This is a genomic window from Billgrantia zhangzhouensis, assembly GCF_021404465.1.
Classification (GTDB): Bacteria; Pseudomonadota; Gammaproteobacteria; order Pseudomonadales; family Halomonadaceae; genus Halomonas; species Halomonas zhangzhouensis.
Genome location: NZ_JABFTT010000010.1, coordinates 54,789 through 110,852 on the forward strand (window position 1 = coordinate 54,789; position 56,064 = coordinate 110,852).

The 56,064-nt window shown below is 64.2% G+C and carries 54 protein-coding genes and 2 tRNA genes (2 of these 56 running past the window's edge); 41 read left to right on the plus strand and 15 right to left on the minus strand.

Going from position 1 to position 56,064, the window contains the following annotated elements:
* Nucleotides 1-642: the start of a RecQ family ATP-dependent DNA helicase gene (locus tag HOP51_RS13750; RefSeq protein WP_234274474.1), read on the minus strand. It extends 1,377 nt beyond the left edge of the window; the window shows 642 of its 2,019 coding nt (coding positions 1-642); its start codon is at nt 640-642; its stop codon lies off the left edge, out of view.
* A 289-nt stretch (nt 643-931) separates the two neighbouring features.
* Between HOP51_RS13750 and HOP51_RS13755 the strand changes: the two genes are divergently transcribed.
* From HOP51_RS13755 to HOP51_RS13775, 5 genes are read left to right on the plus strand one after another with little or no spacing between them, the layout of a single operon-like run.
* The gene (locus HOP51_RS13755; RefSeq protein ID WP_234274475.1) at nt 932-2,368 is read left to right on the plus strand and encodes a hypothetical protein; all 1,437 of its coding nucleotides are present in this window, start codon (nt 932-934) and stop codon (nt 2,366-2,368) included.
* Nucleotides 2,365-3,201 carry a hypothetical protein gene (locus HOP51_RS13760; RefSeq protein ID WP_234274476.1) on the plus strand — a complete coding sequence of 279 codons (837 nt, stop codon included), beginning with the start codon at nt 2,365-2,367 and terminating at the stop codon, nt 3,199-3,201. The genes HOP51_RS13755 and HOP51_RS13760 overlap by 4 nt, the downstream gene beginning before the upstream one ends.
* Nucleotides 3,198-8,105 carry a coiled-coil domain-containing protein gene (locus HOP51_RS13765; RefSeq protein WP_234274477.1) on the plus strand — a complete coding sequence of 1,636 codons (4,908 nt, stop codon included), beginning with the start codon at nt 3,198-3,200 and terminating at the stop codon, nt 8,103-8,105. The genes HOP51_RS13760 and HOP51_RS13765 overlap by 4 nt, the downstream gene beginning before the upstream one ends.
* Before the next feature lie 3 nt (nt 8,106-8,108).
* Nucleotides 8,109-9,215 (plus strand): Wadjet anti-phage system protein JetD domain-containing protein, encoded by a 1,107-nt coding sequence (locus HOP51_RS13770; RefSeq protein WP_234274478.1) that lies wholly within the window; start codon nt 8,109-8,111, stop codon nt 9,213-9,215.
* Between the two features lie 40 nt (nt 9,216-9,255).
* On the plus strand, nt 9,256-9,561 hold the full coding sequence (locus tag HOP51_RS13775) for an MTH1187 family thiamine-binding protein (RefSeq protein WP_234274479.1): 306 nt from the start codon (nt 9,256-9,258) through the stop codon (nt 9,559-9,561).
* 30 nt (nt 9,562-9,591) lie between these two features.
* On the opposite strand, the gene HOP51_RS13780 is transcribed toward HOP51_RS13775, so the two are convergent.
* The gene (locus HOP51_RS13780) at nt 9,592-10,527 is read right to left on the minus strand and encodes a LysR family transcriptional regulator ArgP (RefSeq protein WP_234274480.1); all 936 of its coding nucleotides are present in this window, start codon (nt 10,525-10,527) and stop codon (nt 9,592-9,594) included.
* A 94-nt stretch (nt 10,528-10,621) separates the two neighbouring features.
* Here HOP51_RS13780 and HOP51_RS13785 point away from each other — a divergent pair, with 94 nt between their 5' ends.
* From HOP51_RS13785 to HOP51_RS13895, 23 genes are all read left to right on the plus strand, one after another.
* A complete protein-coding gene (locus HOP51_RS13785; protein WP_234274481.1) occupies nt 10,622-11,230 on the plus strand; it encodes a LysE/ArgO family amino acid transporter in 609 nt (202 codons plus the stop codon).
* Nucleotides 11,231-11,567: 337 nt separating this feature from the next.
* A complete protein-coding gene (gene hppD, locus HOP51_RS13790; protein WP_234274482.1) occupies nt 11,568-12,659 on the plus strand; it encodes a 4-hydroxyphenylpyruvate dioxygenase in 1,092 nt (363 codons plus the stop codon).
* A gap of 242 nt (nt 12,660-12,901) precedes the next feature.
* The gene (locus tag HOP51_RS13795; RefSeq protein WP_234274483.1) at nt 12,902-14,362 is read left to right on the plus strand and encodes a sodium-dependent transporter; all 1,461 of its coding nucleotides are present in this window, start codon (nt 12,902-12,904) and stop codon (nt 14,360-14,362) included.
* 139 nt (nt 14,363-14,501) lie between these two features.
* Entirely contained in the window at nt 14,502-14,876 is a 375-nt protein-coding gene (locus HOP51_RS13800; RefSeq protein WP_234274484.1) for a septal ring lytic transglycosylase RlpA family protein, read from the plus strand.
* Between the two features lie 77 nt (nt 14,877-14,953).
* Nucleotides 14,954-16,642 (plus strand): ATP-binding protein, encoded by a 1,689-nt coding sequence (locus HOP51_RS13805; protein ID WP_234274485.1) that lies wholly within the window; start codon nt 14,954-14,956, stop codon nt 16,640-16,642.
* Between the two features lie 39 nt (nt 16,643-16,681).
* Nucleotides 16,682-17,440 (plus strand): response regulator, encoded by a 759-nt coding sequence (locus HOP51_RS13810; protein WP_234274486.1) that lies wholly within the window; start codon nt 16,682-16,684, stop codon nt 17,438-17,440.
* A 186-nt stretch (nt 17,441-17,626) separates the two neighbouring features.
* Nucleotides 17,627-18,625 carry a tripartite tricarboxylate transporter substrate binding protein gene (locus tag HOP51_RS13815; protein ID WP_234274487.1) on the plus strand — a complete coding sequence of 333 codons (999 nt, stop codon included), beginning with the start codon at nt 17,627-17,629 and terminating at the stop codon, nt 18,623-18,625.
* Nucleotides 18,626-18,716: 91 nt separating this feature from the next.
* Nucleotides 18,717-19,220 (plus strand): tripartite tricarboxylate transporter TctB family protein, encoded by a 504-nt coding sequence (locus tag HOP51_RS13820; RefSeq protein WP_234274488.1) that lies wholly within the window; start codon nt 18,717-18,719, stop codon nt 19,218-19,220.
* A gap of 18 nt (nt 19,221-19,238) precedes the next feature.
* Nucleotides 19,239-20,741, plus strand: coding sequence for a tripartite tricarboxylate transporter permease (locus HOP51_RS13825; RefSeq protein ID WP_234274489.1), 1,503 nt, complete (start codon nt 19,239-19,241; stop codon nt 20,739-20,741).
* Nucleotides 20,742-21,151: 410 nt separating this feature from the next.
* Nucleotides 21,152-22,477 carry an urea ABC transporter substrate-binding protein gene (urtA, locus tag HOP51_RS13830; RefSeq protein ID WP_234274598.1) on the plus strand — a complete coding sequence of 442 codons (1,326 nt, stop codon included), beginning with the start codon at nt 21,152-21,154 and terminating at the stop codon, nt 22,475-22,477.
* Between the two features lie 175 nt (nt 22,478-22,652).
* Entirely contained in the window at nt 22,653-24,281 is a 1,629-nt protein-coding gene (gene urtB / locus HOP51_RS13835) for an urea ABC transporter permease subunit UrtB (RefSeq protein WP_407061810.1), read from the plus strand.
* 3 nt (nt 24,282-24,284) lie between these two features.
* Entirely contained in the window at nt 24,285-25,424 is a 1,140-nt protein-coding gene (gene urtC, locus HOP51_RS13840; RefSeq protein ID WP_234274491.1) for an urea ABC transporter permease subunit UrtC, read from the plus strand.
* Nucleotides 25,421-26,260 (plus strand): urea ABC transporter ATP-binding protein UrtD, encoded by an 840-nt coding sequence (gene urtD, locus HOP51_RS13845; protein ID WP_234274492.1) that lies wholly within the window; start codon nt 25,421-25,423, stop codon nt 26,258-26,260. The genes urtC and urtD overlap by 4 nt, the downstream gene beginning before the upstream one ends.
* Nucleotides 26,260-26,958 carry an urea ABC transporter ATP-binding subunit UrtE gene (urtE, locus tag HOP51_RS13850; protein WP_149327259.1) on the plus strand — a complete coding sequence of 233 codons (699 nt, stop codon included), beginning with the start codon at nt 26,260-26,262 and terminating at the stop codon, nt 26,956-26,958. Before urtD ends, urtE begins: the two co-directional genes overlap by 1 nt.
* 266 nt (nt 26,959-27,224) lie before the next feature.
* Nucleotides 27,225-28,124: an urease accessory protein UreD gene (locus HOP51_RS13855; RefSeq protein WP_407061805.1), complete on the plus strand. Its 900-nt coding sequence runs from the start codon at nt 27,225-27,227 to the stop codon at nt 28,122-28,124.
* 18 nt (nt 28,125-28,142) lie between these two features.
* Complete coding sequence (gene ureA, locus HOP51_RS13860; protein WP_234274493.1) at nt 28,143-28,445, plus strand: urease subunit gamma; 303 nt, start codon at nt 28,143-28,145, stop codon at nt 28,443-28,445.
* A gap of 149 nt (nt 28,446-28,594) precedes the next feature.
* Entirely contained in the window at nt 28,595-28,963 is a 369-nt protein-coding gene (locus HOP51_RS13865) for an urease subunit beta (RefSeq protein ID WP_234274494.1), read from the plus strand.
* Nucleotides 28,960-30,675, plus strand: a complete 1,716-nt coding sequence (gene ureC / locus HOP51_RS13870) for an urease subunit alpha (protein WP_234274495.1) — start codon at nt 28,960-28,962, stop codon at nt 30,673-30,675. The genes HOP51_RS13865 and ureC overlap by 4 nt, the downstream gene beginning before the upstream one ends.
* Nucleotides 30,676-30,836: 161 nt before the next feature.
* Nucleotides 30,837-31,367 (plus strand): urease accessory protein UreE, encoded by a 531-nt coding sequence (ureE, locus tag HOP51_RS13875; RefSeq protein ID WP_234274496.1) that lies wholly within the window; start codon nt 30,837-30,839, stop codon nt 31,365-31,367.
* Entirely contained in the window at nt 31,345-32,073 is a 729-nt protein-coding gene (locus HOP51_RS13880) for an urease accessory protein UreF (protein ID WP_234274600.1), read from the plus strand. The genes ureE and HOP51_RS13880 overlap by 23 nt, the downstream gene beginning before the upstream one ends.
* Nucleotides 32,074-32,188: 115 nt before the next feature.
* A complete protein-coding gene (gene ureG, locus HOP51_RS13885) occupies nt 32,189-32,848 on the plus strand; it encodes an urease accessory protein UreG (RefSeq protein WP_234274497.1) in 660 nt (219 codons plus the stop codon).
* Between the two features lie 34 nt (nt 32,849-32,882).
* Nucleotides 32,883-33,485, plus strand: coding sequence for a HupE/UreJ family protein (locus tag HOP51_RS13890; protein WP_234274498.1), 603 nt, complete (start codon nt 32,883-32,885; stop codon nt 33,483-33,485).
* Nucleotides 33,486-33,651: 166 nt separating this feature from the next.
* Nucleotides 33,652-33,879, plus strand: a complete 228-nt coding sequence (locus HOP51_RS13895; protein ID WP_234274499.1) for a lipopolysaccharide assembly protein LapA domain-containing protein — start codon at nt 33,652-33,654, stop codon at nt 33,877-33,879.
* Between the two features lie 21 nt (nt 33,880-33,900).
* Here HOP51_RS13895 and HOP51_RS13900 read toward each other — a convergent pair whose 3' ends face one another.
* Together HOP51_RS13900 and HOP51_RS13905 are read right to left on the minus strand one after the other, a co-directional pair.
* A complete protein-coding gene (locus HOP51_RS13900) occupies nt 33,901-34,824 on the minus strand; it encodes a YihY/virulence factor BrkB family protein (RefSeq protein WP_234274500.1) in 924 nt (307 codons plus the stop codon).
* A 326-nt stretch (nt 34,825-35,150) separates the two neighbouring features.
* On the minus strand, nt 35,151-36,224 hold the full coding sequence (locus HOP51_RS13905; protein WP_234274501.1) for a serine hydrolase domain-containing protein: 1,074 nt from the start codon (nt 36,222-36,224) through the stop codon (nt 35,151-35,153).
* A gap of 110 nt (nt 36,225-36,334) precedes the next feature.
* Between HOP51_RS13905 and HOP51_RS13910 the strand changes: the two genes are divergently transcribed.
* The 4 genes from HOP51_RS13910 to dcd all read left to right on the plus strand — a co-directional run bounded on the left by HOP51_RS13910 (nt 36,335) and on the right by dcd (nt 39,954).
* On the plus strand, nt 36,335-36,928 hold the full coding sequence (locus tag HOP51_RS13910; RefSeq protein WP_234274502.1) for a hypothetical protein: 594 nt from the start codon (nt 36,335-36,337) through the stop codon (nt 36,926-36,928).
* Between the two features lie 145 nt (nt 36,929-37,073).
* A complete protein-coding gene (locus HOP51_RS13915; RefSeq protein WP_234274503.1) occupies nt 37,074-38,087 on the plus strand; it encodes a coiled-coil domain-containing protein in 1,014 nt (337 codons plus the stop codon).
* Nucleotides 38,088-38,286: 199 nt separating this feature from the next.
* Nucleotides 38,287-39,090, plus strand: coding sequence for an iron-sulfur cluster carrier protein ApbC (apbC, locus tag HOP51_RS13920; protein ID WP_234274601.1), 804 nt, complete (start codon nt 38,287-38,289; stop codon nt 39,088-39,090).
* 297 nt (nt 39,091-39,387) lie between these two features.
* A complete protein-coding gene (gene dcd, locus HOP51_RS13925) occupies nt 39,388-39,954 on the plus strand; it encodes a dCTP deaminase (RefSeq protein ID WP_234274504.1) in 567 nt (188 codons plus the stop codon).
* Nucleotides 39,955-39,958: 4 nt separating this feature from the next.
* Here the strand turns inward: dcd and purN are convergent, their stop codons facing one another.
* Together purN and purM are read right to left on the minus strand one after the other, a co-directional pair.
* Nucleotides 39,959-40,684, minus strand: coding sequence for a phosphoribosylglycinamide formyltransferase (gene purN, locus HOP51_RS13930; RefSeq protein WP_234274505.1), 726 nt, complete (start codon nt 40,682-40,684; stop codon nt 39,959-39,961).
* A complete protein-coding gene (gene purM / locus HOP51_RS13935) occupies nt 40,681-41,757 on the minus strand; it encodes a phosphoribosylformylglycinamidine cyclo-ligase (RefSeq protein ID WP_234274506.1) in 1,077 nt (358 codons plus the stop codon). Before purM ends, purN begins: the two co-directional genes overlap by 4 nt.
* Before the next feature lie 382 nt (nt 41,758-42,139).
* On the opposite strand from purM, the gene HOP51_RS13940 reads away from it, so the two are divergent.
* Nucleotides 42,140-43,216, plus strand: a complete 1,077-nt coding sequence (locus HOP51_RS13940; RefSeq protein WP_234274507.1) for an AI-2E family transporter — start codon at nt 42,140-42,142, stop codon at nt 43,214-43,216.
* A complete protein-coding gene (gene hda, locus HOP51_RS13945; protein WP_234274508.1) occupies nt 43,213-43,914 on the plus strand; it encodes a DnaA regulatory inactivator Hda in 702 nt (233 codons plus the stop codon). Before HOP51_RS13940 ends, hda begins: the two co-directional genes overlap by 4 nt.
* 8 nt (nt 43,915-43,922) lie before the next feature.
* Here the strand turns inward: hda and HOP51_RS13950 are convergent, their stop codons facing one another.
* From HOP51_RS13950 to HOP51_RS13960, 3 genes are all read right to left on the minus strand, one after another.
* Complete coding sequence (locus HOP51_RS13950) at nt 43,923-44,471, minus strand: carboxypeptidase-like regulatory domain-containing protein (RefSeq protein ID WP_234274509.1); 549 nt, start codon at nt 44,469-44,471, stop codon at nt 43,923-43,925.
* A gap of 151 nt (nt 44,472-44,622) precedes the next feature.
* A complete protein-coding gene (locus HOP51_RS13955; protein WP_234274510.1) occupies nt 44,623-44,994 on the minus strand; it encodes a phasin family protein in 372 nt (123 codons plus the stop codon).
* A gap of 132 nt (nt 44,995-45,126) precedes the next feature.
* Nucleotides 45,127-46,128 (minus strand): sensor domain-containing diguanylate cyclase, encoded by a 1,002-nt coding sequence (locus HOP51_RS13960; RefSeq protein WP_234274511.1) that lies wholly within the window; start codon nt 46,126-46,128, stop codon nt 45,127-45,129.
* 258 nt (nt 46,129-46,386) lie between these two features.
* Between HOP51_RS13960 and HOP51_RS13965 the strand changes: the two genes are divergently transcribed.
* Nucleotides 46,387-46,722: a cyclic nucleotide-binding domain-containing protein gene (locus tag HOP51_RS13965; protein WP_234274512.1), complete on the plus strand. Its 336-nt coding sequence runs from the start codon at nt 46,387-46,389 to the stop codon at nt 46,720-46,722.
* A 118-nt stretch (nt 46,723-46,840) separates the two neighbouring features.
* Nucleotides 46,841-47,125, plus strand: a complete 285-nt coding sequence (locus HOP51_RS13970) for a helix-turn-helix domain-containing protein (protein ID WP_234274513.1) — start codon at nt 46,841-46,843, stop codon at nt 47,123-47,125.
* Nucleotides 47,126-47,148: 23 nt separating this feature from the next.
* Here the strand turns inward: HOP51_RS13970 and HOP51_RS13975 are convergent, their stop codons facing one another.
* Complete coding sequence (locus tag HOP51_RS13975) at nt 47,149-47,574, minus strand: hypothetical protein (RefSeq protein WP_234274514.1); 426 nt, start codon at nt 47,572-47,574, stop codon at nt 47,149-47,151.
* A gap of 342 nt (nt 47,575-47,916) precedes the next feature.
* On the opposite strand from HOP51_RS13975, the gene HOP51_RS13980 reads away from it, so the two are divergent.
* Complete coding sequence (locus HOP51_RS13980) at nt 47,917-49,299, plus strand: class II fumarate hydratase (protein ID WP_234274515.1); 1,383 nt, start codon at nt 47,917-47,919, stop codon at nt 49,297-49,299.
* Between the two features lie 63 nt (nt 49,300-49,362).
* Here the strand turns inward: HOP51_RS13980 and glpD are convergent, their stop codons facing one another.
* Together glpD and HOP51_RS13990 are read right to left on the minus strand one after the other, a co-directional pair.
* Nucleotides 49,363-50,865: a glycerol-3-phosphate dehydrogenase gene (glpD, locus tag HOP51_RS13985; protein WP_234274516.1), complete on the minus strand. Its 1,503-nt coding sequence runs from the start codon at nt 50,863-50,865 to the stop codon at nt 49,363-49,365.
* 191 nt (nt 50,866-51,056) lie between these two features.
* A complete protein-coding gene (locus tag HOP51_RS13990) occupies nt 51,057-51,815 on the minus strand; it encodes a DeoR/GlpR family transcriptional regulator (RefSeq protein ID WP_234274517.1) in 759 nt (252 codons plus the stop codon).
* Between the two features lie 150 nt (nt 51,816-51,965).
* Here HOP51_RS13990 and glpK point away from each other — a divergent pair, with 150 nt between their 5' ends.
* The 3 genes from glpK to HOP51_RS14005 all read left to right on the plus strand — a co-directional run bounded on the left by glpK (nt 51,966) and on the right by HOP51_RS14005 (nt 53,778).
* On the plus strand, nt 51,966-53,453 hold the full coding sequence (gene glpK / locus HOP51_RS13995) for a glycerol kinase GlpK (RefSeq protein ID WP_234274518.1): 1,488 nt from the start codon (nt 51,966-51,968) through the stop codon (nt 53,451-53,453).
* Between the two features lie 120 nt (nt 53,454-53,573).
* A tRNA-Val gene (locus HOP51_RS14000) sits at nt 53,574-53,650 on the plus strand.
* Nucleotides 53,651-53,701: 51 nt separating this feature from the next.
* Nucleotides 53,702-53,778: transfer RNA gene (locus HOP51_RS14005), tRNA-Val, on the plus strand.
* Nucleotides 53,779-53,842: 64 nt separating this feature from the next.
* On the opposite strand, the gene HOP51_RS14010 is transcribed toward HOP51_RS14005, so the two are convergent.
* Nucleotides 53,843-54,322, minus strand: coding sequence for a GAF domain-containing protein (locus HOP51_RS14010; RefSeq protein WP_407061806.1), 480 nt, complete (start codon nt 54,320-54,322; stop codon nt 53,843-53,845).
* A 108-nt stretch (nt 54,323-54,430) separates the two neighbouring features.
* On the opposite strand from HOP51_RS14010, the gene HOP51_RS14015 reads away from it, so the two are divergent.
* Nucleotides 54,431-54,730 (plus strand): MTH1187 family thiamine-binding protein, encoded by a 300-nt coding sequence (locus tag HOP51_RS14015; RefSeq protein WP_234274519.1) that lies wholly within the window; start codon nt 54,431-54,433, stop codon nt 54,728-54,730.
* Nucleotides 54,731-54,805: 75 nt separating this feature from the next.
* Here the strand turns inward: HOP51_RS14015 and HOP51_RS14020 are convergent, their stop codons facing one another.
* A complete protein-coding gene (locus HOP51_RS14020) occupies nt 54,806-55,621 on the minus strand; it encodes a MetQ/NlpA family ABC transporter substrate-binding protein (RefSeq protein WP_234274520.1) in 816 nt (271 codons plus the stop codon).
* A gap of 29 nt (nt 55,622-55,650) precedes the next feature.
* Nucleotides 55,651-56,064, minus strand: partial view of a methionine ABC transporter permease gene (locus HOP51_RS14025; RefSeq protein ID WP_234274521.1) — the 3' portion only. 240 nt of this gene lie beyond the right edge of the window; only the last 414 of its 654 coding nucleotides appear in the window; its start codon lies beyond the right edge, outside the window — the gene reads right to left on this strand; the stop codon is at nt 55,651-55,653.

Consider the following 56,064-nt stretch of genomic DNA (forward strand, 5'->3'; position numbering starts at 1 on the left):
CCGGGTTTCGGCCGGCACCGGCGCAACTTCCAGGTTGAGGTTGGGCCGGTAGAAGCCGGTGGCGGTGACGTCGCCCTCGGTGATGCCGAAGCGCTCGCGCATGTCGGCGATCACCCGCGGCGTGGCCGTGGCGGTCAGCAGCAGTACCTGGGGGATGCCGAACTCATGGCGGTAGTGGGGTAGCTTGAGGTAATCGGGGCGGAAGTTGTGGCCCCACTCCGAGATGCAGTGGGCCTCGTCCACGACCAGCAGCGAGATCGGCACGCGGCGGATGAAGGCGCGAAAGCGCTCGTTCTTGAGCCGCTCCACCGAGACCATGAGAATGCGGATATCGCCGCGCTTGACGCCTTCCATCACCGCCGCCGTTTCCTCGCGGCTCTGGCCCGAATCGATGCTGGCAGCGGCGATGCCGTGGCGGGCGAGGAAGGCGAGCTGATCCTGCATCAGCGCCAGTAGCGGCGAGATGACCAGCGTCAGGTGAGGCAGGTGCAGGGCCGGCAACTGGTAGCACAGCGACTTGCCCGAACCGGTGGGAAAGATCGCCGCCGCCGAACGGCCGGCGGTTATCGCTTCGATGACGGGACGCTGCCCCGGGCGGAAGTCGTCATAGCCGAAGACCTGCTGTAACGTTCGATCGATCACGTGGGCACTCCCTGCGTAATTGCTTTACGTACCGTTTTTCCTAGGCGGAGGTCGTGGCGACCACCGGACGAACATTCTCGCATATCGTCGGTTTCGACGATTATCCGTTCCCGCGCGACCACGCTCCATGGCAGCGTGCCCGAGCCGCTGTGCGTGGCGCACCTGACTGCCAACTGGGTAGCCACAGGGGAGAGTGGCGGGGCCAAGGCTTGGCGCGCATCGGGGTCATGACCCGAGAGGCCGAGATTGGCATAATGCCTCTTTATTCTTCGCCCGCAGGGAAGACGCCATGACCGCTTGGAGCAAGCTGCTGATCGCCACGACGCGGCTGATCGACCTGCATGACAGCGCTCACGAGCCCGGTTCGCCTTTCGTGCAGGTGAGCCAGGAGCAGCGTCGCGGCCTGCGTGACGGCTACTGGCTCGACCTTGGCTGCCTGCTGCTCGACTACCTGCTCGACGAGGATTTCGCTACCAACAGCGCTTTCGTCTCGCAGAGCCGCTGCCTCAATCACCTGCGCGAGGTGTACCCGGGGCTGCCCCACGACGACCTGAGCTTCGTCATCAACCTGCTCTCCACCCCCAGCGAGATCCACTTTCGCCAGCCATCGTCGACCATGGGCGACGGCGCGACGGCAGAAGAGCGCAGCCGGCGCAGCACCAAGCGCACCGCACTGATCGAGAAACAGGGCCAGACCGGCCAGGTGCGCCTCACCCCGAGCGGCCGCCAGGCGGTGACCCTGGCCAGCCAGGTCGAGGACCTGCTCTACTCCGAGTACGATGCCGCCAAGGTGCTGGCAGCACTGGCGCGGGGTGATTTCTCCCGCATTCCCGACATCACCAACCAGATCCTGCTGGCGATCCGCGCCCTGACCCAGGAGCTGCGACGGGTGCGTGAGAATCCCACCCGTGAAGGCAAGCTCTCCGCGCTGCTCGACAACGAGCGCCACTATCACAATGCGCTGACCAACATTCAGCAGACGCTGCTCGATGCCCGTGCCCAGCTTGCCACGCCGCGGCTGATGGAGCGCTTCGAGAGCTGGCGCGAGGCGCAGTCCGACGACTGGGACCTGCGCGTGCTCTCCAGCGCCATCGGCCGCGTGCTCACCGCCATCGAGAATCTCTCGCGGCGGCTCTCCGAGCTGCTGGCCGATATCGCCGAGGGGCGCATCCAGGCCATGGGCGTGATCGACTTCCAGGACATGGCGCGCCAGCTGCTCGAGGTGCCGCCCGCGGGTGCGCTGCGCGATGCCGTGGTGGCGCGCATGATGCCGCTGCACGTGCAGGCCGCCTTCCCGCGCCTGGCACCGCTGGTGCCGCTGCTCGAGAGTCGTCGCGCCGATGTCAGCCCGGTGGCGCTGGTGTTCGACGAGGCGCGCGACGCCGCCCCCGAGGACCCGCTGCTGGCTCGCTTCCTCGAAGCGCGGGGGCCGGCGTTGCGCCAGCGCCTCAAGCGCGCGCCGCTGTCGCTGCCCGAGGCGCTGACCGAGGGCTGGCATCGCTTCGAAGAGGGCGACTGCCTGGCCCAACTGCTCAATACCTTCGTCGATACCGAACTGCTGGCCCCGGGGCTGACGGTGGGTATCGACGCTACGCCGTTCGAGCTCGAACTCGACGACGGCCGCCGCATCGAGGGGGCCGTGACTCCCTCTCTTGGCTTCTTTCTACAGGCGCCCGCTGCCGCGCCTAACGCCATATCGCGCATCGATCAGGACGAGCCAGTATGAACATGACCGAGATGGGCGAAGTGGTCGCCTACCTGCTGCGCTATCGCAGCGCCGAACGCACCCCGGGCGGCGGGCGCAAGCGCCGGGCCGCCCGCGAGGGGCAGCTCTCCGAACGCGATGTCTGCGCGCTTATCGACGATGCCAGTGAGGCCGAGCGCGAGGCGCTGCGCGACTTCCTGGCCGGGCAAGGGCTGAGGCTCAAGGCCTTCGAATCCGGCGACTACCCCGGCATCGCACCCGGCTCGCGCTACTACGCGCTGCTGCCTGACCCGGAGCTGGAGCAGCCACCGCTCTATACCCGCGAGCCGGTGTTCGAGGCGCTCAAGCTGCGCCAGGAGAGCCGCGCCGAGCTGGCCCAGTGGTACCTGCAACTGTGGCTGCTGATGCATACGCTGCTCTACACCCGCTACAACCGCGCGCTCTCCGATGTCAGCCGCTACCAGGAGGCCACTTTTGCCGGGGCCGAGCTAGTCGAGCTGATGCGCGACCAGTTGGAGACGCTGCGCAGCCTGGGCGAGGAGGCGCCGGAGAGCAGTCGCGTGCTGCTGGAGGAGCGTGGCGAGGACATCAGCCGCCGGGTGCGTGCCTTCATCGACCTGCAGGTGCGTGCCGGGCTGCTCGAAAGCTTGCGTGATGCCGAAGCGAGTGCCGGCACCGAGGAGAGCGTCGGCGAGGTATGGCAGCAGACCCTGCTCGGGGCGCTGGAGAGCGAGCAGATCGGCATTCATCAGCTTGGCCATCTGCAAGCGCTGGCTCAGGGCCGTGCCCAGGGCCGCTATCGGGACGAAGAGTGCGAGGCCGCCATCGATGAGCACGAGGAGACCCAGGCATGAGCGTGATCAACCGCATCGAGGTCGCCAACCTGCTCAACAAGCACGGCGACGTGGCTTCGCCCTGGGACGCCAAGATGCGCCACCTGCTGCTCGACCTGCGCGGCCAGTCGAGCGCCATCAGCATGGAGAACGGCTTCGGCAAGACCACGCTCTCCGAGGCGCTGATCGGCCTGCTGTCGCGGGACCGCACGCTGCTCTCGCGCACCCGGCGCAAGTGCTCGCCCTCGGCGGTGGGCGGCACGGCGCGTAGCTGGAGCCACCTGCGCGTGGAGTTCCGTTCGCGCAGCGGGCTCGAGCGCCAGAACGACATGCTCGCTGCGGTAGGTGAGGAAGTTGCCGGAGAGACCTTCGTGTTCGGCTTCTACGGCTACAGCGATGGCAGCGGGCTCTCCTTCTATCACTATGCCGGGCGCCTCGAAGACGTGCCGGTGCACCACCTGACCCTTGACGGCAAACTGGCGCTCTACGCCAACCGCGACGTCAAGGCGGCCATGGCCGAGCGCAGTGTGCGCCTGACCCACAACCGCGAGGAGTGGCTCGAGGCGGTGGGAGCTCATGTGTCGCGTCGCGAGCTGGCCCAGCTTGCCGCCTTCCAGAAAGAAGGTGGCGCCGACAAGAGCCAGATCTTCAACGCCATCAAGCCCCGCGCCGGCGAAAAGGCCGACCAGGCGTTCTTCTTCGAGGTGCTGGCCCCCGAGATCCTCTCCGGCGCCACCCGTGGCGAGACCGACGAGAGCGAGGAACTGATCGAGGAGGTGATCCTCAACTCCGGCACCAACATCACCGAACTGCGTCATCGCTTGGAAGAGGCCGAGAGCGACCAGCGCCGCGCCAGCGACAAGGTGGTGCGTCTGGCCGAGCTGCGCGAGCAGGGCGAGTCGCTGCGCGATGCTCGCGCCCGCCTGATGGAACTCGACCAGGGCCTGGCAGCCAGCGAAGCCTTGCTGGGCGGGCAGGCGCTGCTGGGTCTGCCGGGGCTACCCCGCGCCAGTTCCGAGGAGGACGTCGAGGAGAGCGGGACCGCCCCGCTGGATGGCTTTGCCTGGATTGCCGGCGATACCTCGCGGCCGAGGGTTTCCACCTCGCTGTTGGCGACGCTTTCGGGTCTTTCCGAGCGGGCGGTGCGCCAGGCGCTCTCCGAGCGTGGCGCCCGGGTCGACGTGCACCGACGACTGATTCACTTGCCCCAGGCCGTGTGGCCGCTCAACCGCGACGTGGGTCATGTGAGCTTCAAGGCCGCTCGTGAGTGGCTGGCCGAAAGCCACGCCCTGGCCGATGACACGGCTCGCGACCGCGCCCTGAGCGCGCTGGACGAGGGCGCCGACGCCTTCGAGGCCGCCGACGGTAACCGCTTCCGCGAGGAGGTGATCGGCGATGGAGTCTACCTCGAGGAGCTGACCCGCGAGCTGGCCGCATTGGACGAGCGCCGCGACGATCTGGAGCACGAGCGCGAGCGGCTGGAGTCTCAGCAGCGCGACTTCGTCGACAACCAGAGCTTCTACACCCAGGCGTTGGCCGAGGGGCTGTTCAGCGAGGCCGAGCTGGAGAGCCCCGAAGCCAGCGCCGAAGCGGCCAAGATCCAGGCCGCCGACGCTCGCCGCGCCCTCAACGCGCACCTGGGCCGTGTCGGCGAGCTCAAGCAGGTCGCCGCCTGGCATGATGCCTACCGCCGCGAGTGCCCCGATCTGGCACCGGCCGAGCGGCTCGAAGAGAAGCTGGAGCGCGAGGCAGAGCTGGCCGAGTCCCTCGATGAGCTGACCCGGCGCCGCGACGAGGTGCTCAGCACCTTCGAGGCCGCCCGCGGCGAGCGCGAGCGGCTCAACGGCGAGCGTGAACGTCTGAGTGGCGAGCAGGGCCTGCTGGCCCGCGGCCAGGCGCCCTGGCGCGCCTTCGTCGAGGGCTGGCCGGGTGAAGAGGTGAGCGGCTTCTGGTCGCGGCGCAAGACCGCGTTGGCCGAGCTGGAGTCGAACTATCGCGAGGCAGAGCAGCGCCATCAGGAGGCTGAACGTACCCTGGCCCGGCTGGCGCCGCTGGCCGAGGCCGCCCGCCGTTATGGCGAGCTGCACGGCGACGACGAGCCGGTGCACCTGCGCGCACGCCTGCGCGAGGCGGAGCGCGAGCTGGGTGACGAGCGCAAGCGGCTGCAGGACGAGGAGAGCCACCTGCGCACGCTGCACCGAGCACGGCTCGATTTCGCCGAGCGCAGCGAGCTGACCCCGGAGAAGTGGCTGGCCGATGCCCGGCGCCGCTACCCGCGACTACTGCGCGAAGCGGAGACGCTGGAAGCTGACATCGCCGCCCGGGAGCGCTATCTGGAGAGCCTCACCGGTGATCCGCTGGAGCGGCGCGTGGTGGAGGCCGAGGCTCACCGTCACCTGGATGCCGCCGATATCGCCTGGCAGCCGCTGCATGCGGTACTCAACGTCGAGACTCATACCCCCGAGCAGCGCCGCGAGTGGCTGGTGCAGGCCGCCGGGGTGCTGTTCGCCCCGGTGGTGGCCGGACGCGAGGCGGCCGAGTCCGCCGCCGCCACGCTGATCGAGGCGGGTTTGGCGGTGCCGGTGTTCGAGGCCGCGGCGCTGGCCGGCCTACTGGCCCGGGGCGAACCGCCCCTGGGAGCGGTAGCCGGCGTCGAGACCCTGGCGGTAAAGGCGGCGCTGGATCCCAGCTACCTGGAAGCGCTGCGCGAAGCCACCGAGAAGCGGCTGGCCGCCGACCGTGAGCGCCAGGTGGCCCTGGCCGTGGAGTGCGAGCGGCTCGATCCCCATGGCGAGACCTTCGCCCTGGCGCTGCGCGCCCGCGAGGCCGACGAGGCTCAGGTCGAGGTGGCTCTGGAGGCGCTGGCCGAGCGCCAGGTGGCCCTGGCCGAACGTGAGGCGGAACTGGCGCCACGGCTCACCGACGCCGCGCTCACCTGTATCGACGACTATCAGCGCTACCTGCAGGAGGGCGGCGAGTTCGCCCAGCAGGAGGCCGCCGAGGCACGGCTGGAAGCCGAGACGGCGCTGGCCGACCTCGCACCGCAGCGCGAAGCGGCGGCCCGTGAGCTGGAGGCCCATGGCCAGACCTGGCTCGCCGCCGAACAGTTCAGCGACGCTGGCGGCGTCGAGCGGCTACAGGCGCTGGAGGCGCGCCTCGCCGAGCTCGAGCGGCACCTGAGTGAGGTGAGCGTCCGACTGGCCGCCGCCGAGGAGCAGCGCGAGACGCTCAAGCGCCAGGTGGAAGAGACAGAAGCCCAACTGCGCGGCATCTTCAGCGACGGTGAGCGCGACCGCCTGCGTGCCCTGGTGCGCTTCGAAGCCGAGGGCGGCGTCGATTTCATGGCCGCTGCCGCCGAGGTGCAGGCCGAGCTGGAGGCCGCTCAGGCTCGAGCGACGAGGCGCGCCGACTTCGACTTCACCCGTATTCGCGCCTACCTGGAAGTGCGTGATGCCGCCGGCGGCAGCCAGAAGCTCGAGCGCGAGATCGCTCGGGTCAGGCGCGAGCTTGGCGAGCTGCGCGAGACGCGCAAGGCGCGTGCCGAGGAGCGCGATGCGCTGGAGGCACGTCTTGCCGAGCAGCGCCGGGCACTGGCCTGCGTCGACCAACTGGCGGTGGAGTGGCTGCGGGTACTGCGTGAGCTTCCCGAGGGCTGGCCGCGTCGCCTGGCGGCGCTGGTCGACCTCGACGAGGCGAGCCGTTGGTCCGGCGACGCTGCCGAGTTCGCGGCGCGCAACGCCGCTCTGGATAGTTGGCGTGAGATGGCTGGTATCGACGACACAGGCCAGGATGTGCTCGATATCGAGGCGCTGGAGGCGTGTCAGCAGACCCTGGTCGATGCCCTGGGTGAACTCAACCTGGGCGAGCAGGCGCGCAACCGCGAACGCCAGGCGCGCCAGGTCGAAGGCGGCGAACGCAAGCTGGCCGAGGCCCTGGCCGAAGCCGCCCACAGCCGCATGTTCAGCGACACCGAGCGCGCCCGCCTGGCCGGATTGACGCATGCCAGCGCCGAGGCGCTGGACGACCTCTCGCGCCTGCACGACCAGCTTGCCGGTCAGCTCGACGACCACAAGGTGCGGGTCGAGCGGCTGCACGCCTCACGTGAGCAGATCGAAGGCACCCTGGTGGAGCGCCTCAGTTCGATCATCTCGGACGCCGCCGGCAACCTCGACATCCTCAAGCGCGTGGCCAAGAGCAGCGGCGAGGGCGGGGCCTTTTTCGAGGTCAAGGCCTCGCTGATCGGCTCCGACCAGCTGCGCGACCTCATCGCCACGCTGCTGGCCGACATCGACGAGCACCAGGCCGCCATGCGCCGCCGCGCCGAACGCGACGGCGGCATGGTCGACGGCGAGGCGCGCCGGCGCGACGATGACCTGCTACGCCAGATCCGCCGACGCATCTACCGCGGGCTGTTCCACGACGTGGCGATCCGCCTCAAGCACGACGCCATCCGTCCTCACGGGAGGCTGTTCTCGCTCAACGAGGAGATGTCGGAGGGCCAGCGCGAGGCGGTATCGCTGATGTGGCTGGTCAAGCTCTCCGAGTTCGCCATCGAACGCGAGCTACGCGAACTGCCGGGGCACCACCGCCGCCGCGCCCGCACCAGCCGCGAAAGCGTGATCCTGCTCGACGGCCTGTTCTCCAAGCTCTCGCACCGCCGCCTGATCCAGGACTCGCTGGAGTCGCTGCGCAACACTCGCGGGCGCTTCCAGATGATCGGCCTGATCCACAACCCCAATTACGAGAACGACCCCGATATCTTCCCCACCTACCTGGTGGGCAGCGTGATCGGCGGCGCTCAGGGGCAGGGCGGCCACGTGATGGTGCGCGACGGCCGCATCGCCGCGCCGGAATCGCTCGGTCGCAGCACTGGCGAGGCCAGCCTGTTCGGTATCCACGTCAGCGAGCCGGCGACCCAGGAGTAAGCGATGCGCGATGCCGCTCTGATGCTGAGCGAGGCGGCCAGGGAAGCCCTGGCCTGGCTCGAAGGGGAGTGGCAGCGCGCCTATTCAGGGACCGGAAAAGGAAAAGGGTGGCGCTCATTCAACTTGGTCAAGCAGCTTCAACAGAAGGGCATCTGTCAGACGGAGCTGCACGCCTGGCAGGTGCTGGAGGAGTTGGGACGCTCTGAGCTCATCGATCTTCCGCCGGGTGTCCTGCTCTCGCCTCGCGCGAAGTTGCCGGTGAGGGTCGAGTTGGCGGCTGCGCGCAGGGAAATCCTGATAGCGGTATCTCCTGCACTGGACCCTCGGCTGGAGTTGGAGCCTAGGCAGCACTCGGCGTGGCGGCGAGCACTGGAGGGGCCACTCGGTGGCTGGAGCATCAAGGATCAGCTAGCCCTGGCTGAGGGCCTCAGGCGGTTGGCCAACGATCTGCCGAGGGTCTACCAACTGAGCCCTTACGTGGCCAGCGCTCGCTATCTGTTGGGAAGTAGTAAGCTGCTTGAGGCGCTGCCCACTGAGCTGGTGCGCGCTTTCGGTATCGAGCCGGCCCGCTTCCAGGCCGCCGAGACCTGGCTGCTGGCAAGCGTGCCCGAGCATCCCGAGCGGCTCTTGCTGATCGAGAACGCGCAGAGTTTCAGCCAGGCCTGCCGCGTGGGGTGTGACAAGCGCCTGGCGTTGATCTGCACGTTCGGCTACGGCCTCTCTCTGGCCAACGCCTTGGAAAGTGGAGATCGGGTGCGGCTGGTCGGCCAGGGTACGGCGGGCGTCACCCTGGCTGACCTGCTGCGCCTGCCTTGCCCCACCTACTGGGGCGATCTCGACCCCGAGGGGCTGCGCATCTATCGGAGATTGCGTCACTTCCTGCCCGACCTGGCGCTTTCCGCTCTGTTTGGCCCCATGCTCGCTGCCTTGGAGGCGGGAACTTGTCACCCCCTCGATGCCTTGACCGGAAAGGCAGGACAGCGAGCCGCCGGGGGTTGGCCGCGCGGGCTCGATCAGGAGTGGCTGGCGGATAATCAGATTGAGCTGCTGGTGGGCAAGCCGCTCGAGCTGGACGAGCAGGAAGCGCTACTGTTCCGCCTGCAGGAGTGAGCTGGGCGACCTTTCAACTAGCCAAGTTTCGGAGGAACCCATGCACGTCATCATCGACCTCTGCGTCGTCCCGCTGGGGGTGGGCGTATCGGTCTCACCGCAGGTCGCCGCCTGCCAGCGGGTGATCGAGGCCTCGGGCCTGGAGTACCACATGCACGCCTACGGCACCAACATCGAGGGGCCATGGGATGAGGTCATGGCGGTGGTCAAGCGCTGCCACGAGGTGGTGCACGAGATGGGCGCGCCGCGTATCACCACCACCCTCAAGCTGGGCACCCGCACCGACCGCGAGCAGTCCATGGCCGACAAAGTGGAAAGCGTGCAGCACAAGCTGCGCAATGTGTGAGTGTTTCCCTGGCCGTTCAGGCCGTGGCGTTTAGACGCTGGATAGCGGCGTTAGCCAGGCATCGCCCAGGCGCAGCAGGTGGTCGGTGAGGGCGTCGAGCACCTTCCCGCCCTGGCGCCAGTGGTGCCAATAGAGCGGTACGTCGATGACATGGCCCGGCGACAGGTCGACCAGCCTTCCTTCGGCCAGGTGAGGGCCGGCGTCGATCTCCTGCAGGCGTCCTTCGCTCAACTCCCTCTCGGCCTGGCGCTCCGGCACCATGCCGTAGCCGAGCCCGGCCAGGGCCAGGCCGACGAAGCCTTCCGAGGAAGGGCAGAGATGGTGAGGGAAGGGCGGCTCGACGCCGTGCATGGCCAGGTAGCGATGTTGCAGCCGATCGTCGGGGCCAAACACGATGGCCGGTGCCCGGCGCAGTGCCTCCGGCGTCACGCCCTCGGCGAAATGACGCGCCACGAAGGCGGGGCTGGCCAGGGCACGATAACGCATGCTGCCCAGCGGGTAACTGCGCGCGCCTTGGACCGGCGTGGGCGAGTCGCAGATGCAGCCGGCTACATCGCCGTCGCGCATGCGCTTGAGCGCCACCTCTTGATCCTCCACCACCAGATCGAACAGCACGGGGTGTTCTTCGCAGAAACGCCCGATGGCCTCCGGCCACCAGGTGGCCAGGCTGTCGGCGTTGATCGCCAGGCGCAGGCGTTGCTCACCACCTCCCAGTGCCGGTACCTCGTCCAGCAGGTCGCTCTCGAGCAGCCGCACCTGCTGGGCATGGTTGAGCAGCTTGCGACCCAAAGGCGTGGAGGCAAGACGTGGGCTGCGTACCAGTACCGGCTGCCCAAGTCGAGCTTCGAGCAGCTTGATGCGCTGGGATACCGCCGATTGTGTCAGGCCCAGGTGGCGAGCGGCGCGCTCGAAGCCGCCCTGATCGATCACTGCTATCAGCGCTTCGAGTAGCTTGTAATCAAGCATTAGTAATTTTTATCCCCTAGTTGATTTATTCATTTCTCTTATCATTGTGGCGAGCTTAGCCTTGGCGGCATCGATTCGCCAGGGAGAAAGTGAGATGTGGTTGTCATGGCTCAATGGGCTACTGATCTGCGCCGGGTTGATCGTGGCCATCGGTGCGCAGAATGCCTTTGTCCTGCAGCAGAGCCTGCGTCGTCAGCATGCCTGGATGGTGGCGGGTGTCTGTGCCCTGTGTGACTGGCTACTGGTGGGGCTCGGGGTGCTGGGGTTGGGGGTGCTGATCGCCCAGCAGGATGCGTTGATGGAAGCCGCTCGCTGGGCCGGTGCCGCCTTCCTGGCCTGGCAGGCGTGGCTGGCGTTTCGGCGGGTCCTTTCCGGTCAGGCATTGGCGGCGGGGGGCGGCAGGGTACAGTCGTGGCAGGCCGCCTTGACGGCGACGCTGGCCGTGACCTTGCTCAATCCCCAGGTCTATCTGGAAACCGTGGTGCTGCTCGGCGCCATCGGTGCGGTGCAGCCGAGCCCGCTGGGCTTCTTCATTGGTGCGGCAATGGCGTCGTTTGGCTGGTTCTTCGGCCTGGCGGCTGCGGCCGGGTGGTTGGCGCCCAGGCTGGCCAACCCACGGGTGTGGCGGGCCATCGACCTGGCGATCGGCATTATCCTGGCGTGGGTGGCGTGGAGGTTGGCCAGTGGCGCCATGATGCCTTAGGGAAACGCTGCACAAATGCCTGCGCGAGCGGATCGCTGCGTTGCGTGGTGCAGGTGCGCCAGCCCGGTCGGAATCCTGTAAAGCTGGCTTTACGCTGTGTCAGGCTGACGCACCGCCCAGGAGGCCAGATGCAGGGCAGAAACCGAGCTGTAAGGTTTTCCTTACGAATACGGGGTAAAGGGCCGATGGCGGGGCTCGATCGAGGTCCGCCCGGGGCGTTTCGGCAGGGGGGCGTGCGCACTAGTCTGGAAAACATTCATTCGGCACCGTGCGGTGCCGTGCCATGACTGCGCGACATCATCGATATAACAACGGCCAATCCCCCCTGGAGGTAACCATGAACGCCCCTGCCAAGACCGTATCTCCCATCTCTCGGGACAACCCCATCGGCACCGACGGCTTCGAGTTCGTCGAGTACAGCGCACCCACCGCCGAGGGCATTGAGGCGCTGCGTGCGCTGTTCAACCGCATGGGCTTCACCGAGACTCGCAAGCATCGCTCCAAGCAGGTTTTCCTGTTCCAGCAGGAGAACGTCAACTTCGTGCTCAACGCCGAGCCCGACAGCCATGCCGCCAAGTTCGCCGAAGTGCACGGCCCTTGCGCCTGCGCCATGGCCTGGAAGGTGGCCGACGCCAAACAGGCCTTCGAATATGCGCTGGCCCACGGTGCCGAAGCGGTGGAGAATCCGGTTGGCCCAGGTGAGGTAGGCATTCCCGCAGTGCGCGGCATCGGCGGTTCGTTGCTCTACTTCGTCGACAACAAGGTCGACAGCGAAGGGCGCACCATCTACGACATCGACTTCGAGGCCATTTCCGGCCGTTCGCGCAACGATAATAGCGTGGGGCTCAAGGTGCTCGACCACCTGACCCACAACGTCGACCGTGGCCAGATGGACAAGTGGGCCGATTTCTATACCGAGATCGCCAACTTCCGCGAGAACCGCTACTTCGACATCAAGGGCAAGAAGACCGGCCTGCATTCCCGTGCCATGACTGCACCGTGCGGCAAGATGCACATCCCGATCAACGAGTCGGCCGATGATACCTCGCAGATCGCCGAGTTTCTCCGCGAGTACAACGGCGAAGGCATCCAGCATCTGGCCATGGCCACCGACGATATCTACGCCACGGTGCGCGCGCTACGTGCCAACGGCGTCACTTTCCTGTCCACGCCGGATACCTACTACGAGAAGGTCGACTCGCGAGTGCCGAACCATGAGGAGAGCGTCGAGGACCTGCGCGAGCTGAGCCTGTTGATCGACGGAGGTCCGGATGAGGGCGTGCTGCTGCAGATCTTCACCGAGACCGTGATCGGGCCGATCTTCTTCGAGATCATTCAGCGCAAGGGTAACGACGGCTTCGGCGAGGGCAACTTCAAGGCCCTGTTCGAATCCATTGAGGAAGATCAGATGCGCCGCGGCGTACTCTAGGAAAGCATGCTTGATTGCTGCGCTCGGGCACTTGAGCAAAAGGACTGGCCGTCGGCGGTGCCGAGGCGGCGGCCAGCCTATCTGAGCTCGCGACATAAATCATGGCTTTCCTAATGATCTGTGCGAACCATTAGAATAAAAAGTCGCTCTGCTCCCATTTCCCAACAAAATCCTTCACAATGCCCGTCAATTTTCCTGGGTATTGGGTAGGTAGATAACAATTCCACTCCTTTGGTGACGTAATGACGACCGAGCAACAACCCCGCGTCCAGTGGCTAGGCCGCTGGGGCTTCGTGCTGGCGGCGACGGGTTCCGCCGTTGGCCTGGGCAATATCTGGAAGTTCCCCTACATGACCGGTGAGTACGGCGGCGGCGCTTTCGTGCTGGTTTACCTGGTCTGCATTCTGGCCGTGGGTGTGCCGGTCATGATGACCGAGATCGCCTTCGGCCGGCGTGGTCGTGGCAGTCCCATCGACGCGGTGCGTCGGGTGGTGACGGAGTCTGGCAGAAGCTCCGCCTGGTCAATATTGGGCTGGATGGCGATGCTGTGCGGCTTCATGATCCTGTCGTTCTACGTGGTGGTGGCCGGCTGGTCGTTTTCCTATCTGTGGAAGATGTTGAGCGGTGGTTTGAATGGCTCGGGTGTCGACGATATGGTGGCAATTTTCGTCGCCAACAACGAGAACCCGTTCAATCTCGGCTTCTGGAGTACCCTGGTGACGCTTGCCACCATGTTGATCGTCGGCAAGGGCGTTCAGGCGGGTATCGAGAAGAGCGTCAGTTGGATGATGCCGGGCATGGTCGTCATGCTGTTGATCCTGATCGGCTACGGCGTGTTCTCCGGCGGCTTCGGCGAGGCATGGCGTTTCCTGTTCTCGTTCAAGACCGGTAGCCTGTCGAGCGAGGGTATGCTGGCCGCGCTGGGCCATGCCTTCTTCACCCTGTCGCTGGCCTCAGGGGCCATTCTCACCTATGGCAGTTATCTGCCGGTGCGCTCCTCCATTGCGCGCACCACCTTTGGCGTCGCGATAGCCGACACCCTGGTGGCGCTGATGGCGGGCCTGGCGATCTTCCCGGTGATCTTCGCCAACGGCATGAGCCCCGAGGGCGGCCCTGGGCTGCTGTTCATGAGCCTGCCGCTGGCGTTCCAGGCGATGCCGCTGGGCACGCTGTTCGGCATCCTGTTCTTCGTCATGCTGTCGATGGCGGCGCTGACCTCGTCGATCTCCATGGTCGAGGCCACCGTCTCGTGGCTGGTGGACAACAAGGGCATCACCCGGCGCACCGCGGCGTGGGGAACGGGGATCGTGCTGTGGCTGGTGAGCACCCTGGCGATGCTGTCGTTCAACCTGGGCGCCGACTGGACCCTGGCCGGCCGCCACTTCTTTGACTGGCTCGATTACCTCACCTCACGCTGGATGATGCCGCTCGGCGGCCTGGGCATGGTGTTGCTGGCCGGCTTCGTGCTCAAGAGCGAGAGCTTCCGCGAGGAGTTGGGCCTGGCGCCGTACTGGCATGCGTTGTGGTTGTTCATGGTGCGCTACGTGAGCCCGCTGGGCATCCTGGTGATCTTCGTCGATGCGCTGGGCATTGCGCGGCTGGAGTTCGGCGTCCACTGGCCCTGGCTGCTCGCCGTGCTGGCGGTGATCACCTTGATAGGCGAGCTGCTGAGCCCCAGGCTGCGGCGCACGCTGGCTAGCTGAGCCATAGGCTTGCCCCGGCCGGGGCAAGCCGTTAATGTCGGGCCGGGTCCGTTAGGGACGTTTCATCGAGATTGATAGGATGCTCTCACGTACGGTTTGTGGTGCCGACCCGGTCGCACCTCGCTTGCTGCGAGGTGCATTGGCGCTTCTGATACTGCTCTTGATTGCCGGCTGTGCCGGACGCGATGGGGGCCGTGGCGAGCGGAGCTCGGCGCCATCCGGCTGGAATGGCGAGCAGGGGCAGGCTTCCTTTTATGCCGACCGCTATCATGGCCGGCGCACCGCCAGTGGCGAAACCCACGATCGCAATGCGCTGACCGCGGCGCATCGCAGCCTGCCATTCGGCACACGCGTCCGGGTAACGCGGCTGGACAACGGTCGCGAGACGGTGGTGCGTATCAATGATCGCGGGCCTTTCGTGCGCGGTCGTGTCATCGATCTCTCGCGGCGTGCGGCCGAAGAACTCGGCATGCTCAGGCAGGGTGTGGCGGAGGTGAGGCTTTCGCCCGAGTGAGGCCCCGGCTGCTGGCGAGGTGTCTCGTCCCGTCACTCATGCGACAATGACGCTTTCGCTAACGTCGAGCGCCCGTCATGTCTTCCCCGCGCAGCGAATCCATTGCCGAACTCCAACGCTTGCGCCGTGGCCGTTCACGGCGCGGCTGGCTGACGCGCAGCTTTCGCCTGCAGGTGATGCTGCTGGTCGGCCTGTTGCTGGCCGGCATGCTGCTCGCCCAGGGCGCCTACCTCAATCACCGCAAGGCCGAGATCATCAGTCACCAGATGGGTGAGCGGGCCCTGGCCGTGGCGCTCAGCGTCGCCAGTATCCCGGAACTGATTGCGGCCTTCGACGACCCCGATCCCAGCGCCACCATCCAGCCCATCGCCGAGCGCATCCGTCGTGAAACGGGTGCGCGCTACGTGGTGGTGGGCAATACCGAGAGCCGGCGCTATTCCCATCCCTTGCCGGAGCGACTGGGCGAGTCCATGGTCGGCGGCGACAACGACCGTGCGCTGCTGCACGGCGAGTCCTACGTCTCCGAGGCGGTCGGCTCGCTGGGCAAGGCGATGCGCGGCAAGACCCCGGTCTTCGACGCCGAGGGCAATATCATCGGTATCGTCTCGGTGGGCTTCATGCTCGACCGCGTGGCCATGGACGTGGTCGAGCACACCAGTCTGGGCTGGTGGCTGGTGGCGCTGATGATCGTGTTCGGCTTCGCCGGCGCCTACCTGCTTTCGCGTCACCTGAAGAAGGTGATACTGGGGCTCGAGCCCTACGAGATCGCGCGTCTGGCGATGGAGAAGGAGGCCATCCTGCAGTCGATCCACGAGGGCATCCTGGCGGTGAACAGCGAGGGGCAGATCACCTTGGTCAACCAGCAGGCGCGGCGCTTCCTCGGGCTGCCGCCCGCCGAGGAAGTGTTGGGACGACCGATCCAGGAGGTGGTGCCCAATTCGCGCCTGTCCGAGGTGCTCGAGCGTGGCGAGCGCCAGTTCGACCAGGAGATGTGGCTGGGCGACCATCCCATCGTGGTCAATCGTGTACCGATCCTGCATGCCGGCGAGATCGAAGGGGCCGTATCGACGTTCCGCAGTCGTCGTGAGATCGTCGATCTCTCCAATGCCCTCAGCGCTGCCAGCCGCGACGTGGATATGCTGCGTGCACAGGCCCATGAGTATTCCAACAAGCTGTACACCATCTCTGGAATGCTGCAGCTCGACCGCATCGAGGATGCCTTGGCCCTGATCCATCAGGAGAGCGAGCGCCAGCAGGCGCAGATGACCTTCCTGATGAAGCACGTCGCAGATCCGGTGGTCAGCGGCACCTTGCTGGGCAAGCTGACCCGGGCCCGGGAGCTCAACGTGGCGCTCGAGATCGACGACCAGAGTTCGCTCTCCTCACCACTGACCTTCACCGGCCAGGAGGTCATGATGACAGTGATTGGCAACCTGCTCGACAACGCCTGCCACGCCGCTCAGCAGCGCGGGGAAGGTGGGCAGGTTCGATTGTTCTTTACCGACCTGGGCGAGCAGTTGCTGATCGAGGTGGAGGACAACGGTCCCGGCGTGCCGCCGGAGCATGTCGAGTCGATCTTCGAAGAAGGCTTTTCCACCAAGCCGGGCAAGCATCGCGGCATCGGCCTGGCGCTGGTGAGTCGCCTGTGCCAGGAAAACGGTGGGGCCATTACGCTCGAGGAGAGCGAGCTGGGTGGTGCCTGCTTCACGGTAGTACTCGACCGCTCGCTGTGTCGCGCGAGCCAGCCGGTCGAGTCGTCGCCGTGAGGCGAGAGGCCGGCGGTCATAATGACAACGTAAAACGCCATGGGGGAAATGATGCACGTAGCAGGCCAGACGCCTGATGAGTACGGCATCCTGATCGTCGAGGACGATTTCCGGATCGCCGAGATCCACCGCGCCTTCATCGAGCAGAGCCAGGGCTTCCGCGTGGTGGGAATGGCACGCAGTGGGGCCGAGGCACGCGAGCTGATGGCTCGGCATGCCTGTGCCGTGCAACTGGTGCTACTCGATGCCTACCTGCCCGATGTCGAGGGGCTCGAGCTACTGTGGGCGCTGCGCCGCGATCACGTGCATATCGATATCGTCATGATAACCGCGGCGCGCGAGGTGGATACCATCTCCGAAGCGTTGCGCGGCGGCATCTTCGACTACTTGATCAAGCCGGTCGAGGCGGCGCGCATGGCGCAGATGCTGGCGCGTTTTCGCCGCGAGCGCGAGGCGTTGGCGTCACGCAGCGAGCTCAGTCAGGAGGAACTCGACCGAGTGCTGGCCCGGCTGCGTCCCGAGGGGGCGACGAGCACGGCGACACGCAACCTGCCCAAGGGCATCGACCGTTTGACGCTGCGTGCGGTGGTAGCGGCGCTCGACAGCGCCGGCAAGCCTCTGGCCGCCATGGAAGTGGCACGCGCCATGGGGGCTAGCCGATCGACGGCGAGGCGCTACCTGGAGTTCCTGGTATCGGTACAGGTCGTGAGCGCCGAGCTGGGCTATGGTGACGTCGGGCGGCCCGAACGGCGCTACCGGCTGGCAGGAGACGCGTCGCTCTGGTGCGAAGAGGGTTGACAGAGAAATTGAGAGAGAAGGGCTGAGAGTTGCAATACGGCCGTGAGCACAATGGACAAAATGCTCACAAAGAACACTTTGTCGTTTATGTTCAGAAACTTGTCTATGTTGTGAAGACTCCTCTAACGTTCGAGGCGTACGCCCTCGGGCGGTGACACAATAATTATCCGACAACCGGAGAACGCCATGACTGCCAAGTTGCCCGTCAAGCACCTGACCCTGTTGGCTCTGCCGTTGGCTGCTGCCAGCCTGGCCACCCTGGCTCAGGCTCAGGACTGGACGCCTACCCGTTCCATCGAGTTCATCGCCCCGGCCAACCCGGGCGGCGGCTGGGATACCCTGGTGCGCACGACCTCCCGCGTCATCCAGGAGGAAGGGCTGGCTGACCAGAACTTCGCCGCCATCAACGTGCCGGGAGGCGGCGGTGCCGTGGCTTGGGCGCAGATCGCGCGCGACAGCGGCAACCCGCACAAGCTGTTTGCCACCAGCCCGCCCATCATCCTGGTGCCGCTGGCAGGGACCTCTCGCCACGATCACACCGCTTTCACCCCGATCGCGCGCCTGATCACCGACTACTCCATCGTGCTGGTGCGTGATGACTCTCCCTACAGCGACCTGAACGAGCTGTTCGCGGCCATGCAGGAGAATCCCAACCTCAGCGTTGGCGGCGGTAGTGCCCCGGGTTCGATGGACCATATCTCCATTGCTGGTCTTGCCTCCGCGGCAGGGTTGAACGCAGCGGAAGTCAATTACGTGCCGTTCTCGGGCGGTGGCGAGGCCATGACCAGCCTGATGGGTGGCCATGTCGAAGCAGTGATTACCGGCGCTGGCGAGGCCTCCGGCCAGCTGGGCGAGGGTAGCGATATCCGTGCTCTGGGGGTTTCCGCTCCCGAGCGCATGGGAGGTGCGCTGGCTGACGTGCCCACCTACCAGGAGCAGGACATTGATTACACCTTTGATATCTGGCGTGGCGTGATGGGGGCCCCGGACATGTCCGCGGAAGCCGTGGCCTACTACGAGGACCTGTTCGCCCAAATGCTGGAAACCGACGGCTGGGAACAGGCTCGTGAGCAACTGGGTTGGATCGATGCCTACCAGAACAGCGAAGAGTTCGGTGACTTCCTCGATGCGCAGAAGGCGCAGTTCAGCGAAGTACTGAGCGATCTCGGCCTGCTCGGCCAGTAAGCGAAGGCAAGACTCTCGACCAGGGCTTCGCTACGGAGCCCTGGTCGGTTCATCCTGCAACACCTGAGCCATTCGGCTCGAGGTTTTCCCCATGACACGATTCAATACCAACCAGTGGCTGGCACTCATCATCGCCGTGTTTGCCGCCGCCTACCTGTGGATGGCGTGGCAGATCCCCTCGTTCCCCTTGCCCCGTCCGGTGGACTCCGATCTCTTTCCCAAGGTGCTGGGGTTCACTCTGCTTGCATTGGCTGCCTTGCTGTTCCTGGAGCGTCCGGCCGAAGTGGTCAGTGGCGACGAGGAAGCGGATGCGGCGGCACAAGCGGCTCGGGAAGACACTGCCCGATCGTTGCTGCTGAGCCCTTGGTCGCGCGTCGTCGTGACTTCGCTGGCCATCGTGGCCTACGCGCTGCTGCTGGTACCGTTCGGTTTCGTGCTGGCTTCCACCCTGTTGGGCTTCGGCCTGAGCTGGTACTTCGGCTACCGCCGCCATGCGATCAACCTGGTGGTATCGCTGGGCGTAGTGTTGACGCTCTACCTGACTCTCACCCGTGCCATGGGCGTCTACCTGCCCACCGGCCTGCTGCCATTCTGATTGGCTGGAGAGACTTCCATGGAGTCCTTGAACAATCTGATGTACGGCTTCGGCATCGCGCTGGAGCCGATGAACATCGCCTATGTCTTCTTTGGCGTATTTGCCGGCACGATCATCGGCATGCTGCCGGGGCTCGGGCCAATCAGCGCACTGGCGCTGATGATCCCCATCACGTTCGCCATGGAGCCTTCCTCGGGCCTGATCCTGATGGCGGGAGTCTACTATGGCGCGATCTTCGGCGGCTCGACCTCGTCGATCCTGCTCAACGCGCCGGGTGTGGCGGGAACCGTGGCCACCTCCTTCGACGGTTATCCGATGGCCAAGCAGGGCATGGCGGGCAAGGCCCTGGCCATCGCCGCCTATGCCTCGTTCATCGGCGGTACCGTTTCCATCGTGTTCTTGATGCTGGTGGCGCCGCTGCTGGGCAAGGTGGCCGTCAGCTTCGGTCCGGCCGAGTACTTCTCGCTGATGGTACTGGGCCTGACGGCGGTGGTGTCGCTGTCCGACAAGTCGCTGGTGAAGGGCCTGATCGCCGCAGTACTCGGGGTGATGATCTCGATCATGGGCATCGATCTGCAGACTGGTACCGAGCGCTATACCTTCGGTAGCGCGCACCTGTTGGACGGTATCGACTTCCTGGTGGTAGCGCTGGGTATCTTCGCTCTGGCCGAGGTGTTCTACATCCTGCTGCGCGGCGGCGGCGGCAAGGAGGCGCCACGTAACGCCATCGGTTCGCTCAAGCTGTCGCGTAGCGAAGTGAGCCAGATCGCGCCTCCCATCGCACGTAGTTCGGTGCTCGGCTTCTTCACCGGCGTACTGCCGGGTGCCGGTGCCACCATCGGTTCGTTTCTCGGCTACAGCATGGAGAAGCGTCTGGCGAAGGACGGTCACACCTTCGGCAAGGGCAACATCAAGGGCGTGGCGGCACCGGAGGCGGCCAACAACGCGGCCTGTACCGGCTCCTTCGTGCCGCTGCTGACGCTGGGCGTGCCGGGGTCGGGCACTACCGCGGTGCTGCTTGGCGCGCTACTGATCATGGGCGTCTCGCCGGGGCCGATGATGCTCGAGAATCGCCCGGACGTGTTCTGGGGCGTGATCGCCAGTATGTACATCGGCAACATCTTCCTGCTGGTTCTCAACCTGCCGTTGATCCCGTTGATCGCCAAGATTCTCGACATGCCGAAGCCGATGCTGCTGTCGCTGATCCTGATCTTCTGCATGGTTGGCGTCTATGGCATGAGCTTCAGTATCTTCGACCTGCTGTTGCTGCTTGGCTTCGGTCTGCTGGGACTTGGCATGCGCCTGTTCGGTTTCCCCACCGCGCCGCTGATTCTGGGCCTGATTCTCGGCGCTATCATGGAAGAGTCGATGCGTCGCGCCCTGCAGATCTCCGGCGGTGATTGGTCGACCTTCATCGACAAGCCGATCTCCATGTGGCTGCTGATCATCGCGGCGTTGTCGCTGCTGTTGCCGCTGGCCAAGCGGGGCCTGACCAAGATGCGCAGTCCAGCCGCTTCCTAGCAGCTCAGCCGCTTCCTAGTAGCTCGGCCACAGACTAGAAGTAGCAGCACCTTTCCCTGCAGGGGCGTCGAGAGATCGACGTCCCTGCTTGCGTTGGGTGAGGCGCACTTGCTTGGTGCGTGTTCGTGGTGCAGGCGGACGTTGTCGGCGCAAAGGTTCACCTGGCCTGTGCACGCCTGCGGTGCTATGGGGTGAGTTCTGGCTCGAATAGCTTCACGTAACTGTATGTAATGTAAGCCTTCCAAGGGTTTTGCCGCATGATGGCGCAGGCCTTGCAATGGCTTGGGGCCTAGCGCTGTGCGGCCGGTGTCGGCCGTGCATGAACTTCACAACAAGTCTCTCCCCCAGGAGGGCGCAAGGAGGTTCGAGTGAACGCTTCCCGTCGCAACATGCCTTTCCCCGTTCGCATCATGTCATCCCCGTCCTGTGCTGTGGCCGCAGCCCTGCTGGCGGTAGCGTCCTACGGCGCTGTCGGTCAGGCACTGGCCCAGGAAGAGCCCATCAAGGTGGGCATCCTGCACTCGCTCTCCGGCACCATGGCGATCAGTGAATCGACCCTCAAGGACACCGTCGAGATGCTGATCGAACAGCAGAACGAGCAGGGCGGCCTGTTGGGTCGTCAGCTCGAGGCGGTGGTGGTCGACCCGGCCTCCAACTGGCCGCTGTTCGCCGAGCGTGCCCGTGAGCTGCTCGAGCAGCACGAAGTGGACGTGGTGTTCGGCAACTGGACCTCGGTCTCGCGCAAGGCCGTGCTGCCAGTGTTCGAGGAACTCAATGGCTTGCTGTTCTATCCAGTGCAGTACGAGGGCGAAGAGTCCTCGGAGAATGTCTTCTACACCGGGGCGGCGCCCAACCAGCAGGCCATCCCGGCGGTGGAATACCTGCTCAACGAGGTGGGCGTGGAACGCTTTGCGCTGCTCGGCACCGATTACGTCTACCCGCGTACCACCAACCGTATCCTCGAAGCCTTCCTCAAGGAGGAGCATGGCATCGCCGACGAGGACATCATGATCAACTACACGCCGTTCGGTCACTCCGACTGGCAGAACATCGTCGCCGAGGTGCGCCGCTTCGGCAGCGAGGGCAAGAAGACCGCGGTGGTCTCCACCATCAACGGCGACGCCAACGTACCGTTCTATCGCGAACTGGCCAACCAGGGCATCGACGCCGCCGACATTCCGGTCATCGCCTTCTCGGTAGGTGAGCAGGAACTCTCCGGCATCGATACTGGCCCGCTGGTGGGTCACCTGGCCGCCTGGAACTACTTCATGAGCGTGGACACCGACGCCAACTACGACTTCATCGACGCCTGGATCGACTATACCGGCGACGAGGAGGCGGTGACCAACGATCCCATGGAGGCGCACTACATCGGTTTCAACATGTGGGCCGAGGCGGTGCGCAAGGCCGGTACCACCGACGTCGATGCGATCAAGGAGGCCATCATCGGCGTGACCGTGCCCAACCTGACCGGCGGCTATGCGGCGATGATGCCCAACCACCACATCACCAAACCGGTGCTGATCGGCGAGGTACAGGACAACGGTCAGTTCGACATCGTCTGGCAGACGCCCTCCACCGTGGCCGGCGACGCCTGGTCCGACTACCTGCCGGGCTCGCGTGACCTGATCGCTGACTGGCGCAAGCCCATGGAGTGCGGCAACTTCAACGTGGCCAGCGGCCGCTGCGGCGGGAGCACCGCTGCCGAAGAGGCCGAAGCGGTGCTCGCCGAGTAAGCCCTGCATGGCCCTCGCTGCCCGGCAGCGGGGGAGCACGCCTTCTTCACCGATTCCGAGGAACGCTCCGATGAGATATCCCCCTGTGGCCTGGCCAGTGGCGACCGGGGCGAGGGCCGGCAGCGCCGTCGAAGACAGCGAGCCCATGCATGCCGCAACGAGGGGTTCGTGGCTGATGGTTCTCGTCCTTGCCCTCACGCTCGCACTTGGTCTTACGTTGGCTGCTCCCGCATCCGCGCAGGACGCCGAAAGGTCCGACGATACAATGGCACAGGCGCTTCTCGCGGCGCTGGACGTGTCGTCGTTTGCCGCCAAGGGCGAAGCCATCGAGGCCATCGTGCGCAGCGACGATCCTCGCGCACGGGGCTGGCTCCAGGCCTTGCTCGATGGTCGTTTGCAGCGCACCGACGATGGCCGCTTCGTGGTGGTGCTCGACAACTCGGGCCGCCAATGGCCGGTCGAGGACGCCCTGACCGGAGAGGCCCTGGGCGAGATGTCGCGCCGCGACCTGGACCGCATCGGCATCAACAACGCGCGGCGCAACCAACTGCGCAGCGCCATCGCCGTGGTCGATCTCTATGCCGCCGATGCCGGGTTGCGCCGCGCTTCCGCCGAGCGGTTGCTGGGCGAGGTCGACGGCGACTTGGCCGGCTCCCTGGCCGAGGTGATCGAGGCGGAGCCGGATGCGCGAGTGAAAGAGCGGCTGCTCCAGGCACTCGCCATCTACCGCCTGGAGCAGGGCGAGGTCGAGGCAATAGACGATCTACGCGGCAGCCTGCACCCTCGCGTGCGGGTGGCGCTTGCTCGCGCGGCGTCGGGCGCGATAGAAAGCCGCGCCGCGGCGGGTGAAGAACCCACGCTGGTCGAGGAGGCCAGGAGCGCCTTGAGCGGCATCGAGCAGAAGCTCAAGGTCAACCGTGCGGTCGAGACGCTCTACTTCGGCCTGTCTCTGGGCTCGGTGCTGGTACTCGCCGCCATCGGTCTGGCCATTACCTTCGGCGTGATGGGCGTGATCAACATGGCCCACGGCGAGCTGATCATGCTCGGCGCCTATACCACTTGGGCCATGCAGCAGTTGCTGCCGGGCCAGCCGGGGCTGGCCTTGATCCTGGCGATTCCCACCGGCTTCCTGGTTGCGGCATTGGCAGGTATTGCCATCGAGCGCGGCGTCATCCAGTTCCTGAAGGGACGGCCGCTGGAAACGCTCTTGGCCACCTTCGGCATCAGCCTGATCCTGCAGCAACTGGTGCGCACCGTCATTTCGCCGCTCAACCGCACCGTCGTCACGCCGCAGTGGATGAGCGGTTCCATCGCCATCAACGATGCGCTTTCTCTCACGCTCAACCGGATGGTGGTGCTCGGCTTCGCCCTGGTGGTGTTTGCCGCGTTGATGTTGATCATGCGTCGCACCCGGCTCGGCCTGGAGGTGCGGGCGGTGACTCAAAACCGCGCCATGGCGCGCTCGATGGGCATCCGCGCCACGCGGGTCGACATCCTGACCTTCGCCTTGGGCTCCGGGGTGGCAGGGCTGGCCGGCGTGGCGCTCAGCCAGCTCACCAACGTGGGTCCCAACCTGGGCCAGAACTACATCATCGACTCCTTCATGGTGGTGGTTTTCGGTGGGGTGGGGAACCTGTGGGGTACTCTGGTGGCAGGGCTGTCGCTCGGCGTCATCAACCAGGTGCTGGAACCCTGGGCCGGTGCCGTGATGGCCAAGATCATCGTGCTGGTGTTCATCATCCTGTTCATTCAAAAGCGCCCCCGCGGACTCTTCCCGCAGAAGGGCCGGGCGGCGGAGGGCTGATCCATGCAATCGAGATCGTGGCTGATGAGGCCGTTCGGCGAACGCTCGACGCTGATCTTCCTCGGTGTGCTGCTGGCGACGATGGCCCTGGTGACGCTACTGCACGTGGCCGTGCCGGCGGGGCATCCGCTCTACGTCAGTGCTTATACCGTTAACTTGTTCGGCAAGTATCTGAGCTACGCCCTGCTGGCGGTGGCGGTAGACCTGGTGTGGGGCTATCTCGGTATCCTCAGCCTGGGCCATGGCGCCTTCTTCGCCCTGGGCGGCTATGCCATGGGCATGTACCTGATGCGCCAGATCGGTGACCGTGGCGTTTATGGCCACCCGGTGCTGCCTGACTTCATGGTGTTCCTCAACTGGGACAGCCTGCCGTGGTACTGGCATGGCTTCGACATGGCCGGGTTCGCCTTCCTGATGGTGTTGTTGATACCGGGAGCGTTGGCGCTGATGTTCGGTTTCCTGGCGTTTCGCTCACGGGTCACCGGGGTTTACCTATCGATCATCACCCAGGCGTTGACCTTTGCTCTGATGCTGGCCTTCTTCCGCAACGAGATGGGCTTTGGCGGCAACAATGGACTGACCGACTTCCGCGAGATCCTCGGCTTCAACCTGCGCAGTAGCGATACCCGGCTGGGATTGTTCCTGGCCACCGGCGTGGCGCTGGCGCTGGGCTATGTGTTGTGCCGTGCCATCGTCACCAGCAAGCTGGGCCGGGTGTGCGTGGCGACCCGCGACGCCGAGGCGCGCACGCGTTTCCTCGGCTACCGGGTCGAGCGCTTTCAGCTGTTCGTGTTCGTGGTCTCGGCCATGCTGGCGGGCCTGGCCGGGGCGCTCTACGTGCCTCAGGTAGGCATCATCAACCCCAGCGAGTTCTCGCCGCTGTTCTCCATCGAGATCGTGCTGTGGGTGGCGCTGGGCGGTCGTGCGACCCTCTACGGCGCGGTGATCGGGGCGATCCTGGTCAACTACGCCAAGACGGTGTTCACCGGCGTGATGCCCGACGCCTGGCTGTTCGCCCTGGGCGGACTGTTCGTGCTGGTCACGGTGTTTCTGCCGCGTGGCGTGGCAGGGCTGCTGGCGCTGCGGCTGCGCCGCCGTGGTGACAGTGACGCTTCGCTTTCCGCCAAGGAGGCTGCGGCATGAGCTTTCTGCGTTCCCTGGCTAGCCGCGATCGGGTCTTCGATTTCCTGGTCCCCGTCGAATCGCCGGTCGACGTGCGCCACGGGCCGATTCTCTACCTCGAAGACGTCACGGTCAGCTTCGACGGATTCAAGGCGATCAACGACCTGAACCTGACCATCGACGACGGCGAGCTGCGCTGCATCATCGGACCCAACGGCGCCGGCAAGACCACCATGATGGACATCATCACCGGCAAGACCCAGCCCGATAGCGGCAAGGTGTGGTTCGGCAGTCGCCACGACCTGCTGACCATGAACGAGCCGCAGATCGCTAGCCTCGGCATTGGCCGCAAGTTCCAGAAGCCCACGGTGTTCGAGGCGCTCACGGTATTCGAGAACCTGGAACTGGCGATGGCCGCCGACAAACGCATCCTGCCCACGCTTACGGCACGCATGAACGGCGAGATTCGCGACCGCATCGACGAGGTGCTGCTGACCATCGGCCTGGCCGAGCTGCGCGGGCGCCGGGCGGGCATTCTCTCCCACGGCCAGAAGCAGTGGCTGGAGATCGGCATGCTGCTGATGCAACGACCACGGCTGCTGTTGGTAGACGAGCCGGTGGCGGGGATGACCGAGCAGGAGATGGAGCGTACTGCCGAGCTGCTGACCGGGCTTGCCGGCAAGCAGTCGGTCGTCGTGGTGGAGCACGACATGGGCTTCGTGCGTTCCATCGCGCGCAAGGTGACGGTGCTGCATCAGGGGGGCGTGCTGGCCGAGGGCAGTATGGACCAGGTGTCGAGCGACCCGCGGGTGGTCGAGGTCTACCTGGGCGCCGAAGCCGAGGAGGAGGCGGTCTGATGCTCGAAATCGACAAGCTCAATCAGTTCTATGGCGAGAGCCACACCCTATGGGACCTCGACCTGAGCGTGCCGGCGGGTCAGTGCACCTGCGTGATGGGACGCAACGGGGTGGGCAAGACCACCCTGATGAAGGCGATCATGGGTGAGGTGGCGGTGGCCTCCGGCAGCATCCGCTATGCCGACGATGTGGAGCTGACCAAACGGCGGGTGGAGGATCGCTCGCGGCTGGGGATCGGCTATGTGCCCCAGGGGCGGCAGATCTTTCCGCTGTTGACCGTGGAGGAGAACCTGCGCACCGGCCTGGCGGCCCGGGGGGACGGTCGGCGCACCATTCCGGAGCGCATCTTTGAACTCTTCCCGGTGCTCGAGGAGATGAAGCACCGTCGGGGCGGTGATCTCTCGGGTGGCCAGCAACAGCAGTTGGCTATCGGTCGGGCGCTGGTGATCGAGCCACGCCTGCTGATTCTCGACGAGCCGGGGGAGGGCATCCAGCCCAATATCGTTACCCTGATTGGCGAGGTGATCCGCAAGCTGATCGCCGAAGACGGACTGACCGTGCTGCTGGTGGAGCAGAAGCTGCCCTTTGCGCGCAAGTATGCCGATCGCTTCGCGATCATGGATCGCGGCCGGCCGGTGGCCAAGGGTGCGATCGGCGAGCTGTCCGATGCTCTGATCAAGGAACACCTGACGGTATAGCCGTTCTGCCAAGGTGAGGAATTCGCTCCTGCACCGTTCTGGGCCGTGGTCAAGAGAATCATCAAGCGCTCATGCGCAGAAACTGTGCGCCGCGCGGGCTTTCGTGCGCTAATCTGGTGCGAAGCTGACCCTTGCAAGTGTGACTGTATACAAAATAACTCAATGAAATATATTCGTTTTTTCTGCATTTCACCGTTCTGGTACAGCGGTTGCCATGAATAGGGCAAAGCCTCGACGGAGAGGCCGAACCCTGTTGCAGAAGGCCGATGCCAATGACGGCTCGTTTCGACGCCAAGACACTGCTGCCGCCCTGCGCCTCCGGTCACCGCTTCGATGCCGGCCGTCGCTGGGTGGCGTCGCTGGAACTCGGCTTCGACCGGCGCCAGGGGGCCACCCGCCTGGTACGGGCTCGTCATCAGGGCCCGCTGCGGGTGCAGCGGCCTTTCTATCCCGAGGGGCGTGAGGGCTCGTGCCATGTCTACCTGCTGCATCCACCCGGAGGGCTGGTCAGCGGCGATGTGTTGCACGTCTCGGTTCAGGTCGAATCGGGTGCTCGTGCGCTGGTGACGACGCCTGCGGCCAACAAGCTCTATCGTGCCGACAGCCATGGTGTGGCCTGGTCCCAGCGCACCGAGCTGGAGGTGGCGTCGGGCGGAGTGCTCGAGTGGCTGCCCCAGGAGACCATCGCCTTCGATGGCTCGTGCGGTGAACAGCACACGGCCATCGAATTGGCCGACGATGCGCGTTGCCTGGGCTGGGAGGTGCTGGCGCTGGGCCGACCGGCGAGCCGGCTGCCCTACGTGTCGGGCCGAATCGAGCAGCGCTTTCGGCTGTTGAGAGATGGCACGCCGCTGTGGCTGGAGCGCCAGCCGCTCGACCCGGCACACCCGCGCTTCGCCGGTCGCTGGGGGCAGGGTGGCGTCAGCGTGCAGGCCACCCTCTGGGCCGTGGGCCTCGACGATGAAGCCCTGGCCGTCGAGGCACTGCGTGACGCAATAACGCCGAGCCCGCGCTGGGCGGTGACCGTGCGCCATGGCGTATTGTTGCTGCGCTATCTCGGGCATGAGCGTAACGAGGCCTGGGATCTTTGCCAGCAGGCCTGGGCCTGTCTCAGGCCGCTGCTGATCGATTCTCCTTCCCATCCCCCCCGTATCTGGTTCACCTGACGATTCCAGGAGGCTCGCATGGAACTGACCCCGAGAGACAAGGACAAGCTGCTGCTGTTCTCGGCCGCCCAACTGGCCGAGCGACGCCGGGCTCGCGGCCTCAGGCTCAACTACCCGGAGGCGGTGGCGCTGATCAGCTTCGAGATCATGGAAGGCGCGAGAGACGGTCGCAGCGTGGCCGAGTTGATGAGCTACGGCCGCGAGATCCTCTCGCGAGACGACGTGATGGAGGGGGTGGCCGAGATGGTGCACGAAGTTCAGGTGGAGGCCACCTTCCCCGACGGCACGAAGCTGGTCACCGTCCACACACCCATCGTCTAGCGGAGGTCGAAATGGCTGCGCTCGGCCATACCGCGTTGAACATCGGCTCGCCATGCTCATTGAGCACCCAGTCAACTCCGCTGGCTCGCCTCTGTTCGCCTTGTCTGGCCGTCGCTCGCTCATTTCCGCAACGTTGTTAAGGAGGCGTCATGATTCCTGGTGAATATCGGTTGAAAGTCGGCGAGATCGAGCTCTGCGCCGGGCGCGAGCGGATCACGGTCGAGGTGGCCAATACCGGCGACCGGCCGATTCAGGTCGGCTCCCACTACCACTTCGCCGAGACCAATCCGGCCCTCGTCTTCGACCGCGCCAAGGCACGCGGCTTTCGCCTGGACGTAGCGGCGGGCACGGCGATTCGCTTCGAGCCGGGTCAGACGCGAGACGTCACGCTGATTCCTTTTGCCGGCACGCGCCATATCTACGGCTTTCGTGGTGAGGTGATGGGTCCGCTCTCCAGCGCGCCCGCTGCCGCGCGCAAATCGTCATCCGGAGACGCAGCGAATGGGGAACCGTTATGACCACGCCTAACAAGATCAGCCGGCAGGCCTATGCCGACATGTACGGTCCTACGGAGGGCGACCGGGTGCGCCTGGGCGACACCGAGCTGTGGATCGAAGTCGAGCGCGACGCGACCCATTACGGTGATGAGGTGAAGTTCGGCGGCGGCAAGGTGATCCGCGACGGCATGGGCCAGAGCCAGCGCCTCGACGATACGGTGATGGATACCGTGATCACCAACGCCTTGATCCTCGACTGGTGGGGTATCGTCAAGGCGGATGTCGGTATCCAGGCCGGTCGTATCGCAGCCATCGGCAAGGCGGGCAATCCCGACACCCAGCCCGACGTCGACATCGTCATCGGCCCCGGCACCGAGATCATCGCCGGCGAGGGCAAGATCCTCACCGCCGGCGGTATCGACGCGCACATTCACTTCATTTGCCCGCAGCAGGTGGAAGAGGCGCTGATGAGCGGCATCACCACCATGCTCGGCGGCGGCACGGGGCCAGCCACCGGCTCCAATGCCACCACCTGCACGCCGGGCGCCTGGCACATCGGCAGGATGCTACAGGCGGTGGACGAACTGCCGATGAATATCGGCCTGCTGGGAAAGGGTAATGCCAGCCTGCCCGACGCCTTGGAGGCGCAGATCGAAGCCGGCGCCATCGGTCTCAAGCTGCACGAGGACTGGGGCACCACGCCGGCTTCCATCGACACATGTCTGAGCGTGGCCGAAAAGTACGACGTACAGATCGCCATCCATACCGACACGCTCAACGAGTCGGGCTTCGTCGAGGACACCCTGGCCGCCTTCAAGGAGCGCGGCATCCATACCTATCACACCGAGGGTGCCGGTGGCGGTCACGCGCCGGACATTCTAATTGCTTGTTCCAAGCCCTACGTGCTGCCGTCTTCGACCAACCCGACCCGGCCCTACACGGTGAACACCATCGACGAGCACCTCGACATGCTGATGGTGTGCCACCACCTCGATCCCAACATTCCGGAGGACGTGGCCTTCGCTGATTCGCGCATCCGCCGCGAGACCATTGCCGCCGAGGACATCCTGCAGGACCTGGGGGTGATCTCGATGATTGCCTCGGACTCCCAGGCCATGGGGAGGGTCGGCGAGGTGGTGTGCCGCACCTGGCAGACCGCGCACAAGATGAAGGTGCAGCGTGGTCTGCTGCCGGAGGATGAAGCGCTTGGCGCCGACAACTTCCGTGCCCGGCGCTACATCGCCAAGTACACCATCAACCCGGCGATCACCCACGGTATCGGTCATGAGGTGGGTTCCATCGAGGTCGGCAAGCTGGCCGACCTGGTGCTGTGGAGCCCGGCCTTCTTCGGCGTCAAGCCGGCGCTGATTCTCAAGGCAGGCATGATCGCGGCGGCACCCATGGGCGACCCCAACGCCTCGATTCCCACGCCGCAGCCGGTGCATTACCGCCCCATGTTCGGTGCCTTCGGCCGTGCGGCGAGCCTGTCGCGGTTGACCTTCGTCAGCCAGGCGGCGCTGGACGCCGGCATCAAGGAGCGGCTGGGCCTGCAAAGCGGGCTGGCGGTATGCAAGAGCGTGCGTGGGGTGCGCAAGGGCGACATGAAGCTCAACGATGCCTGCCCCGAGCTCAGCGTCGATCCGCAGACCTACGAGGTGCGCTGTGACGGTGAGCTGCTGACCTGTGAGCCGGCCACCGAGCTGCCATTGGCGCAGCGCTACCACCTTTTCTGAGATTCGGGCTACGACGAGCAAGGCAAGCGGCGCCGGGGGTAGGCAGGAGCGAGGGTCTTTTGCCATGGATGGCAAAAGTAGCGTACAGGGAAGTATTTACAGCGCCCTCGCGAAGGCCTGCCGCCGGATCTGCCGCGGACAACTTCACCGAGGCAATAGCCATGCTGAAACTGATCGAACGCCTGGGACCCATCGAGGGGCGCCAGGCTAGTGACACCCTCACGCTGCCCTATGAGCTGCGCATTCGCGGACGGCTCAAAGCGGTGAGCGACGCTGGCCGCGAGCTGGGCCTGTTCCTCGACCGCGGGCCGGTGCTGCGCGACGGCGAGGGTCTGCGCGCCGAGGGCGGCGAGATCGTGCGGGTCAGGGCCGCTGCCGAGCCGGTGGTCACGGCGCGTGTGGCAGCGGGCCTGCCACTGGCGCGGCTTGCCTACCACCTGGGCAATCGCCACGTACAACTGGCCCTGGGCGAGGACGGGCGGGGTGGTTACGTGCGCTTCCCGCCGGACCACGTGCTGGAAGAGCTGGCCGAGTTGTTGGGCGCAAGCCTGGAACGGCATGAGGCTCCCTTCGATCCCGAGCCGGGCGCCTACAACCCGCTCGGCCATTCACGTGCGCATGACCACGATCATGACCATGAGCACGGCCACGATCACAGTCACCACGGCCATGGCCATCACCATGCCCATTGAGGCGGTTCAGGGGATGGCGCAGGGCGACGACCTGGCCCTGCTGGGGTTGCTGCAACTGGTCAGCCCGGCGCTGCCGATCGGCGCCTTTGCCTTTTCGCAGGGGCTCGAGAGTGCCTTCGAGCTGGGCTGGGTGGATGACGAAGTGAGCCTGGGCGAATGGCTTGCCGGTGTGCTCGACGATGGCCTGGCACGCTGCGAGCTGCCGGTATTGATGCGTCTGCATCGCGCCTGGGCAGTGGGCGATGGCACGGCCGTGGCGCAGTGGGACCGCTGGCTCGCCGCCAACCGCGAGACCGCCGAGCTGGCGGCGGAAGACTCACGCCTGGGCGCGTCGCTGGCCCGGTTGCTTGGTAGCCTGGAGCTGCTGCCTTCCGATTTTGCCACTGAGGCCCCTGCGCTGCCGGAGGGGGCGGGCTACGTGACCGTGTTCGCCTGGGCCGCCCAGGTACGCGGCGTCGCACCGCGCCAGGCTATGCTCGGCTTCGCCTGGGCTTGGCTCGAGAACCAGTTGGCGGTGGCCTGCAAGGCGCTGCCGCTGGGGCATACCGCCGCCCAGCGACTGATCGAACGGCTGCGCCCGGCGTTGGTCGCGGCGGCGGATAAGGCATGCGCGCTGGAAGACGACGAACTCGGCCCGGCACTGCCCGGCCTGGCATTGGCCAGTGCACTGCACGAAACGCAGTACTCGCGATTGTTTAGAAGCTAGTAGGAAGAGGGAAGAGGGAAGGCAGGGCATGAGTTTTCCTCCCTCTTCGAGTCGCGAAGCGACGTCTTCCTTCTCGTGACTTTCCGAACGTCGAATTCATGAAAGGAGCAAGACGATGACACATTGCCTACGCGTCGGCGTCGGCGGCCCGGTGGGCTCCGGCAAGACGGCGCTGCTCAAGCAGCTCTGCCTGGCGCTGCGCGACCACTACGACATTGCTGTGGTCACCAACGATATCTACACCCGTGAGGATGCCGATTTCCTGCTGCGTCACGAGGCGCTGCCGGCCGACCGCATCCTGGGCGTGGAGACCGGTGGCTGCCCGCACACGGCGATCCGCGAAGACGCCTCGATGAACCTTGCCGCCATCGATGAGCTGCAGGGGCGACATCCCAACCTGGAGCTGGTGCTGGTGGAGTCGGGCGGCGACAACCTCTCGGCTACCTTCAGCCCCGAGCTCTCCGACCTCACGCTCTACGTGATCGACGTCTCCGCCGGTGACAAGATCCCGCGCAAGGGCGGGCCCGGTATCACCAAGTCGGACCTGCTGATCATCAATAAGATCGACATCGCCGAGCAGGTTCACGCCTCGCTGGAGGTGATGGAGCGCGATTCCCGAAAGATGCGCAGCGAGCGTCCGTTCGTCTTCACCAACCTCTACGACGGCGTGGGTCTCGAAGAGATCATCCGCTTCATTCTCGAGCGCGGCATGTTGCCGGAGCGCCGGCCGCCGGAGCGTCGTCCCCAGGCCCAGCCGGTCAACGCCCGGGCCTAATCCCGTTTTCCTTATCGACAAGGAGATCACCACCATGAAGAAACGTCATACCTCTGCCGCGTGCCTGGCACTGGCCAATGCCCCCCTCATGCTGCTGGTCGCGGGCATGGCCGTTGGCCACCCGGGCCACGACCATGTCCACGGCAGCGGCTTTGCCGACGGCCTGGCGCATCCGTTGCTGGGGCTCGATCACCTGCTGGCGATGCTGGCCGTCGGTCTGTGGAGCTTGCGCCAGAGTCGCGCTTTCAGCCTGGCGGCGCCACTGCTTGCCGCCGGTGGCATGCTGCTGGGAGCCGGGCTGGCCTGGGGCGGGCTGGCACTGCCGGGCGTGGAGTTCGGCATCGCCATGTCGGTGCTGCTGGCGGGTGTATTGATTGCCGCACTGGTCAAGGTGCCGACCGCAGTGGGCGCCGGTGTGGTGATACTGTTCATGCTGTTCCACGGCCATGCCCACGGCAGCGAGATGCCCCATGGTGCCTCCATGCTGGCGTACCTGGCCGGTTTCACGCTGGCCACGCTGGCGATTACCTATGTGGGCCGCCTGGCCGGTGGGTTTCTCATGCAGCGGGAGAACCGTTTCCTGCGGGCTTTGGGCGTGGCGATCGCGGTAGTGGGGGCACTGTTTGCCTTCGGCTGATCGCGCGCCGAGTTGAAGTCCCGCAACGTCTCTCCTCCCTGATGTCCTACATGCCCGACTTCGGTCGGGCGTGTCATTGTTGGCCAGGGCGGTTCGACCTTGACTCAAGTTGACAGGAAACGTGCGACCGCCCAGTTTGAATGAGCAGAAAGGTAAAGGAGGGTGCATGGATACGCTACTGCTGGCGATCAAGATCGTCATCACCCTGCTGGTCGCGATTCTCTTCTTGCAGAATATCGTCCTGGTCGAGGTGCGCTTCCTGGCATGGGGAACACGCATGCCGCTGGCGTTGTTGCTGCTCGTCATCTACGTGCTTGGCATGGTCAGCGGCAAGGCGCTGTTGACGTTCATACGCCGGTTACGGAGCGATAGAAAGCACAGCTCCCGGTATTGAGGGGACATGGGGGGGCTCGCCTCAGTCCACATGCGTGACCGCCTCTCGTCGTGGATCGATATACCACGGTAGGCCGCGGCGGGCGTTGTATTCGAGTTCGGCGATGACCTGGGCGCCGAGCAGCAGGATCACGGCCCCTACTTCCAGGGTCAGCAGCACCACGATCAGCGTGGCGAGTGAGCCGTAGACCACGTTGACCAGCGAGACGTTGAGAAAGTAGAACATCAGCAGGAAGCGGACCCCTTCCCATAGCAGGGCGGCGACGAAGCCGCCCACCAAGGCTCTTTTCAAGGCGATCTTGACCACGGGAAGGACTTTGTAGATGGCGCTGAAGAGCAGGAAGACACCGAGGAAGCTGAACAGGTTGAGCAGGGGATCGGAGAGGCCGGCCAAGGGCATGTCGCGCCCGGCGACCACTCGCCATAGGGTACCGATCGCCTCGGCCAGGGTCACCATCAGGGTGAGGGCGGCCAGGCCGGCTCCCAGCACCAGCATGAACAAGTAGGGGAGCAGTACCGAGACCCAAATTCGGCGCTTGGGTTGGGCTTCCGGCGTGTGGAAGATGATCGCCAGGGCGTCTTCCAGCATGCGAAAGACGAAGGAACTGAACACCAGCAGCATCAGAATGCCGAACAGCCCGATCACATCGCGCGATTCCAGCAGGGTACGCACCGCTTCCAGCAGGCCCTCGGCGTGGGCGGGAGCCAAGTGAGTCAACTGGACGCTGAGGACCTCGAGCAGCACGGCTTCGTCCACGACCCGCGTCAGCAGTACGGCGAGCAGGGCGAAGAGTGGCACGATGGAAAGTAGGATATTGTAGCCGACACCCCCTGCCAGCAGGATGCCGCGGTTGCGCAGGAAGGCGACCAGGACTCGCCACAGGAAGGCACCAACGCGAGGAATCAGGACGAACATGACACGCTGCGACCTGTGATCTCGAGACATGACGAGTGTCGCTCCTTGTGCCGAACTGGGAATCCTGTTCGTTAAGGTATTAGCGTACACCGAAGGCCACAAGCCTGGCCGCTTCGCTGGATGCTTCGTGGAGGTCCGCTACACTGGGGCTGACGGTAGCCGATAGCTACCTCTCGACTCTTCCAACCGGACAGCAAGGAGAGCTGTATGCGCAATATCATCTACATCATTGGCCTGATCGTTGTGGTGCTTTTCATCCTGTCGATGCTGGGACTGCGTTAAGCCCCTGGCGGATGCCTGACAAGCGCTAGGCACAGGCCATGGCCGGCAGCATGCCGGTCATGGCATGTCGTTCATCAGTGTTCTTCCAGCAGCGTCTCGATCAGTGCGTGCAGGCGCTCCTGATTGAAACGGGCGCCGTCCGAGCTGGGCGTAGGGTCGGCGGTAATGGCCACCGTCAATTCGCGAGCAGGGATCACATAGAGCCCCTGACCACCGAAGCCGCGTCCATAGTAGACGCGCTCCCCAGCCAGCGTGGTGATGAACCAGCCATATCCGTAGTTGTCGCCTGTCCAGCGTGAGGTGCCATGCGGTTGCCAGGAAGCCTCCACCCACGCTTCCGGCAGTACGCGCACTCCATCGATTACACCATCGAGGCGGTAGAGTTCGCCGAGGCGTATCAGGGCCAGGGGAGAAAGGGCCATGTCGTTACCGCCGAAAAAGATGCCCTGCGGGTCCTGCGGCCAAGGTGGAATGGTGATACCAAGGGGGGCGCCAAGCAGGCGCCGAGCCAGCGCCAGGGTGCTTTCACCACTCGCTTCGGTAAGGGCGGCGGAGAGCAGGTGGGAACTGCCGGTAGAGTAGAGCATCTCGTCTCCGGGGCGAGCAACGAAGGGGCGGCTCAGAGCATCGGCAATCCAGTCGCTGCTTGCGACCCAGGCACCGTAGTTGCGTCCCGAGGTTCGCTCGAGCCCTGCCTGCAGGGTCAGCAGATGTTCCACGGTGATCTGGTCGATGCGTGGATCGGCATCGGCGGGAATTCGCGAGCCGAGCAGCTCCACGATGGGCTGGTCGACGCCCTCGATCACTTCCGCCTCGATGGCGGCTCCGGCCAGTGCCGCCAGCACGGTCTTGGACAGCGATTTGATGTTGACTGGCTGGTCGGTGGCGGGACCTGCCAGGCGGTGATCCAGAACGATCTCGCCCTGCTCGGCGACCACGATGGCGTGTAGCCGGGAAACTTCGCTCGCCCGCTCTACTAGCCGCGCCAGCGCTCGCTCGCTGACGCTCTCCTGCGCTGCTCCCTGTGCCTGGGCCTGGGCCAGTGGCGGGAATGGGCCGAGTAGGCACAGGCACAGCGCGAGCGCCGGCATGAGCAGGCATCGCCAAAGATGAAGAGGATGCGCCAGGGCAGCTAGGCTAATCGACATGCTCGCTCTCGTGTGGAAATGTTCCTCTGTTCGAGAACGCCAGGCTGCCGGAGGTTCCGGGAGTCCTCGTCGGGCTTTTACTCACTTATCGTCAATGAGGGGCTGCAACGATGTGTCCACTCCTGCTGCGTTGGCTTGGGGTAGGGCTGTTACTGCTGCTGCTGACCGGTTGTGTCGGCCGTGTCATGCCGCCCGAGCCGCAGTCGCTGGCCCATCCCGTCGATATCTACCTGCTCGATCATGGCCGTCACTCGAGCCTGGTGCTGCCGCACGCAGAGGGTGGGGTGGTGCGCTACAGCTATGGTGAGTGGCGCTGGTACGTCGAGGGGCGCCGGAATTTTCCGGCCGGCGCTGCGGCCATGCTGTGGCCTACCGAAGCGGGGCTGGGACGTGGCATCCACCCCGAGATCGAATCGCCCTACCAGTTCCACCGGCTGGCGCCCGAGGGAGTGGCCGAGGTCTACCCGTTCCAGGCCGAGGCGAGCCGGGTACAGGCATTGCAACGGCACCTCGATGGGCATTTCGAACGGGCCGAAGTCGAGCCGGTGGCGAGTGAGGAGTTCGGACTGGAATTCGTTCCCTATCCGCGAGGATATTCTGCCGCCCATCAGTCGAACCTGGTCGTTGCGCGCTGGTTGCGTGCCCTGGAAGTCGAAGTCCAGGGTTCACCGTGGTTTTCCAATTGGCGTGTCGATGAGTCCTGAGTCGGCATGGTTCCGCTCTTTCTCAGCCCGAGTGTGCGCAGTTGGCCAAGGGGCGGTTGCTTCCTTTTACCCCAGGGTATCGCTATGTATGCTGAGGAAGGAGCGGTACGAGAATACTGAAAGGACCAACAGGAGGGTCTAGCCCATGCCGGAGACAGCCGAGAGCCCACTCTACAAGGACAGGCGAGTTTTGGTGCTGGTGGCCATTGCCCTGCTCGCCATCGTCTGGGCGATATTTGCACACAACAATGCCAGCGATTATCGGGAGCGCAGTGCCGCGCTCGAAGAACAGTTGACGGCACTCGAGGGCGAGCATCAGGAATTGATCGGCGAACTCAACCAGCGCAACCAGGCGGGCGAGGATATCGAGACGCTTCAGGCGAGGCTGGCTGAGCTCGAAGAGGAGCGACAGTCGGTGGAGGCGACCCTTGACGAGGAACAGCAGGCTGTCCGGGGTGAGATCGAGCGGCTCGAGGCCGAAGCCTCGGAGGCGGAAAACCGCCTCGCAGAGTTGCAGGAACAGCAGAACTCGCTGGAAAGCGATCTCGAGGCCCGCCGCAACGAGCAGGCCGAAATGGAAAATAGCCTCGCTGCCCTGCGCGATGACTACCAGGCGGTGGATGAAGCGCGAGCCGATGCCGAAGCAGCCCGCCAGGATGCCGAGAATGCCCGCCAGGAGGCGGAGGCGACACGTCAGGCCGCTGAGGAAGAGCGTCAGCAAGCCGAAGAGGCACGCCAGCAGGCGGAGGCTGAACTCGAGCAGATTTCCAACGAGCTGGGCCAGATGCGAGAAGATGCTGAGGTTGCCCAGGAGCGGCTGGGTACGCTCAATGCGGCGATCGAAGAGCGTGAGCAGACCTTGGGGGCACTGGAGAACGACATCGAGGCACTGGAAGCCTGGCGGGATGAGATCGAGGCCGAGGTGGGTGAAATCCGCGATGAGCGTGACGCCGCCACATCCGAGCTTGAATCGATTCGCCAGGAACGCAACGAGGTGAACCAGGAAATCGATTCGGGCCGTAGCCAGCTCGAGGAAGTGGAAGCTCAGGCCGAGCGGCGCCAGCAGCAGCTACAGCAGCTCGAGGAACAACTGGCGCAATGGCGCGATGCGCTGGCCGAACTCGAGCTGCGTACCGAATCGACCGAGCAGGGCCAGTAGCCGCAAGGTCAGGATGAGGCCGCCAGCGAGGCCGAGGGCGCCAGTGAGCGCAGTTGACCGGGTGGGTAGACGTGGTGGCGGGATATGGCTCGCCATGAGCGTTCAGGCGTGCCCATGCGCTGGCAGTGGCGCGTTATACTGGCGTCGAGACAGAGCGATGGCGCTTTAGCCACACCAACCATACGAGGAGTCAATCGTGATCGAAGGGGTCAAGCATATCGTGGCCGTGGCATCCGGTAAGGGGGGAGTCGGCAAGTCCACCGTTACCGTCAACCTGGCGCTGGCCATGGTGGCCGAGGGCTATCGAGTCGGCATTCTCGACGCCGACATCCATGGCCCCAGTCAGGCCCAGATGCTGGGCGTGCCGGAAGGGGTGCGGCCCCAGCAGGCTGGCGAGAATCGCTTTCGTCCGTTGGAAACTCACGGCGCGCAGGCCATGTCGATGGCGTTCATGGTCGATACGCGGGAACCCATGGTGTGGCGTGGTCCGATGGTCGCGGGAGCCTTCCAGCAGTTGTTGACCCAGACGTCATGGCAGGATCTCGACGTGTTGTTCATCGACATGCCGCCGGGCACCGGTGACATCCAGTTGACCTTGGCGCAGAAGGTGCCGGTGGATGGCGCCGTCATCGTCACCACGCCGCAGGACATTGCCCTGCTCGACGCGCGCAAGGGCATCGAGATGTTCCGCAAGGTGAACGTGCCGGTGCTGGGTGTCGTGGAGAATATGAGCCTGCACGTGTGTTCCCAGTGCGGTCACGCCGAACCGATCTTCGGCGAAGGGGGCGGCGAGCGTATTGCCGGAGAGTACGATACGCGCGTGCTCGGCAGGTTGCCGCTGGCACTGTCGATCCGCGAACAGGTCGACGGTGGCCGGCCCACGGTGGTTGCCGAGCCGGAGGGGGAGGTGACCCATACCTTCCGCGACATGGCGCGGCAGATTGCCAAGGCGCTCGAGGAGCAGTCGACGGATGAGGGGCCAAGTATTTCCTTCAGCGACTGACGGCGTTCGGCCCGTTGGCGACGGGCCGTGACGAGTGTACCTGGGGCCGTTATGATAGCGGCCCTAGGCTATATCCGAAAACTGGCTGCGCTTGGCCATACGGCGTTAAAAATCAGCTCAAAGTACTCATTTACAACACGTAAACTTCGTCTTTTCGCTGACTTTTGCCTTGCAACCCACATGGATGTGGGAAGTGCGTTGGCCCGTAGGGAACGGGCCTAGCCCTGGCCTTCGCTCGCCGACTTTTCAGCCAAAGCCTACTTCTTTATTCTTCGGTACAACATCTCAGGACGTCCCATGAGCATCAAGCCCGACAGTTGGATCCGCCGCATGGCCGAGCGGGAAGGTATGATCGAACCCTTCGAAGCCGACCAGGTGCGTTACGTGAACGATCAGCGGGTGATCTCCTTTGGCACCTCCAGCTACGGCTACGATGTTCGCTGTGCCGACGAGTTCAAGGTATTCACCAACATTCACTCCGCTGTGGTGGATCCCAAGAACTTCGACGAGAAGAGCTTCGTCGACATCAAGGGGGACGTCTGCATCATTCCGCCCAACTCCTTCGCCCTGGCACGTACCGTGGAGTACTTCCGCATTCCGCGCAGTGTGCTGACCATCTGCCTGGGCAAGTCGACCTACGCTCGCTGCGGCATCATCGTCAACGTGACGCCGCTGGAGCCGGAGTGGGAGGGGCACGTGACGCTGGAATTCTCCAACACCACCAACCTGCCGGCCAAGATCTACGCCAACGAGGGCGTGGCGCAGATGCTGTTCCTGGAGTCGGACGAGGTGTGTGCGACCTCCTACAAGGATCGCGGCGGCAAGTATATGGGGCAGAGGGGAGTCACTCTGCCCCGCACCTAACTCCCTATTCCTCGTCGAGTTCTTCGGCGGCGTCGGCGTGGGAGAGGCGTAGCCCCTGGGGTGGCAGTGGGGTGCCGTCGAGCACGGCGGCTTCGCCCTCCAGGCGCAACCGCCCCTCGAGGAACCACTTCACCGCGATGGGGTAGATCAGGTGCTCGCGGGTGTGAACCTTCTCCTTCAGGCTGGCCTCGGTCTCGCCCTCGCTTACGTCCACCACCGCCTGGATCGCCACCGGGCCGCCGTCGAGCTCCTCAGTGACGAAATGCACGCTGCAGCCGTGTTCGGCTACACCGTCGGCTAGTGCCTTGGCGTGGGTATTCAGGCCGCGATAGGCGGGTAGCAGGGAAGGGTGGATGTTGAGCATGCGGCCATGGAAGCGCTGCACGAAGAGCGAACTGAGTATGCGCATGAAGCCGGCCAGCACCACAAGGTCCGGCTCATGGCGCTCGATCACCTTGATCAGGGCGCCGTCGTAGGCTTCGCGGCTGTCGTACTCGCCGTGGGGCAACACCACGGCATCAATGCCGGCATCGCGAGCTCGTTGCAGGCCGTAGGCATCCGCGACGTTGGAGATCACCGCGACGATCTCACCGCCCAGGCGATCGTGGGTCTGCTCGTCGATCAGCGCCTGCAGGTTGCTGCCATTGCCGGAAATCAGCACCACGACCCGGCGCGCGCCGGTTGGCTCGGGCGTCAGGTCGTTGAGGGTGTCGCTGACGTAGTCGCTCATGCCTCGAGGTTCTCCAACTGCACGGCTTCTTCATCTTCGTTGCGGGTAACGATCTCGCCGATGCGGTAGACCGTCTCTCCCTGCGCTTGCAGATGGGCGCGGGCCTGGTCGGCCTGGGCGGAGGGGACGACGATGACCATGCCGATGCCGCAGTTGAGTACGCGATACATCTCATGCTCCTCCACGTTGCCCTGCTGTTGCAGCCAGTCGAACAGGGCTGGGCGGGTCCAGCTCTTCACGTCGATGCGTGCGGCGAGCATGTCTGGCAGTACCCGCGGGACGTTTTCGAGCAGCCCGCCACCGGTGATGTGGGACAGGGCGTGCACCGCCACGCCGCTCTCCTTCATCAGCGACAGTAGCGGCTTGACGTAGATACGCGTGGGGGCGAGCAAGGCGTCGCCGAGAGGCTGGCCGTCGATGGCGGTATCCAGCGACGCGCCGCTGACTTCGAGGATCTTGCGGATCAACGAATAACCGTTGGAGTGGGCCCCCGTGGAGGCAATGCCCAGCAGCACGTCGCCTTCGCCAACCTTGCTGCCGTCAAGGATCTCGGATTTCTCCACCACGCCGACACAGAAACCGGCCAGGTCGTAGTCGCTGCCTTCGTACATGCCGGGCATCTCGGCGGTTTCGCCACCCACCAGGGCGCAGCCGGCGCGCTCGCAGCCTTCGCCGATGCCGGTCACCACGTCCGCGGCGATATCCACATCCAGCTTACCCGTGGCATAGTAGTCGAGGAAGAACAGCGGCTCGGCGCCGGCTACCACCAGGTCGTTGACGCACATGGCGACCAGGTCGATGCCGATGGTGTCATGGCGGCCCAGGTCCATGGCCAGGCGCAGCTTGGTGCCTACGCCATCGGTGCCGGAAACCAGCACGGGCTCACGATAGCCCGAAGGCAGTTGGCACAGGGCGCCGAAGCCGCCTAGCCCGCCCATCACCTCGGGGCGCAGGGTGCGCTTGGCAACGCCCTTGATGCGGTCGACCAGGGCATTGCCGGCGTCGATGTCGACGCCGGCATCCTTGTAGCTCAGCGATGCCTTGGCGTTGTCGGGAGAGGTGGAATCGGTCATGGCCTGTCCTGTACGAAGAAGCACGGTTGATGGTTCGTTGGCCGGCACGCGCGGGTTGGCGCCTGACGACCGAAGCAGTGGGCAAGATCGGGCCGGAATTGTAGCATCACGGCGCACGGCTCGCATCGCCGTGGATATCTAAGGAAACGCTGAACAAATCAGCGAGCGAGATGAAGCACAAGGCGCACGGAGCACAGTACCGAGCGAAGCGACAAACAGCCGTAGGCTGGCCCCGAAGGGGCGAGAAACGAAGGGTTTCGAGTCAACCGGAGCATATGGGGTATATGTGAGGATTGCGACGGTCCGACGCTTCGGCACCGCGCAACGCAGTGATTCGCTCGCGCAGGCATTTGTGCAGTGTTTCGTGACGCAGGGAGGGGTGATGCGTAAAGAATGGTGGGTCCTGATCGGTGCAGTAGCCGTGGTGTGGTTGCTGTTCCAGTTGGAAGCGATGCTGATGCCGTTCATCGCCGGCATGATCCTGGCGTACCTGACCGATCCGCTGGCCAATCGACTCCAGTGCCTGGGTTTGTCCCGTACCCTGGCGGTATGCGGTGTCTTCCTGATCCTGGTGGTGATCCTGGTGGTGGCTTTGCTGGTGTTAATTCCGTTGGCGGTACAGCAGGTACGCCAGTTCGGCCTGATGATCCCCGGTATCTTCGATTGGGTGGAGACCGTCCTGGCGCCTCAGGTTCGCGGCTGGACGGGGTTGGACGTGGCGGCCGACCTCGATGACGTGCAGCAGACGCTGGCCCAGCACTGGCAAGACGCAGGGGGCTATCTGGCGCCGTTCCTGGGCAAGATCGGCCGTTCCGGGGCAGCCTTCCTGGCTTGGGTGACCTATGTGGCACTGATCCCGGTAGTCACCTTCTACCTGCTGCTCGATTGGGATCGGCTGCTGGCCAATCTGCGCAGCATGATGCCGCGTCGCTGGGAAGCCGATGTGGTTCGCTTGAGCTGCCGCTGTGACGACGTGCTCTCGGCTTTCCTGCGCGGTCAACTACTGGTCATGCTGACGCTGGGTGCGATCTATGCCGTGGGACTGACCGCCATGGGGCTGCGTTTTGGACTGCTGATCGGCATGGCCGCGGGACTGGCTAGTATCGTGCCGTTCCTGGGTTTCATCGTCGGCATCAGCGTGGCGCTGGTCGTGGCGTTCTTCCAGTTCGGCACCTGGCTAGCGCTTCTCGGTGTACTCATCGTATTCGCCATTGGCCAGGTGCTCGAGAGCGTGGTACTCCAGCCCAAGCTGCTGGGCGATCGCATCGGGCTGCATCCGGTGGCGGTCATCTTCGCCGTGCTGGCCGGCGGTAACCTGTTCGGCTTCACCGGTGTGCTGCTGGCGCTGCCGGCCGCCGCGGTGATCATGGTACTCTTGCGGGAACTCAACGAACGCTACAAGCGCAGCAGTCTCTACGACGCCCAAAAGCGGGATCGTAGCCACGAGGATTCTCCATGAGCCGAGCGCCGGCGCAGTTGCCATTGGGAGTGGGGCTGCGCGACGATGCCACCTTTGACAGTTTTCTGCCGGCGGCCAATGCCAGCCTGGTGGATCGTCTCTCGCATCAGCTCGATGCCGGCGGTGAACCGTTCCTCTATCTGTGGGGAGCGCAAGGCAGCGGTCGTAGTCACCTGTTGCAGGCTGCTTGCCACGCGGCGTCCGATCGCGACTTGCGCGCACTCTACCTGCCGCTGCGTGATCTGGGGCACTTCCCGCCGCTGATGCTCGAGGATGCCGAGCGGCTCGACCTGGTGGCCATCGACGACATCGACAGCGTCATCGGCCGGCGACGCTGGGAGGAAGGGCTTTTCCATGCCTTCAACCGCTTGCGGGATGCCGGCAAGCGGCTCGTGGTGTCGGCCGCCGCGGCGCCACGTCAGCTACCGGTCAAACTGCCGGATCTGGCCTCGCGTCTGGCTTGGGGTGTGACCTTTCACCTGCAGCATCTCGACGACAGCGAGCGGCTGCAGGCGCTTCAGCTACGTGCCCGGGTGCGTGGGATGCAGTTGCCCGACGAGGTGGCACGTTACATCCTCCACCGCGGACCGCGTCGCCTCGATGAGCTGTTCGAGGAACTCGCCGTGCTCGATAGCGCTTCGCTGTCCGCCCAGCGCAAGCTGACCATTCCCTTCGTCAAGCAGGCGCTGGGCTGGTAGCGGCGCCGTCAGCGGCTGAGGTTGACCTCGAGCCGCTGGCCGTTGTGCAGCGATACCTGGCGCAGGATCACCTGACGCTCACCGCGTGAATTGGCCATGCTGCCCGAGACGTAGAACTCCCCGGCCGGGAGCCCGTTGAGGCTGAAGTTCCCATTGGTATCGGTGCGGGTGATGTGGGTGTACTCGCGCGCCCGTGGATCGGCTGGCTCGACGGCTCTTCCGGCCAGGGCATGTTCCGCGGCTTCGGCCGAGTAGGTGGTGACAGGGGCGACGGAGATCGTTTCCCCGCCCCCGGGAGTGCCGTTGAGGCTGAGCCTGCCAGCGATGGCAGCACTACCGCGTTTTTCCAGGGAGGCATATTCATCTACGGGGAACGCCACCTGACGGGCGATGCGGCCTGGTGACGGAGCGGGGCGCTCGGCATCCGGGCGTCTTTCGTCTGTGCGGGACGGCTCGCCGATCTCGATCACTTCGATGCGCTCAGGAGGAGGGCCAGGCTGTATCTGACAGCCGGCAAGCATCAGGCCCAGCAGGACCAGGGGAATCCAGGCTTTCATTCGGTACGTCCTCAAAACCATGCCCGTGCGCATCGAGCATAAACGATGAGAGTGGGCCGGTGACAGACCCGGGGGCAATGAAAGGCCTGCCGAAGGGGGTTCGACGGGCCTCGGAAGCTACAATCTCGGAAGCTGCAACGCGATGGCGCGGTTACGACTTCTCAGCCAGCTCGGACGTGGCCTGCTGAGCCTGGCTCAGGCTGCTCTGGGCCAGCTTCTGGCTCTCTTGGAAGAACTCCTGGTGCAGAGAGGCGATCTTCTCGGCATCGCCCTTGACGCGCTCGGCCATGCCCTTGGCAAGCTGCTGCTGCGCTTCGGCGTAGCGGCGCAGGGCGTCGGCATCGCGCACGTCAAGTAATTCACGGGCCTGGGTGAGGCCTGCCTCGGCATACCCTTTGGCCGCGTCCAGTTGGGCGGCGAAGAGCTTTTCGGTGTAATCGATGCTCAAGGCCGCATAGGCGCGGGCCGGGCCAAGAAGCATGGCTTCGAACGGTTTGGTATCGAAGCTGAAAGACTTCATCATTGTGCGTGAACCTCCGGGTTCTGCTCTATCGCGAACGGTCAACTTATCCTGTTGCGCTGCAACGTAGCAGAGTTACTTGTGCGATGCAGTATGGGGTTTGATACGTTTTGTCGCATGCCCTAAGGCCGTGCATCAGATCGCGCATTCGATGCGATTGCGCCCGTTGCGCTTGGCCTGCAGCAATAACGTATCGGCACGGTGAATCATATCGACGACGAAGCGGTCTTCATGCGTGAGACTAGCGATGCCGACACTGACGGTGAGCCGTGTGGTCTGGTTCAGCGTCCGTTGCAGGCGTTCGGCGATCTCTTTTGCCCCATCGGCCGTGGTTTCGGGCATCAGGATGAGAAACTCGTCGCCGCCATAGCGGCCAACCAGATCACACTCCCTGACAGTGGCAAGTATGGTGCGGGCTACATTGCGCAGGGCTTCGTCGCCCGCGAGGTGGCCCCCGGTGTCGTTGATCTCCTTGAAATGGTCGATGTCGAGCATCATCAAGCACAACGACTGTTCGTAGCGGAAGGCGCGACGCAACTCCAGTTCGGCCAGTTCCAGCAGGTAGCGGCGATTATAGGTCTCGGTCAGATAGTCGCGTATCGCCAGTTGGGTGAGCTTCTCGTTGGCGGCAACCAGTTCCGCGGTGCGCTCATGCACCCGGCGCTCGAGTTCCTGGCTGTGCGAGTAGCTTCCGGCCATCTTCTCGGACAGCAGCGACATGTCGCGGGATACGCCGAAAAGATGGGTAACGGCGCCTTCCTGGTCGGTGATGGGCACCAGCAGGGTTTGCCAATGGCCATGCTGGCAAATGCCGCCGCGGTCGATATAGCCACCTTGCTCTTCATAGCGAATCGGACTTCCGCACTCGACGCAGCGGTTCAGGTTGGCGATCAAGCCATGGCACATGGGGGCGGGTAGCAACTGCTCGATACGCTTGCCGATGAAGGTGGCTTCGTCACCGAACATGGCTTGGCGCGTTGGGTTCATGGCTTCGATCACGAAGTTTGTCGGCCCCTCGACGCGCACGATGAACATGTGCTCAGGACAGTACTCCCAGAGACTGTGAAGCAGCAGCATGCCGGCGTTGGCACTCAACCGATTAAGGATATTCGACGTCATCCAGCTCGTCTTGTGCATGGTAAAGCTCCCTTGAGTCGCGTTCCCCTTGTTCCCAGAGGTGACGCTCTATACCCGGCTCCCAGAGATAAGCGAGGTCTGTGGCATTGCAGCATTAACACTAGGTGGGCGTTTTTTTTCGTGCAGCTTGATTTTTGTCATGCCTGCTGGGGAGTCTCTTTTTTGGCTTGATCCGCCGATGGCATGAGGTAACTCAAACTGCGGCGTATAGGGAGGCTCCTATACTTAGCCTTGTGTCCAAGGGATAAGGGCTTCGCCATGGCGAGTCACGGAAAAGGATTCGATGATTCAATGGCTTCACAGTGTCTTTCATGCCATCTGAAAGCACTTTGCCTGCCTCGAGACCTGACGTCCGAACAGTTTGGAACCCTTGGTCGTATCGTCGATGCTCCCGTGAGGCTCGACAAGCGGGAGTGCTTGGTGCAACAAGGAACGATCTTCCGTCATCTGTATACCGTGCGTACCGGCAGTTTCAAGCAAGTCACCGACGGCGCGAACAGCGAAACGCTTCTGACTGCTCTGTATCTCCCTGGTGACATCATCGGTTTCGATGCCATCGGCCCCGGTCACTATCCCGGCACAATCGTTGCCTAGGAGTCGTCATCCGTGTGCCGGTTGCCTTTCGAGTGATTGGATGAGCTGATTTCACGAATGCCCATTTTGCGCCATCACCTACAGCGCAACATCAGCCGGACGATGCAGGAGGAGTAGAGTGCGGCTCCACCAATTGCTGTCTCGCACCGCGGAGGCTCGCCTCGCCTATTTCCTGCTGGGTATCTCTCACCGCTTCCGTCAACACGGCTATTCGCCGCGTCACTTTCGTCTGGCAATGTCGCGTGGTGACATCGGCAGCTACCTGGGGCTGACGCATGAAACCGTAGGTAGGACCCTGGCTGGCTATCAAGCCCAGAGACTACTTTATGTGAGTGGTCGCGACTATCACCTGCTTGACGTGACTACGCTCGAGCGACTGGCCTCTTCCACCGGCAGGCGGTAGAAGAGGGGCATGAGCCGCTTGGCCTAGGCGTGATGCAAGAGTAGCGATGCGCTGTGATGCTCTCGAAACTCGAGCAGCACATGGTTCTCCGTCTCCTTTTCGCTGACGAAGGCGATGAAAGGCCGGTGTAACTCCGGTGTGGCGTTCGTCTCGAGTAGCCAGGCGAAGAATCTCTTCGACTCCACCGCTGTGAGGATGGCTTGATCGAGTAGCTGGACAGCCATGCCGTCGTCCACGACGAAGAAGTGCTTGCGTGTTATCTCGAAGTTGGGCGGATCCACTGGGACAGCGCTGACACAGGCTTCCAAGTCCAGGTGACTGGCGATCTGGCGCAAGGTGGCTAGTCTGCTTTCGCATTGCAGGCCTAGGCTTGCCATGAGTTGGCTGATCCGCGGAGCAGTGGGCAGGAAGCCGAGGGTCAGCCGGCGATAGCGCTGAAGCTCTGTCATTTCATGAGCGCTGGCGAGTGTCAGCTGCTCTTGGGGAGAAGCAGCAAGGAAGCTTGCATGTCCATCATGTCGCTTGAATCCACGAGTCTTTCGCTGTTCGCGAGCCGTTGTTGAGTGCCTTCCATTGGTCTGGCGGAAGAGATTTTAGGGATGTGGGAGCAAACGAAACAACGACAACTGTCACAAAACCAATCGATCCTGCGGCGGTCTTGGCCTTTCTTGATAATTGTCAACCTGTTGCCGCCGGCTGTCGCTTGGCGAGAAGGCAGGCTGCTTGTCCCTTGCATGTGGCCCGTCCCGGCCCCATGGTGAGGAGGAAGAGTTGGCCAACGAGGGAACGACATGAGCGAACAGCATCGTATCGAGCGCGACAGCATGGGGGAGCTGCGAGTGCCGGGCTCGGCACTCTATGGTGCCCAGACCCAGCGCGCCGTGGAAAATTTCCCGATTTCAGGCCAGCCGATGCCGACGGCCTTCCTCCATGCCATTGCCCGGATCAAGCTAGCTGCGGCCAAGGTGAATCGCGATCTCGGCATGCTCGATGGCGAACGGGCCGAAGCCATCGTCGCCGCTGCCCAAGAGATCGTCGACGGCAAGCATGATGATCAGTTTCCCGTGGACGTGTTCCAGACCGGCTCGGGTACCTCGAGCAACATGAACGTCAACGAGGTCATTGCTCATCTCGCCAGTCGTGACGAGCTGAAGGTGGGGCCCAACGACCACGTCAACATGGGGCAGTCGAGCAACGACGTGATCCCCACCGCCATCCATCTCTCGGCGGCATTGGAGGTCACTGCACGGCTGCGCCCCGCGCTGGTGCAGTTGCGTGCCACTATCGATGAGCGGGCCCTCGAGCTGGATTGGGTGGTCAAGACCGGGCGCACTCACTTGATGGATGCCATGCCGCTGCGGCTCGGGCAGGAGCTGGGCGGCTGGTCGAGCCAGATGGGACAGGCCATCGAGCGTATCGACAGTGCCATGGTGAGGCTTTCTCGTCTGGCCCAGGGCGGAACGGCGGTGGGTACGGGAATCAACGCGCATCCTGAATTCGCCGAGCGCATGGCACGCGAACTCAGTGCCCAGACCGGCCTTTCCCTGGTACCCAACGATAGCTTCTTCGCTAGCCTCGGCTCTCAAGATGCCGCCGTCGAGCTGTCCGGGCAGCTCAAGGGCTTGGCCTGTACGATCATGAAGATTGCCAACGACCTGCGCTGGATGAACTCAGGGCCGCTGGCGGGGCTTGGCGAGATCGAACTCGAGGCACTGCAGCCCGGCAGTTCGATCATGCCGGGCAAGGTCAATCCGGTGATTCCTGAATCGGCCGCGCAGGCGGCCGCGCAGGTGATCGGCCTGGATGCGGCAGTCACCGTGGCCGGGCAGAGCGGCAACTTCCAGCTCAACGTGATGCTGCCGCTGATTGCCAACAACCTGCTGACCTCGATCACGTTGATGACCAACACCGCGCGACTGCTGGGCGAGCGGGCCATCGCCACCTTCCGGGTACGGGAGGACAGGCTGGCCGAGCCGCTGGCGCGCAATCCCATCCTGGTGACGGCGCTGAATGGAGTGATTGGCTACGATGCGGCAGCGGCCATCGCCAAGCAGGCCTACCAGGCCGGGCGGCCGATCGTCGAGGTGGCCGCGGAGCAGACCGATTTGAGCCGCGAGGAGCTCGAGCGCCTGCTCGACCCGGCCCGGCTGACCGAGGGGGGAATACCCGACTGAATCACTTCCATCCTGTTGCTTGCGGTGAAGGCCCGCGAAGGGTCTAACCTGGCGATGGAAGCGTCAGGCCGCCAGCACCTGACGATGGGCTTCGACATGGGCATTCAAGCGCTCTACCTGACGCGGCGTCAGGCGCAGGCCGAGCTTGGTGCGTCGCCAGAGGATATCCTCGACCTCGAGAGCCCATTCATGATCGAAGAGATAATCGGCCTCGGCGGCGGTGAAGCCGGCGCCGAACTCTTCGCCCAGGTCTTCAGGGCTCTTGGCTCCTTCGAGAAAGCGCAGGCACAGGCTGCCATAGCTACGAGCGAAGCGGTGTGCACGCGCCTCTCCGAGCCAGGGGTAATCGTGCAGCAGGTGCGTCACGAAGCTCTGCTGGCTGCCGATCTCGCCCCCCGGCAGTGAGGCGGTCGCGGTCCAGCTTGGCCCCATGCCGGGCAGGGCAGTTGCCAGCTGATTCAGAGCGGCTTCCGCCAGCTTGCGGTAAGTGGTGATCTTGCCGCCGAATACCGAGAGCAGCGGGGCACCGGAAGCGTCCAGCGCCAGCGTGTAGTCGCGGGTCATGGCCGAGGGGTCGGCCGATTCGTCGTCGCATAGCGGACGCACGCCGGAGAAGCTCGCGATCACGTCGCGAGGGGCGAGCTGGCGGCGGAAGTGAGCATTGACCACGCCGAGCAGGTAGTCGACTTCCTCCTCACTGATCGAGGCCTTGGCCGGGTCGCCCTGATAGCGCCGGTCGGTAGTGCCGATCAGGCTGAAGTCGTCTTCGTAGGGCAACACGAAGACGATCCGGCGATCGCAGTTCTGCAGGATGTAGGCACGCTCATCGGCATTGAGCCGGGGCACGATTAGGTGGCTGCCCTGGATCATGCGAATCGAATACTGCGACGGCCGCGCCGCCTGCTCGCGCACCACCCGCTCGACCCAGGGGCCGGCGGCGTTGACCAGCGTGCGTGCGCGACGCTCGAAGCGCTGACCGCTGCGTACGTCCTCGAGTTCGATATGCCACACCCCGTCCTTTTCGAGAACCCGTGTGCAGCGCGTACGCACTAGAATTTCCGCGCCCCCCTGGCGGGCCTGAATGGCGTTGAGCACCACCAGGCGCGCATCATCCACCCAGCAATCCGAATATTCGAATCCGCGTACCATTTCCTCCTTCAGCGGTGAATCGGAGCCAAAACGAACACCCCGCGATCCGGGGAGTTGCCTACGCTTGCCCAGGTGGTCGTAGAGAAACAGGCCGGTGCGAATCATCCAGGCTGGTCGTAGGTGAGAGCGGTGGGGGAGGATGAAGCGCAGTGGCCAGATGATATGCGGTGCCTTGCGCAGCAGGACTTCACGTTCGCGCAAGGCCTCGCCGACGAGGCGAAACTCGCGGTGCTCGAGATAGCGCAAGCCGCCATGGATCAGCTTGCTGCTCGCCGATGAGGTGGCATTGGCCAGGTCGCCCTGTTCGCAGAGCCCCACGCTGAGCCCACGGCCAGCGGCGTCGTTGGCGATGCCTGTGCCGTTGATACCGCCGCCGATGATGAAAATGTCGAGTAGCTTGAGAGAGGTGTGCGCCATGAGGAGGCTCCGAGCATATGGCCCACGGGTGGGGCCGAACCGATAATGTTTGAAAGCGAACATAGAACAATCGAAATCGAACATCAAGAGCCAAGAGCGCAGTATCGCCTCGCCGTATCGGCGCAAGGCGTAACGCTCAAGCGGGCTGCCTGAAGGAGAAGGAGAAGGAGAAGGAGGAAGAGGGAGTTGTCTCAGGCGATATGCAGGGCGACGTCGTTGACCTGCATGAGGTGAACGATACGCTCGGGGGGCTGGCGGTCGGTGAACAGGGCATCCAACTGGGCGATGTTGCCCTGGCGGACGACGGGATTGCGATGGAACTTCGAGTGATCGGCGATCAGGTAGACCTGGCGGGAGTTGTGAATGATGGCCTGGGCGACGCGCGCCTCCTGATAGTCGAACTCCAGTAGCGAGCCATCCTCGTCGATGCCGCTGATGCCGATGATGCCGAAATCCACCTTGAACTGGTTGATGAAGTCGATCGTTGCCTCGCCGATGATGCCGCCGTCACGCGAGCGGACCTGACCACCGGCGATGATGACGTTGAAGTCCTCCTTGTGCTGGAGGATGGCGGCTACGTTGAGGTTGTTGGTGATTACCTCGAGCCCCTGGTGGTCGAGCAGCGCTTCCGCTACCACTTCGTTGCTGGTGCCGATGTTGATGAACAGCGAGGCGTGGTCGGGAATATGGCCGGCGACCAGCGCGGCAATCCGCCGCTTGGCCTCGAGATTCAGATTCTTGCGTGTGCTGTAGGCGGTATTGACGGTACTGGATTCGAGCCCTGCGCCGCCATGCACACGACGGATCATGCCTTCTTCCGCCAGCGCGTTGAGATCCCGGCGTATGGTCTGTGGGGTGACGGAGAAGTGATCCGTCAACTGTTCGATACTGGCATAGCCCTGGCGGCGCACCAGGTCAACGATGGCATCTTGTCGTTGTTGCTGGTTCATGGTGGCTCCCTTTCGATCACGCGAGTGTAAGCGATTCGGCACGCTATCGGCAGACAATCAGCGATTTATTCTACGAAAGTCGTAAAGCATTGCGAACATACTCAAGTACTCTTGGTGATCATAAACGAACATACAACGACAGGATGCAACATGGCCGACTACCTACTCGCCATCGACCAGGGCACTACCAGCTCGCGTGCCATTCTCTTCGACCGCGGCGGCCATGTGATCCAGGTGGCCCAGCGTGAATTTTCCCAGCGTTTCCCCCATGACGGTTGGATCGAGCACGATCCGCAAGACATCTGGGACACCGTACTGGCCACATGCCGTGACGCGATAGAGCAATCTGGGATTGCGCCCGAGGCGCTTGCCGGTATCGGCATCACCAACCAGCGAGAGACCACCTTGCTGTGGGACCGGGCCACGGGGAAGCCGCTCTACAACGCCATCGTCTGGCAGGATCGGCGGACCGCTGATTTCTGTCGACGGCTACGCGACCAGGGCCACGCCGACCTCGTCCAAGCACGCACTGGACTTTTGATCGACCCCTATTTCTCTGCGACCAAGCTGGCCTGGTTGCTCGATAACGTGGAGGGGGCCCGCGAACGTGCCGAGCGCGGTGAGCTCGCTTTCGGTACGGTGGACAGCTTCCTGTTGTGGCGACTCACCGGGGGGCGCGTGCATGCCACCGACGCTACCAACGCCTCGCGTACGATGCTATTCAACATCCATGCCCAACAATGGGACGACGAGCTGCTGGCGCTGTTTGGCATCCCTCGTGGGGTGCTGCCAGAGGTGCGCGACAGCAGCGGCGACTTCGGTTGGACCGATGCCCAATGGCTGGGAGCTGAGCTGCCCATCGGCGGGGTGGTCGGCGATCAGCAGGCAGCATTGGTGGGGCAAGCCTGTTTCGAGGCGGGTATGGGAAAAAGTACCTATGGCACCGGCTGCTTCATGATCGTCAATACGGGCGACAAGCCGGCGCTGTCGCGCAACCGCCTGCTAACCACCGTAGCCTATCGTATCGACGGCAAGACCACCTACGCCCTCGAAGGCAGCATCTTCGTGGCCGGGGCCGCCGTACAATGGCTGCGCGATGGCCTCAAGCTGTTTGACCATGCCGCCGAAACCGAGGCGTTGGCCAAGCAGACCCGTGCTGGGCATAGCGTCTACCTGGTGCCTGCCTTTACAGGGCTGGGGGCGCCCCACTGGGATCCCAAGGCGAGGGGCGCGATCTTCGGTCTGACACGGGATACTGGAATCGCCGAGATTGTGGCTGCCGGACTGCAGGCTGTCTGCTACCAGACCCGCGACTTGCAGACCTGCATGAGCGATGACATGGGGGCGCCTCCCGGCACCCTGCGTGTCGATGGCGGCATGGTAGCTAACAACTGGCTGGTCCAGTTCCTGGCCGATATGCTGGGCGTACGGGTCGACCGACCCACGGTGCTCGAGACGACAGCACTGGGGGCGGCCTACATGGCGGGGCTACACTTCGGTTGGTACCGTGACTTGACGGCGATCTCCGAGCTTTGGCGCTGTGAAAGGTCCTTTCTGCCCAGCATGCCGAAGGACGAGCGCGAACGGCTCTACCAAGGCTGGCTCGAGGCGGTGGAGCGTGTAAAAAGCGGCGTATGAAGCTTGCAAAAGCCTGCGATATCGGTAAGATATGCATCCGTTGCCGCCGCATGAAGCGAGCGGCGACATGTCGGCAAGCAGGCTCTCTTCCGGCCGGTTTGCCGTAGGAAAAGCCGAGACAGGACCATAGCTCAGTTGGTTAGAGCGCCACGTTGACATCGTGGAGGTCGGCGGTTCAAATCCGCCTGGTCCTACCAGCTTTCTCTATCGGCGGCTTGCTCGACATGGTTTCATTTCAGGACAGTTTCAGGACCATAGCTCAGTTGGTTAGAGCGCCACGTTGACATCGTGGAGGTCAGCGGTTCAAATCCGCTTGGTCCTACCAGCATTCTGAAACGCCCCGTGGCTCGTCGCCCCGGGGCGTTTTGCATTCCAATCATTCATCAACGCTAGGACAGGAAGTCGGGCAGGTCGGTACGTGCGATGAACACCCCGACCAGCGCCTCGATGCCCGCCTGGTCCGCCTCGTCGAAGCGTCCGCGCCGCGGACTGTCGAGATCCAGCACGCCCCACAATGCCCCTTGGCGCAAGATCGGTACCACCAGCTCCGAGTTCGATGCCGCATCGCAGACGATGTGGTCGGCGATGGCATGCACGTCGTCGATGCGCTGGGTTTGGCGGTTTCTTGCTGCCGCACCGCACACGCCTTTGTCGAACGGGATTGGGTTGCAGGCGGGCTTGCCCTGGAAGGGGCCAAGGGTGAGCAGCTCGGGCTGACGCTGCAGGTAGAAGCCGGCCCAGTTGAGTTCGGGAACCTGCTGCATGATGAGGGCGCAGGTCTGGGCGGTATTGGTCAACCAGTCGCGGCCGTCGAGCAGGGCTTCGAGCTGGCGGGTCAGTAGGGTGTAGTCGGGCATGTCCGGTGCCATGGAATTTCGAGTCCTCTCTAGTGCTCGGGTCGGAGTTTGAAGAATGGCCTGGTCGACACTAGCTTTCGGGTAGTAAGGACATCCGTAGGTCGATCAGGAGGATTGAGTATGCATGTGGTTGCCGATGTCAACGTGACGCCGATCGGGGCGGGAGCCTCGCTGTCGTCTCATATCGCCGCCTGCGAGGAGGTGATCGAGGAGGCTGGGCTCAAGTATCGCTTGCATGCCCACGGGACCAATATCGAGGGCTCCTGGGAGGAGGTGATGCGCGTGATCCAGCGCTGCCACGATGTGCTGCACGAGCGCGGTGCGCCGCGGGTGGACAGCGCGATCCGCATCGCCACGGCCACCGACAAGGATCAGAGTCTCGAGGGCCGGATCGATAAGGTCGAACGCAAGATCGGTTGATTCGAACCGTTCCGCCAAACGAACGGGCCGACGCATGGCGTCGGCCCATTGCCATTCATATGGCGAATGCCCGCATTACTGCCAGCCAGGCACCGCGCCACCGTCGAATAGTTCCAGCGCCTTGGCGGCGACTTCGTCGCTCTGGTAGGCCGAGACCAGTTGCTGGATTTCCTCGCGCTCCTCGTCGCCGGAGCGGACCGCGATCAGGTTGACGTAGGGCGACTCGGGGCCTTCCTTGATCAACGCATCGTCCAGGCTCAGGCCGGCGGGCTGGGCGAAGGTGTTGTTGATGAAGGCCAGGTCGACGTCAGGCAGCACGCGCGGCAGTTGGGCCGCCTCGATCTCGCGGAAGCGGAACTCGTTGGGGTTCTCGATCACGTTGACCGGGGTAGCTTCGAGGTTCTCGGGGTCGTCCAGCACGATCAGGCCGGCGTTGTGCATCAGGATCATCGCGCGACCGCCGTTAGTGGGGTCGTTGGGCAGGGCGATGATGGCGCGCTCGGGCAGCTCGTCGATGCTGTCGTGCTTTTCGGAGTAGGCGCCGATCGGATAGACGAAGGTATGGCCGGCCACGGCCAGGTCGTAGCCGCGATCTTCGATCATGCTGCGCAGGTAGGGCTCGTGCTGGAAGGCATTGGCATCGAGGCTGCCGTCGGCCAGGGCGGCATTGGGTGAGACGTAGTCGGTGAACTCGATGATCTCGACCTCCAGGTCGTAGCGGTCGCGGGCGATCCCGACCGCCACTTCCATTACCTCCGACTCGGGGCCGGACATGGTGCCGACCTTGATCGAGCGGGTCTCGGTGTCGCCGTTGTCGTTGCCGCAGCCAGCAATCAAGGTGGCACCGACCAGGGTGGCGGCGCCGAGCAGACGGGTCAGGGTTGCTTGCATTTGAGTCGTTCTCCTTGCGTGAGATGCAGTCACTTGCGATCCGACTTGCGTACCAGGTAATCCCCCAGGCTTTGGAAGCCCTGCACCATGACCACCAGGATGGCCACGGTGATCAGCATGATGGTGGGGTTGAAGCGGTTGTAGCCGTAGCGAATGCCCAGGTCGCCCAGGCCGCCGCCGCCCACGGCCCCGGCCATGGCCGAGTAGCTCACCAGGGTAACCACGGTGATGGTCAGGCCGGTGATAATGCCGCCGCGGGCCTCCGGCAGCAATACCTTGGTGATGATCTGGTGGGGTGTGGCGCCCATCGACTGGGCGGCCTCGACAAGACCCGGAGGAATCTCGTTGAGCGCACCCTCCACCAGGCGGGCGACGAACGGAATAGCGGCGATGGTCAGCGGTACGATAGCGGCATTGGTGCCGATCGAAGTGCCGACGACCAT

Bases quoted from the DNA above. Each gene is read 5' to 3' on its own strand.
- HOP51_RS13755 (WP_234274475.1), top strand. From the start codon at position 932: ATGACCGCTTGGAGCAAGCTGCTGATCGCCACGACGCGGCTGATCGAC.
- HOP51_RS13760 (WP_234274476.1), top strand. From the start codon at position 2,365: ATGAACATGACCGAGATGGGCGAAGTGGTCGCCTACCTGCTGCGCTAT.
- HOP51_RS13765 (WP_234274477.1), top strand. From the start codon at position 3,198: ATGAGCGTGATCAACCGCATCGAGGTCGCCAACCTGCTCAACAAGCAC.
- HOP51_RS13770 (WP_234274478.1), top strand. From the start codon at position 8,109: ATGCGCGATGCCGCTCTGATGCTGAGCGAGGCGGCCAGGGAAGCCCTG.
- HOP51_RS13775 (WP_234274479.1), top strand. From the start codon at position 9,256: ATGCACGTCATCATCGACCTCTGCGTCGTCCCGCTGGGGGTGGGCGTA.
- HOP51_RS13780 (WP_234274480.1), bottom strand. From the start codon at position 10,527: ATGCTTGATTACAAGCTACTCGAAGCGCTGATAGCAGTGATCGATCAG.
- HOP51_RS13785 (WP_234274481.1), top strand. From the start codon at position 10,622: ATGTGGTTGTCATGGCTCAATGGGCTACTGATCTGCGCCGGGTTGATC.
- hppD (WP_234274482.1), top strand. From the start codon at position 11,568: ATGAACGCCCCTGCCAAGACCGTATCTCCCATCTCTCGGGACAACCCC.
- HOP51_RS13795 (WP_234274483.1), top strand. From the start codon at position 12,902: ATGACGACCGAGCAACAACCCCGCGTCCAGTGGCTAGGCCGCTGGGGC.
- HOP51_RS13805 (WP_234274485.1), top strand. From the start codon at position 14,954: ATGTCTTCCCCGCGCAGCGAATCCATTGCCGAACTCCAACGCTTGCGC.
- HOP51_RS13810 (WP_234274486.1), top strand. From the start codon at position 16,682: ATGGGGGAAATGATGCACGTAGCAGGCCAGACGCCTGATGAGTACGGC.
- HOP51_RS13815 (WP_234274487.1), top strand. From the start codon at position 17,627: ATGACTGCCAAGTTGCCCGTCAAGCACCTGACCCTGTTGGCTCTGCCG.
- HOP51_RS13820 (WP_234274488.1), top strand. From the start codon at position 18,717: ATGACACGATTCAATACCAACCAGTGGCTGGCACTCATCATCGCCGTG.
- HOP51_RS13825 (WP_234274489.1), top strand. From the start codon at position 19,239: ATGGAGTCCTTGAACAATCTGATGTACGGCTTCGGCATCGCGCTGGAG.
- urtA (WP_234274598.1), top strand. From the start codon at position 21,152: ATGTCATCCCCGTCCTGTGCTGTGGCCGCAGCCCTGCTGGCGGTAGCG.
- urtB (WP_407061810.1), top strand. From the start codon at position 22,653: ATGGTTCTCGTCCTTGCCCTCACGCTCGCACTTGGTCTTACGTTGGCT.
- urtC (WP_234274491.1), top strand. From the start codon at position 24,285: ATGCAATCGAGATCGTGGCTGATGAGGCCGTTCGGCGAACGCTCGACG.
- urtD (WP_234274492.1), top strand. From the start codon at position 25,421: ATGAGCTTTCTGCGTTCCCTGGCTAGCCGCGATCGGGTCTTCGATTTC.
- urtE (WP_149327259.1), top strand. From the start codon at position 26,260: ATGCTCGAAATCGACAAGCTCAATCAGTTCTATGGCGAGAGCCACACC.
- HOP51_RS13855 (WP_407061805.1), top strand. From the start codon at position 27,225: ATGCCAATGACGGCTCGTTTCGACGCCAAGACACTGCTGCCGCCCTGC.
- ureA (WP_234274493.1), top strand. From the start codon at position 28,143: ATGGAACTGACCCCGAGAGACAAGGACAAGCTGCTGCTGTTCTCGGCC.
- HOP51_RS13865 (WP_234274494.1), top strand. From the start codon at position 28,595: ATGATTCCTGGTGAATATCGGTTGAAAGTCGGCGAGATCGAGCTCTGC.
- ureC (WP_234274495.1), top strand. From the start codon at position 28,960: ATGACCACGCCTAACAAGATCAGCCGGCAGGCCTATGCCGACATGTAC.
- ureE (WP_234274496.1), top strand. From the start codon at position 30,837: ATGCTGAAACTGATCGAACGCCTGGGACCCATCGAGGGGCGCCAGGCT.
- HOP51_RS13880 (WP_234274600.1), top strand. From the start codon at position 31,345: ATGGCCATCACCATGCCCATTGAGGCGGTTCAGGGGATGGCGCAGGGC.
- ureG (WP_234274497.1), top strand. From the start codon at position 32,189: ATGACACATTGCCTACGCGTCGGCGTCGGCGGCCCGGTGGGCTCCGGC.
- HOP51_RS13890 (WP_234274498.1), top strand. From the start codon at position 32,883: ATGAAGAAACGTCATACCTCTGCCGCGTGCCTGGCACTGGCCAATGCC.
- HOP51_RS13895 (WP_234274499.1), top strand. From the start codon at position 33,652: ATGGATACGCTACTGCTGGCGATCAAGATCGTCATCACCCTGCTGGTC.
- HOP51_RS13900 (WP_234274500.1), bottom strand. From the start codon at position 34,824: ATGTCTCGAGATCACAGGTCGCAGCGTGTCATGTTCGTCCTGATTCCT.
- HOP51_RS13905 (WP_234274501.1), bottom strand. From the start codon at position 36,224: ATGTCGATTAGCCTAGCTGCCCTGGCGCATCCTCTTCATCTTTGGCGA.
- HOP51_RS13910 (WP_234274502.1), top strand. From the start codon at position 36,335: ATGTGTCCACTCCTGCTGCGTTGGCTTGGGGTAGGGCTGTTACTGCTG.
- HOP51_RS13915 (WP_234274503.1), top strand. From the start codon at position 37,074: ATGCCGGAGACAGCCGAGAGCCCACTCTACAAGGACAGGCGAGTTTTG.
- dcd (WP_234274504.1), top strand. From the start codon at position 39,388: ATGAGCATCAAGCCCGACAGTTGGATCCGCCGCATGGCCGAGCGGGAA.
- purN (WP_234274505.1), bottom strand. From the start codon at position 40,684: ATGAGCGACTACGTCAGCGACACCCTCAACGACCTGACGCCCGAGCCA.
- purM (WP_234274506.1), bottom strand. From the start codon at position 41,757: ATGACCGATTCCACCTCTCCCGACAACGCCAAGGCATCGCTGAGCTAC.
- HOP51_RS13940 (WP_234274507.1), top strand. From the start codon at position 42,140: ATGCGTAAAGAATGGTGGGTCCTGATCGGTGCAGTAGCCGTGGTGTGG.
- hda (WP_234274508.1), top strand. From the start codon at position 43,213: ATGAGCCGAGCGCCGGCGCAGTTGCCATTGGGAGTGGGGCTGCGCGAC.
- HOP51_RS13950 (WP_234274509.1), bottom strand. From the start codon at position 44,471: ATGAAAGCCTGGATTCCCCTGGTCCTGCTGGGCCTGATGCTTGCCGGC.
- HOP51_RS13955 (WP_234274510.1), bottom strand. From the start codon at position 44,994: ATGATGAAGTCTTTCAGCTTCGATACCAAACCGTTCGAAGCCATGCTT.
- HOP51_RS13960 (WP_234274511.1), bottom strand. From the start codon at position 46,128: ATGCACAAGACGAGCTGGATGACGTCGAATATCCTTAATCGGTTGAGT.
- HOP51_RS13965 (WP_234274512.1), top strand. From the start codon at position 46,387: ATGGCGAGTCACGGAAAAGGATTCGATGATTCAATGGCTTCACAGTGT.
- HOP51_RS13975 (WP_234274514.1), bottom strand. From the start codon at position 47,574: ATGACAGAGCTTCAGCGCTATCGCCGGCTGACCCTCGGCTTCCTGCCC.
- HOP51_RS13980 (WP_234274515.1), top strand. From the start codon at position 47,917: ATGAGCGAACAGCATCGTATCGAGCGCGACAGCATGGGGGAGCTGCGA.
- glpD (WP_234274516.1), bottom strand. From the start codon at position 50,865: ATGGCGCACACCTCTCTCAAGCTACTCGACATTTTCATCATCGGCGGC.
- HOP51_RS13990 (WP_234274517.1), bottom strand. From the start codon at position 51,815: ATGAACCAGCAACAACGACAAGATGCCATCGTTGACCTGGTGCGCCGC.
- glpK (WP_234274518.1), top strand. From the start codon at position 51,966: ATGGCCGACTACCTACTCGCCATCGACCAGGGCACTACCAGCTCGCGT.
- HOP51_RS14010 (WP_407061806.1), bottom strand. From the start codon at position 54,322: ATGGCACCGGACATGCCCGACTACACCCTACTGACCCGCCAGCTCGAA.
- HOP51_RS14015 (WP_234274519.1), top strand. From the start codon at position 54,431: ATGCATGTGGTTGCCGATGTCAACGTGACGCCGATCGGGGCGGGAGCC.
- HOP51_RS14020 (WP_234274520.1), bottom strand. From the start codon at position 55,621: ATGCAAGCAACCCTGACCCGTCTGCTCGGCGCCGCCACCCTGGTCGGT.